This is a genomic window from Saccharothrix algeriensis (assembly GCF_016907655.1).
GTDB lineage: Bacteria > Actinomycetota > Actinomycetes > Mycobacteriales > Pseudonocardiaceae > Actinosynnema > Actinosynnema algeriense.
Window position 1 is genome coordinate 4660086 of sequence record NZ_JAFBCL010000001.1, and the last position, 57671, is coordinate 4717756.

General features: G+C 75.2%; 55 protein-coding genes and 1 riboswitch (2 of these 56 cut by a window edge). Of the genes, 35 read left to right on the forward strand and 20 right to left on the reverse strand.

Annotated features, from left to right (window positions below; all coding sequences use genetic code 11):
* Positions 1-16, reverse strand: the 5' end (the start) of a protein-coding gene (locus JOE68_RS21335; RefSeq protein ID WP_204844063.1) for a FadR/GntR family transcriptional regulator. It extends 656 nt beyond the left edge of the window; the window shows 16 of its 672 coding nt (coding positions 1-16); it begins with the start codon at positions 14-16; its stop codon lies off the left edge, out of view.
* Between the two features lie 125 nt (positions 17-141).
* On the opposite strand from JOE68_RS21335, the gene JOE68_RS21340 reads away from it, so the two are divergent.
* Complete coding sequence (locus JOE68_RS21340) at positions 142-1359, forward strand: CynX/NimT family MFS transporter (protein ID WP_372443364.1); 1218 nt, start codon at positions 142-144, stop codon at positions 1357-1359.
* A gap of 69 nt (positions 1360-1428) precedes the next feature.
* Here the strand turns inward: JOE68_RS21340 and JOE68_RS21345 are convergent, their stop codons facing one another.
* Both JOE68_RS21345 and JOE68_RS21350 read right to left on the reverse strand, forming a co-directional pair.
* Entirely contained in the window at positions 1429-2802 is a 1374-nt protein-coding gene (locus JOE68_RS21345) for a mycothione reductase (RefSeq protein ID WP_204844064.1), read from the reverse strand.
* Positions 2803-2831: 29 nt separating this feature from the next.
* The gene (locus tag JOE68_RS21350) at positions 2832-3371 is read right to left on the reverse strand and encodes a YbhB/YbcL family Raf kinase inhibitor-like protein (RefSeq protein WP_204844065.1); all 540 of its coding nucleotides are present in this window, start codon (positions 3369-3371) and stop codon (positions 2832-2834) included.
* 173 nt (positions 3372-3544) lie between these two features.
* Here JOE68_RS21350 and JOE68_RS21355 point away from each other — a divergent pair, with 173 nt between their 5' ends.
* From JOE68_RS21355 to JOE68_RS21370, 4 genes are all read left to right on the forward strand, one after another.
* Positions 3545-4360, forward strand: a complete 816-nt coding sequence (locus JOE68_RS21355; protein ID WP_204844066.1) for a polysaccharide deacetylase family protein — start codon at positions 3545-3547, stop codon at positions 4358-4360.
* A 104-nt stretch (positions 4361-4464) separates the two neighbouring features.
* Complete coding sequence (locus JOE68_RS21360; protein WP_307819792.1) at positions 4465-6111, forward strand: PstS family phosphate ABC transporter substrate-binding protein; 1647 nt, start codon at positions 4465-4467, stop codon at positions 6109-6111.
* A 582-nt stretch (positions 6112-6693) separates the two neighbouring features.
* Complete coding sequence (locus JOE68_RS21365) at positions 6694-7185, forward strand: winged helix-turn-helix domain-containing protein (RefSeq protein ID WP_204840485.1); 492 nt, start codon at positions 6694-6696, stop codon at positions 7183-7185.
* On the forward strand, positions 7164-7775 hold the full coding sequence (locus JOE68_RS21370) for a transposase (protein WP_307819415.1): 612 nt from the start codon (positions 7164-7166) through the stop codon (positions 7773-7775). Before JOE68_RS21365 ends, JOE68_RS21370 begins: the two co-directional genes overlap by 22 nt.
* A 157-nt stretch (positions 7776-7932) precedes the next feature.
* Here JOE68_RS21370 and lon read toward each other — a convergent pair whose 3' ends face one another.
* Positions 7933-10281, reverse strand: a complete 2349-nt coding sequence (gene lon, locus JOE68_RS21375; RefSeq protein ID WP_204844067.1) for an endopeptidase La — start codon at positions 10279-10281, stop codon at positions 7933-7935.
* A 235-nt stretch (positions 10282-10516) separates the two neighbouring features.
* Here lon and JOE68_RS21380 point away from each other — a divergent pair, with 235 nt between their 5' ends.
* The 5 genes from JOE68_RS21380 to JOE68_RS21400 all read left to right on the forward strand — a co-directional run bounded on the left by JOE68_RS21380 (position 10517) and on the right by JOE68_RS21400 (position 16406).
* A complete protein-coding gene (locus tag JOE68_RS21380; RefSeq protein ID WP_204844068.1) occupies positions 10517-11170 on the forward strand; it encodes a DNA-binding transcriptional response regulator in 654 nt (217 codons plus the stop codon).
* Positions 11171-11226: 56 nt separating this feature from the next.
* The gene (locus tag JOE68_RS21385) at positions 11227-11715 is read left to right on the forward strand and encodes an HIT family protein (protein WP_204844069.1); all 489 of its coding nucleotides are present in this window, start codon (positions 11227-11229) and stop codon (positions 11713-11715) included.
* A 153-nt stretch (positions 11716-11868) separates the two neighbouring features.
* Positions 11869-14784: an AfsR/SARP family transcriptional regulator gene (locus JOE68_RS21390; protein ID WP_204844070.1), complete on the forward strand. Its 2916-nt coding sequence runs from the start codon at positions 11869-11871 to the stop codon at positions 14782-14784.
* 37 nt (positions 14785-14821) lie between these two features.
* The gene (locus JOE68_RS21395; RefSeq protein WP_204844071.1) at positions 14822-15376 is read left to right on the forward strand and encodes a sugar O-acetyltransferase; all 555 of its coding nucleotides are present in this window, start codon (positions 14822-14824) and stop codon (positions 15374-15376) included.
* Between the two features lie 229 nt (positions 15377-15605).
* Positions 15606-16406, forward strand: a complete 801-nt coding sequence (locus JOE68_RS21400) for an SAM-dependent methyltransferase (protein ID WP_204844072.1) — start codon at positions 15606-15608, stop codon at positions 16404-16406.
* Between the two features lie 657 nt (positions 16407-17063).
* On the opposite strand, the gene JOE68_RS21405 is transcribed toward JOE68_RS21400, so the two are convergent.
* A complete protein-coding gene (locus JOE68_RS21405; RefSeq protein ID WP_204844073.1) occupies positions 17064-17717 on the reverse strand; it encodes a CatB-related O-acetyltransferase in 654 nt (217 codons plus the stop codon).
* A gap of 124 nt (positions 17718-17841) precedes the next feature.
* Between JOE68_RS21405 and JOE68_RS21410 the strand changes: the two genes are divergently transcribed.
* A complete protein-coding gene (locus tag JOE68_RS21410; protein ID WP_307819793.1) occupies positions 17842-18384 on the forward strand; it encodes a TetR/AcrR family transcriptional regulator in 543 nt (180 codons plus the stop codon).
* 155 nt (positions 18385-18539) lie between these two features.
* Here the strand turns inward: JOE68_RS21410 and JOE68_RS21415 are convergent, their stop codons facing one another.
* Positions 18540-19469 (reverse strand): alpha/beta hydrolase, encoded by a 930-nt coding sequence (locus JOE68_RS21415; RefSeq protein WP_204844075.1) that lies wholly within the window; start codon positions 19467-19469, stop codon positions 18540-18542.
* 70 nt (positions 19470-19539) lie between these two features.
* Between JOE68_RS21415 and JOE68_RS21420 the strand changes: the two genes are divergently transcribed.
* Together JOE68_RS21420 and JOE68_RS21425 are read left to right on the forward strand one after the other, a co-directional pair.
* Positions 19540-20559 (forward strand): M48 family metallopeptidase, encoded by a 1020-nt coding sequence (locus JOE68_RS21420; RefSeq protein ID WP_204844076.1) that lies wholly within the window; start codon positions 19540-19542, stop codon positions 20557-20559.
* Positions 20560-20655: 96 nt separating this feature from the next.
* Positions 20656-21399: a S1 family peptidase gene (locus JOE68_RS21425; protein ID WP_204844077.1), complete on the forward strand. Its 744-nt coding sequence runs from the start codon at positions 20656-20658 to the stop codon at positions 21397-21399.
* A gap of 438 nt (positions 21400-21837) precedes the next feature.
* Here JOE68_RS21425 and JOE68_RS21430 read toward each other — a convergent pair whose 3' ends face one another.
* Positions 21838-22449 (reverse strand): LysE family translocator, encoded by a 612-nt coding sequence (locus JOE68_RS21430; RefSeq protein WP_204844078.1) that lies wholly within the window; start codon positions 22447-22449, stop codon positions 21838-21840.
* A 268-nt stretch (positions 22450-22717) separates the two neighbouring features.
* On the opposite strand from JOE68_RS21430, the gene JOE68_RS21435 reads away from it, so the two are divergent.
* The gene (locus JOE68_RS21435) at positions 22718-23176 is read left to right on the forward strand and encodes a GNAT family N-acetyltransferase (RefSeq protein ID WP_204844079.1); all 459 of its coding nucleotides are present in this window, start codon (positions 22718-22720) and stop codon (positions 23174-23176) included.
* Here JOE68_RS21435 and JOE68_RS21440 read toward each other — a convergent pair.
* The gene (locus tag JOE68_RS21440; protein ID WP_307819794.1) at positions 23130-24323 is read right to left on the reverse strand and encodes an 8-amino-7-oxononanoate synthase; all 1194 of its coding nucleotides are present in this window, start codon (positions 24321-24323) and stop codon (positions 23130-23132) included. The two genes, JOE68_RS21435 and JOE68_RS21440, sit on opposite strands and share 47 nt — an antisense overlap.
* 36 nt (positions 24324-24359) lie before the next feature.
* Here JOE68_RS21440 and JOE68_RS21445 point away from each other — a divergent pair, with 36 nt between their 5' ends.
* The 11 genes from JOE68_RS21445 to JOE68_RS21495 all read left to right on the forward strand — a co-directional run bounded on the left by JOE68_RS21445 (position 24360) and on the right by JOE68_RS21495 (position 37402).
* Positions 24360-25547, forward strand: a complete 1188-nt coding sequence (locus JOE68_RS21445; RefSeq protein WP_204844080.1) for a cytochrome P450 — start codon at positions 24360-24362, stop codon at positions 25545-25547.
* Positions 25548-25609: 62 nt separating this feature from the next.
* A riboswitch (cobalamin riboswitch) is annotated at positions 25610-25726 on the forward strand.
* Between the two features lie 39 nt (positions 25727-25765).
* Positions 25766-27802, forward strand: coding sequence for a putative cobaltochelatase (locus tag JOE68_RS21450; protein ID WP_204844081.1), 2037 nt, complete (start codon positions 25766-25768; stop codon positions 27800-27802).
* A gap of 9 nt (positions 27803-27811) precedes the next feature.
* Positions 27812-28426, forward strand: a complete 615-nt coding sequence (gene cobO / locus JOE68_RS21455; RefSeq protein ID WP_204844082.1) for a cob(I)yrinic acid a,c-diamide adenosyltransferase — start codon at positions 27812-27814, stop codon at positions 28424-28426.
* Entirely contained in the window at positions 28423-29796 is a 1374-nt protein-coding gene (locus JOE68_RS21460; protein ID WP_204844083.1) for a cobyrinic acid a,c-diamide synthase CobB, read from the forward strand. The genes cobO and JOE68_RS21460 overlap by 4 nt, the downstream gene beginning before the upstream one ends.
* Positions 29797-29861: 65 nt before the next feature.
* Positions 29862-30941, forward strand: coding sequence for a cobalt-precorrin-4/precorrin-4 C(11)-methyltransferase (locus tag JOE68_RS21465; RefSeq protein ID WP_204844084.1), 1080 nt, complete (start codon positions 29862-29864; stop codon positions 30939-30941).
* Between the two features lies 1 nt (position 30942).
* Complete coding sequence (locus tag JOE68_RS21470) at positions 30943-31785, forward strand: bifunctional cobalt-precorrin-7 (C(5))-methyltransferase/cobalt-precorrin-6B (C(15))-methyltransferase (RefSeq protein WP_204844085.1); 843 nt, start codon at positions 30943-30945, stop codon at positions 31783-31785.
* 168 nt (positions 31786-31953) lie between these two features.
* Complete coding sequence (locus JOE68_RS21475; protein WP_307819795.1) at positions 31954-33234, forward strand: cobalamin biosynthesis protein; 1281 nt, start codon at positions 31954-31956, stop codon at positions 33232-33234.
* A 296-nt stretch (positions 33235-33530) separates the two neighbouring features.
* Positions 33531-34319, forward strand: a complete 789-nt coding sequence (locus tag JOE68_RS21480; RefSeq protein ID WP_204844086.1) for a S1 family peptidase — start codon at positions 33531-33533, stop codon at positions 34317-34319.
* 129 nt (positions 34320-34448) lie between these two features.
* A complete protein-coding gene (locus tag JOE68_RS21485; protein WP_204844087.1) occupies positions 34449-35165 on the forward strand; it encodes a PIG-L deacetylase family protein in 717 nt (238 codons plus the stop codon).
* A 46-nt stretch (positions 35166-35211) separates the two neighbouring features.
* The gene (gene cobA / locus JOE68_RS21490) at positions 35212-36429 is read left to right on the forward strand and encodes a uroporphyrinogen-III C-methyltransferase (RefSeq protein WP_204844088.1); all 1218 of its coding nucleotides are present in this window, start codon (positions 35212-35214) and stop codon (positions 36427-36429) included.
* Positions 36430-36529: 100 nt separating this feature from the next.
* Positions 36530-37402 (forward strand): ArsR/SmtB family transcription factor, encoded by an 873-nt coding sequence (locus JOE68_RS21495; RefSeq protein WP_307819796.1) that lies wholly within the window; start codon positions 36530-36532, stop codon positions 37400-37402.
* An 823-nt stretch (positions 37403-38225) separates the two neighbouring features.
* Here the strand turns inward: JOE68_RS21495 and JOE68_RS21500 are convergent.
* From JOE68_RS21500 to JOE68_RS21515, 4 genes are all read right to left on the reverse strand, one after another.
* A complete protein-coding gene (locus tag JOE68_RS21500) occupies positions 38226-39581 on the reverse strand; it encodes a DEAD/DEAH box helicase (RefSeq protein ID WP_372443326.1) in 1356 nt (451 codons plus the stop codon).
* 467 nt (positions 39582-40048) lie between these two features.
* Entirely contained in the window at positions 40049-41026 is a 978-nt protein-coding gene (locus JOE68_RS21505; RefSeq protein ID WP_204844090.1) for a serine protein kinase RIO, read from the reverse strand.
* Positions 41027-41445: 419 nt separating this feature from the next.
* The gene (locus tag JOE68_RS21510) at positions 41446-41967 is read right to left on the reverse strand and encodes a hypothetical protein (protein ID WP_204844091.1); all 522 of its coding nucleotides are present in this window, start codon (positions 41965-41967) and stop codon (positions 41446-41448) included.
* Between the two features lie 78 nt (positions 41968-42045).
* Positions 42046-42978: a GlxA family transcriptional regulator gene (locus JOE68_RS21515; protein ID WP_204844092.1), complete on the reverse strand. Its 933-nt coding sequence runs from the start codon at positions 42976-42978 to the stop codon at positions 42046-42048.
* An 85-nt stretch (positions 42979-43063) separates the two neighbouring features.
* Here JOE68_RS21515 and JOE68_RS21520 point away from each other — a divergent pair, with 85 nt between their 5' ends.
* Positions 43064-43300 carry a hypothetical protein gene (locus tag JOE68_RS21520; RefSeq protein WP_204844093.1) on the forward strand — a complete coding sequence of 79 codons (237 nt, stop codon included), beginning with the start codon at positions 43064-43066 and terminating at the stop codon, positions 43298-43300.
* A 143-nt stretch (positions 43301-43443) separates the two neighbouring features.
* Here the strand turns inward: JOE68_RS21520 and yaaA are convergent, their stop codons facing one another.
* Positions 43444-44175 carry a peroxide stress protein YaaA gene (gene yaaA, locus JOE68_RS21525; RefSeq protein ID WP_204844094.1) on the reverse strand — a complete coding sequence of 244 codons (732 nt, stop codon included), beginning with the start codon at positions 44173-44175 and terminating at the stop codon, positions 43444-43446.
* A 61-nt stretch (positions 44176-44236) separates the two neighbouring features.
* Entirely contained in the window at positions 44237-44587 is a 351-nt protein-coding gene (locus tag JOE68_RS21530; RefSeq protein WP_204844095.1) for a VOC family protein, read from the reverse strand.
* Between the two features lie 150 nt (positions 44588-44737).
* Between JOE68_RS21530 and JOE68_RS21535 the strand changes: the two genes are divergently transcribed.
* Entirely contained in the window at positions 44738-46486 is a 1749-nt protein-coding gene (locus JOE68_RS21535; protein WP_204844096.1) for a proline--tRNA ligase, read from the forward strand.
* 48 nt (positions 46487-46534) lie between these two features.
* On the opposite strand, the gene JOE68_RS21540 is transcribed toward JOE68_RS21535, so the two are convergent.
* The 3 genes from JOE68_RS21540 to JOE68_RS21550 all read right to left on the reverse strand — a co-directional run bounded on the left by JOE68_RS21540 (position 46535) and on the right by JOE68_RS21550 (position 48862).
* Entirely contained in the window at positions 46535-47218 is a 684-nt protein-coding gene (locus JOE68_RS21540) for an HAD family hydrolase (RefSeq protein ID WP_204844097.1), read from the reverse strand.
* A gap of 93 nt (positions 47219-47311) precedes the next feature.
* Entirely contained in the window at positions 47312-48394 is a 1083-nt protein-coding gene (locus tag JOE68_RS21545) for a DUF8017 domain-containing protein (RefSeq protein WP_204844098.1), read from the reverse strand.
* Between the two features lie 60 nt (positions 48395-48454).
* Positions 48455-48862 carry a YjbQ family protein gene (locus JOE68_RS21550; RefSeq protein WP_204844099.1) on the reverse strand — a complete coding sequence of 136 codons (408 nt, stop codon included), beginning with the start codon at positions 48860-48862 and terminating at the stop codon, positions 48455-48457.
* An 82-nt stretch (positions 48863-48944) separates the two neighbouring features.
* Between JOE68_RS21550 and JOE68_RS21555 the strand changes: the two genes are divergently transcribed.
* The 3 genes from JOE68_RS21555 to JOE68_RS21565 are packed head-to-tail and all read left to right on the forward strand — an operon-like array spanning position 48945 to position 51295.
* Positions 48945-49721, forward strand: a complete 777-nt coding sequence (locus JOE68_RS21555; protein ID WP_204844100.1) for an SDR family NAD(P)-dependent oxidoreductase — start codon at positions 48945-48947, stop codon at positions 49719-49721.
* Positions 49722-49747: 26 nt separating this feature from the next.
* Positions 49748-50230 carry a DUF4442 domain-containing protein gene (locus tag JOE68_RS21560; RefSeq protein ID WP_204844101.1) on the forward strand — a complete coding sequence of 161 codons (483 nt, stop codon included), beginning with the start codon at positions 49748-49750 and terminating at the stop codon, positions 50228-50230.
* 54 nt (positions 50231-50284) lie between these two features.
* Positions 50285-51295, forward strand: coding sequence for an aminotransferase class V-fold PLP-dependent enzyme (locus tag JOE68_RS21565; RefSeq protein WP_204844102.1), 1011 nt, complete (start codon positions 50285-50287; stop codon positions 51293-51295).
* 67 nt (positions 51296-51362) lie between these two features.
* Here the strand turns inward: JOE68_RS21565 and JOE68_RS21570 are convergent, their stop codons facing one another.
* Positions 51363-51656, reverse strand: coding sequence for a hypothetical protein (locus JOE68_RS21570; protein ID WP_204844103.1), 294 nt, complete (start codon positions 51654-51656; stop codon positions 51363-51365).
* On the opposite strand from JOE68_RS21570, the gene JOE68_RS21575 reads away from it, so the two are divergent.
* Positions 51630-52517, forward strand: a complete 888-nt coding sequence (locus JOE68_RS21575; RefSeq protein ID WP_204844104.1) for a hypothetical protein — start codon at positions 51630-51632, stop codon at positions 52515-52517. The genes JOE68_RS21570 and JOE68_RS21575 overlap by 27 nt on opposite strands.
* Before the next feature lie 37 nt (positions 52518-52554).
* Here the strand turns inward: JOE68_RS21575 and JOE68_RS21580 are convergent, their stop codons facing one another.
* Together JOE68_RS21580 and JOE68_RS21585 are read right to left on the reverse strand one after the other, a co-directional pair.
* Positions 52555-52989 (reverse strand): ferritin-like domain-containing protein, encoded by a 435-nt coding sequence (locus JOE68_RS21580; protein WP_204844105.1) that lies wholly within the window; start codon positions 52987-52989, stop codon positions 52555-52557.
* Positions 52986-53429, reverse strand: coding sequence for a hypothetical protein (locus JOE68_RS21585; protein WP_239562310.1), 444 nt, complete (start codon positions 53427-53429; stop codon positions 52986-52988). Before JOE68_RS21585 ends, JOE68_RS21580 begins: the two co-directional genes overlap by 4 nt.
* Before the next feature lie 142 nt (positions 53430-53571).
* Here JOE68_RS21585 and rimP point away from each other — a divergent pair, with 142 nt between their 5' ends.
* From rimP to infB, 4 genes are all read left to right on the forward strand, one after another.
* Complete coding sequence (gene rimP / locus JOE68_RS21590) at positions 53572-54096, forward strand: ribosome maturation factor RimP (RefSeq protein ID WP_204844106.1); 525 nt, start codon at positions 53572-53574, stop codon at positions 54094-54096.
* Positions 54093-55115, forward strand: coding sequence for a transcription termination factor NusA (gene nusA / locus JOE68_RS21595; protein ID WP_204844107.1), 1023 nt, complete (start codon positions 54093-54095; stop codon positions 55113-55115). The genes rimP and nusA overlap by 4 nt, the downstream gene beginning before the upstream one ends.
* Before the next feature lie 22 nt (positions 55116-55137).
* On the forward strand, positions 55138-55482 hold the full coding sequence (locus JOE68_RS21600) for a YlxR family protein (RefSeq protein WP_204844108.1): 345 nt from the start codon (positions 55138-55140) through the stop codon (positions 55480-55482).
* Positions 55483-55568: 86 nt separating this feature from the next.
* Positions 55569-57671 carry the 5' portion of a translation initiation factor IF-2 gene (gene infB / locus JOE68_RS21605; RefSeq protein ID WP_204844109.1) on the forward strand. 945 nt of this gene lie beyond the right edge of the window, so 2103 of the gene's 3048 nt are visible here — the first part of the coding sequence; the start codon lies at positions 55569-55571; its stop codon lies beyond the right edge, outside the window.

Here is a 57671-nt window from a genome sequence, read left to right on the forward strand (position 1 = left end):
TAGTGGCCAACGGCACAGCGTCATCCTTTCATCCGAACATCCCATGTCTGAAATAGTAGGCCGGTGACGATCCAGCAGACCGAGCCAGACCGGACACCGTCGAAGGTTCACATTGCCACCGATCCCCGTGCCAATGCGACGATCGAGGTCCATCCTTCTGGTAGTCCGGCTGCTGCGGTGGCGCGGAGCCGCCAAGTTGCCCTGGTCGGCAGCACCCTGTTGGCGATCGGCGTAGCGCTGGCCGCCGCCAACCTGCGCCCGGCGGTCACCAGCCTGGCCTCCGTGCTCGGCGACGTCCGGGACTCGCTGGGCGTGTCCACCGCCTGGGCCTCGCTGCTGACCGCCGTCCCCACGCTGTGCTTCGGCTTCGCGGCCTTCCTCGCGCCGTGGCTCGGCCGCCGGCTCGGCATGGCCCGCGCGGTGGGCCTGTCCCTGGCCGTCCTCACGGCCGGGCTGGTGCTGCGGGTGGTCGACGGGCCCGCGGCGGTGCTCGGCGGCACGTTCGTCGCGTGCGCCGGGATCGCGGTGTGCAACGTGCTGATCCCCGTGGTGGTCAAGGACTCCTTCCCCGGCCGGGTCGGCCTGGTCACCGGCGTGTACACCGCGGCCCTCGCGGCCGGCGCGGCCCTGGGCGCGGCGTTCACGCCCGGCCTGGAGTCGCTGCTGGGCTCGTGGCGGCTCGCGGTCGGGGCGTGGGCGTTCCTGTCGCTGGCGGCGCTGCTGGTGTGGCTGGCCGGCGCCCGGCACGGCGAGGTGGCCCGCTCGGCGGCGCCCCGGGCCACCGGGCCCAGGCGCTCCCTGTTCCGCAGCCCGCTCGCGTGGGTGGTCACCGTCTTCTTCGGCCTGCAGTCGCTGCTGGCCTACACCGTCATGGGGTGGCTGCCGCAGATCCTCGGCGACGCCGGCGTCGACCGGACCACGGCCGGGCTCCTGCTCGCGATCACCATGGTGCTCGGCGTGCCGGTGAGCCTGGTCGTCCCGCCGCTCGCGGCGCGCCGCCCCGGCCAGTCCGGCATGGTGCTCGCGCTCGGGTCGCTGTCGGTGGCCGGCGTGCTCGGGCTGGCCCTCGCGCCCTCCGCCGCGCCCGCCCTGTGGGTGGTGCTGATCGGCGTCGGCATGGGCATCTTCCCGCTCGCCCTGGTGATGATCTCGCTGCGCACGTCGTCCACCGCGGACACCGCCCGGCTCTCCGCGATGGCGCAGAGCATCGGCTACCTGATCTCCGCGACCGGGCCGTTCGCGTTCGGCGTGCTGCGCGGGGCGACCGGGTCCTGGACGGTGTCCATGCTGGTCCTGGTGGCCCTGCTGGTGCTGCTGACGGGGCTGGGCTGGATCGCCGGCCGGCCGCGCACGGTCTGAGCCGCCCTTCGCGCGCGAACGGCGCGGGAGGGGGCGCCGCGCCCCCTCCCGCGCCGTTCGCGGCGTGCGTCAGTCCAGCGGCAGGCCGAGCAGCGCGTTCTCGACCACCTCGGGCATGGCCGGGTGGATCCAGTACTGGCCGCGCGCCATCGTGCGCGCGTCCAGGCCGAAGCTCATCGCCTGCACGATCGGCTGGATCACGCTGGAAGCCTGCGGGCCGATGATGTGCGCGCCCAGGATGAGCCCGGTGGCCGGGTCGGCGAGGACCTTGGCGAAGCCCGTCGTGTCCTCCATCGCCCAGCCGTAGGCGATCGACGCGTACGCCTGCGAGGCCGCCACGTACCGCACGCCCCGCTCCCGGGCCTGCTCCTCGGTCAGCCCGACCGACGCGATCTGCGGCGACGAGAACACCGCCGAGGGGACGTGCCGGTGGTCGGCCGCGACCGGGTCGTCCGGGTGCAGCAGGTTGTGCTGCACGACCCGCGCCTCGTGGTTGGCCACGTGCTTGAGCTGGTGCTCGGAGCTGATGTCGCCCAGGGCGAGGATCCCCTCGGCGGTGGTCCGCTGGAACTCGTCCACGACGACCCGGCCGTCCGGGTGCACGGCCACGCCCGTCGCGGCCAGGTCGAGCAGGTCGGAGTTGGGCGTGCGGCCGACGGCGACCAGCAGCTCGTCGGACTCCACGACCTCCGCGCCGTCCGGGCCCTCCAGGTGCAGCCGCAGGACGCCGTCCACGCGCTCGGCCCGCACGGCCTTCCGGCTCAGCCGGACGTCCCACTTCCGCGCGGCCAGCGCCGTGAACCGCTCGGCGACCTCGCGGTCCTCGCGGCGCAGCAGCAGGTCCGAGCGGGCGATCACGGTCACCGCCACGCCGAAGGACGAGAACACGTGCGCGAACTCGGCGGCCACGAAACCGCCGCCCAGGATCGTCAGGCGCTCGGGCAGCGCGTCCAGCCGCATGATCGTGTCGGAGGTGTGGTAGCCGGCCGCCGCCAGGTCCGCCACCGCCGGCACGACCGGCCGGGACCCCGCGGCCAGCACGAACCGGTCGGCGGTGATCACCTCGCCGGTCCCGGTGTCCAGCGTCCGCGGCCCGACGAACCGGGCCGTGCCCTCGTACAGGGTGACGTTGGCGTTCTCCTCGGCCCGCCACCGCCTGCCGCCCTCGGCGAGCGGGTCGATGCGGCCGAAGATCCGGTCGCGCACGTCGGCCCAGCGGACGCCGTCCAGGGTCGCGTCCACGCCGAGCCGCGCGCCGGACGCGGGCGCGGCGGCGACGTCGGCGGTGTGCACGAACATCTTCGTCGGGATGCACCCGACGTTGACGCACGTGCCGCCGAACACCCCCTTCTCGACGATCGCGACGTCCCAGTCGGCGAAGCGCTCGTCGGCGATCGAGTTGCCGGAGCCGGTGCCGATGATGACCAGGTCGAAGTGCCTCACGTCGTGCTGCAACCCGCGGCGCGGGCCGCTCATTCCCCCGGTCGGCTCGCGTAGACCGGGGTCATGACCGCGCGGGCCAGCGTGTGGAACGCCAGGTTGAAGCCGACCGCGGCGGGCGACGCGTCGGGCGTGACGTCGAGCGCCGCCACGTCCACCGCGTGCACCACGAAGAAGTACCGGTGCGCCGGGTCGCCCTCGGGCGGGGCCGCGCCGCCGAACGCGCGGGTGCCGTAGTCGTTGCGCACGTGGAAAGCGCCGCCGGGCAGCGCGTCGTCCGACGCGCCCGCGCCGGCCTCCAGCGACGTCACCGACGCCGGGAGGTTCACCGCGACCCAGTGCCAGAACCCGGACGGGGTCGGCGCGTCCGGGTCGAAGCAGGTCACCACGAAGCTCTTCGTGCCCTCCGGGAAGCCCGACCAGCTCAGCTGCGGCGAGGTGTCGCCGCCCGAGTGCACCTGGGCGTCCGGCAGCGTCTCGCCGTCCCGCACGTCGGTGGAGGTCACCGTGAACGACGGCACGGCGGGCAGCAGCGAGTAGGGGTCGGGGGCCACGGGGCGCTCAAGGCTCATCTCGGAATCCTCCACGGGTGGGTCGGCGGAACCGGTCATGACCCTATCGTCGGGTGAACTGCGTTGCAGATTCATCACCGGTGGCCCGTTGCGGCCCCGCGCAGGACGCAGAATGGTCGACACGGCCCCGCGGCGAGGGAGCGGGGCGTGGTTCCAGGGGGGATTTCCGGATCATGCGAAAAGTCGGTGTTGCGGTCGCGGCTGCCCTGATCGCGGCCACGGCGGCGTGCGCGCCCGCGCCCGCCCACCCCGCCGCGCCCGCGGCGGGCACCTCGACCACCGCGACGACCACGACCACCCCGCCGACGGCGGTGCCCGGTCCCGGCGGCACGACGGTGCCGGTGTTCCAGCACCCCTACCGGTACGGCACGGCGCAGGCGAACGCGCCGGCGGGCGAGGACGGGCTGCTGCCCGTGGTGCGGCGCATCCGGACCGACAAGCCGTACGTGTTCATCACCATCGACGACGGCGCGGTGCGGCACCCGGCGGCGCTGGAGCTGATGCGCTCGGCCAACGTGCGGCCGTCGCTGTTCCTCAACACCAAGCACGTCCAGGAGGACCCGGCCTACTTCAAGGCGTTCCAGGACGAGGCCGGGGCCGGGGTGCACGCGCACACCGCGAGCCACCCGAACCTGCAGGGCAGGCCCTACGACTTCCAGCGCCGGGAGATCTGCGGCAACGCCGACTACCTGGAGGCGCAGGTGGGCAAGCGCCCCAAGCTGTTCCGCCCGCCGTTCGGCAACTACGACCACGCGACCCGCAAGGCGGCGACCGACTGCGGGTTCACCGCCCTGGTGATGTGGACGGCGGCGGTCAACGACGGCGTGGTGCAGTTCCAGGCCGGCGGCAAGCTCAACGCGGGCGACATCGTGCTCATGCACTTCCGCCGGACGTTCGTGGAGGACTTCGTCGCCTTCCTGGAGCGGTGCAAGCAGGACGGGCTGATCCCCGTGCCGCTGGAGGACCACCTGGCGGTGACCCGGCCCTGACCCGGGCCCCGTTCCGGCCCCGACCGCTTGCCGGGGCGTGAAGACCCGGTGAACGTCCCGCGGAGCCACCGGTTCGGAGCGGGCGGGCGCGGTGAGAATCCGGTGTGCAGATCCTGCGGTCCGCGCTGGACTTCCTCGGTGGTCCCGGCCCGGTGGCGCTCGCGATCGCGTTGTTGTTCGCGACGCCGGTCATCGACCGGCTCTTCGTGCGCCGCAAGCGGGTGGGGTTCCGCGTGCTCTACAACTCCAAGATCGGCCTCGGGCCCGACCAGCTGCACGACGGGACCGAGCCGAACGCCCCGCAGCTGCGGGAGCTGGTGCGCGTGCTGGACCGGATGAGCATCGTCGTCATCCGGGTGCGCAACAAGGGCAGCTACGACATCGACGCCGGCGACTTCGACAAGCCGCTGACCTTCACGTTCGGCGACCGGATCGTCTGGAACGCCCGGGTGTCCGAGGCCGGTTCCGAGGAGCTGCGCGAAGAAGTGCGGCGCAGCCTCCAGTTCTTCGGCGAGGACACCAGCCAGGTGCGGGTGTCCCTGCCGACCGTGCGCGACCGCGTCGCGCAGAGCATGTCCCGCCTGTTCCGGCCCGGCGCCGACCGGCCGCGGGTGGCGACCGAGCCGGTCTGGCACGGCGTGCGGCTGGACGGGTTGGCGCTGCGGCGCAAGCAGAAGTTCAAGCTGCTGGTCGTGCTGCGCGAGCCGGAGAGCAACCACAGCGGTGACATCGGCAAGGACGTCCGGGTGAGCGGGCACCTCGGCGGCGCCGGTGTGCTGCACGACGAGAAGCAGGAGCGGCTGCTCACCCTGCCGCGCCTGACCGGCGGACTCGCGGCGCTGCTGGCGGGCGTGCTGGTGCTGACGCTGGCGTGGACCCCGGAGAACAAGGACCCGTCGGTGGCGTGCGGGGCGGGGGAGCTGCGCGTCGAGGGGTCGAGCGTGTTCATGCCGACCATGCAGCGGATCGCCGAGCAGTACACCAAGGTGTGCCCGCAGGTCCGCGTCGAGACCGAGCCGAACGGCAGCCTCGCCGGCGTGCGCTCGGTCGCGGCGGCCGACCCGGGGCGCGCCCTGGTGGCGCTGACCGACGGCAAGCAGGACGCGGGCGACGTCGTGGCGCAGCAGGCGGCGATCGTGGTCTACCACGTGGTGGTGCACAGCTCGGTCGGCCTGGACGCGCTGACCGTGGAGCAGTTGAAGGGCGTCTACTCCGGCCGCTACACCGACTGGAGCCAGCTGCGCGGCGGCGCGCCGCTGCCCATCCGGATCGTCGGGCGGGGCAGCGAGTCGGGCACCCGCGAGCTGTTCGAGCGCCGCGTGCTCGGCACGAGCGAGGGCGCGCTGTCCTCCAACGACTGCCGCACCGCGGACCGCGACCCGCAGGCCGGGGTGATCCGCTGCGAGCGGGACAAGAACAGCGACGTGGTGCGCGAGATCGGGGCGGTGGACGGCGCCATCGGCTACGCCGACGCGCCGTCGGTGGCGGAGGCCCGCAAGACCAACCGGCTGACCGCGCTGTCGTTGGACGGCAAGGTCTTCGACGCGGCGGCGGGGGTGGAGGCGGGCTACCCCTTCTGGACGGTGGAGTACCTGTACACGCGGGTGCAGCCGGCGGAGGACACCCTGCTGGCCAAGTTCATCCGGTACGTGCGCGAACACGACGACGCCCGCGTCCGGATGAAGGACGCCGGGTACCTGCCTTGCCGAACCCCCGAAGGCGTGCCGTTAGACCTGTGCAACTTGCGGTGAGGGGCAGCGCCCCTCACCGCGTAGTGCACGCAGGAATGGCGCACTTATTGCGCTCTGCACGCAGCAGTGCCGCACCCAGTGCGCATACCGGTTGCCTCGTGTTCTCCTCCCCGTACGGCCTGGGCGCAGCCCAATCATGCTTGGCAGGGGGTGTCAAGCACGCTTCACCGCTTGACACCCCCTGCCAAGCATGATTGCCTCCGGCAGGCCGTACGGGGAGGAGAACACGACCGCTCTTGCTTTTTCCTCCTCCTTGGGGGCCTCTCGGCCGCTCTTCTTACTTGGGTCGCGCACCGATCCGGGTGAGATTTGGTGCGGTACTGCCCGAGGCTGAAGGGATTAAAAGAGTCCTCGCCGGACAGGCAGGCCGTCAAGGAGAATGAAAAGAAAGAGCGGTCGTGTTCCCCCCGCATGACCTGTCAAAGACGACCATGCTTTTCCGGGGGGTGCAAGCGAAAAGCGTGCTTGCACCCCCCGGAAAAGCATGGTAGCCCTCCGGGCAGGCCATACTGATCTTCAATTGTTGGGGTCTGTGGTGGCTTGTGTCGGTGGGTGGGGCTGTCCCGGGGGTACCCGTGGGGTATGCGCTATCCCGATGGTGGTGGCCTGACCGGACGGGAACGGGCCCGACGTGAGGCGGTGCGGATGCAGGCCGCCGACTGGTTCGAGCGTGGTGTGGGCGCCTGCGAGGTCGCTCGTGGTCTGCGGGTGTCGACCAAGTCCGCCTATGCCTGGCGGCGTTTGTGGCGTGCCGGGGGCCGGCAGGCCCTGCGCTCCAGGGGGCCGGGCGGGCCGGACTGCCGTCTGGACCGGGCCCGGCTCGACCGGCTGGTCCAGGCCCTGGAGCAGGGGCCGGCCGCCCACGGGTACACCGAGGATCGACGCTGGACCCTGGCCAGGGTCGCGGAGCTGGTCGCGCGGTTGTTCGCGGTGCGCTACACCCCGGCCGGGATGTCGCTGGTGCTGCACCGCATCGGTTACAGCCCCCAGGTGCCGGCCCGGCGGGCCGACCGCCGTGACGAGGCCGCGGTCACCGCCTGGCGGCGGGAGTCGTGGGCGCGGGGAAAACCCTAGCCGCGGACCTGGGCGCCTGGTTGTGCTTCGAGGACGAGACCGGCTGCAACACCCGCCCGCACAAGGCCCGCACCTGGGCAAGGCGCGGCCACACCCCGGTCCTGCCCTACTGGGCCGGTTCCCAGGGTCGGATCTCGGTGGCCGGCCTGCTCTGCGTCAAACCCGGCGAACGCACCCGGCTGCTGCACCGGGTGCTCGTGCACCACCGCCGCCGCAGCCCGCCGGCCCCGCGCAGCTTCCTCGAGCGGCACTACCTCGCGCTGCTGGACGACGCCCACCGTCGCCTGGGCGGCCCGATCGTGCTGATCTGGGACAACCTCGACCGGCACATCAGCGCCCGGATACGGCCCGCCCTCGCCGCCCGGGACTGGCTGCACGTGATCCGACTACCCGCCTACGCCCCGGAACTCAACCCGGTGGAAGGGGTGTGGTCACACCTCAAACGCGGTCTGGCCAACCTCGCCCCCGTCGGTCTGAACGACCTGGTCCCGATCGTGCGCCGCCGACTCCGCCTCATCCGGAACCGGCCCGACCTGCTCGACGGATTCCTCGCCCACACCGGCCTGACCCTCACCCCCGAACCAACCTGACCCCAACAATTGAAGATCAGTACGGGGAGAACACGAAGGCACCGGTCTGCACGGGGCGTGCCGGAAACCCAAAAGCCAAGAGGCCGTGGGGCGCGAGTCGCGGGTCGGGGCCGGCAGGTCCGTGGTCGGGCCTGCCGGCCCCGTGCCGCGCCGGGGCTCAGGCGGCTGCCGCCGCCGTCGCCGGCTCCAGCGCGATGTCCAGCACCTCGCGCACGTCGCCCACCAAGTGCACGGTCAGCGCCTCGCGCACCGACTCCGGCACGTCGTCCAGGTCCGGCTCGTTGCGCTGGGGCAGCAGCACCGTCGTGATGCCGGCCCGGTGGGCCGCCAGCAGCTTCTGCTTCACGCCGCCGATCGGCAGCACCCGCCCGGTCAGCGACACCTCACCGGTCATCGCCACGTCGGACCGCACGGGCCGCCCGGACAGCAGCGACGCGAGAGCGGTGGTCATGGTGACGCCCGCCGAAGGGCCGTCCTTCGGCACCGCGCCCGCCGGCACGTGGATGTGCACGCCCCGGTCCGCCAGCGCCTCCGCCCGGCTGTCGTGCGAGCGCAGGTAGGACAGCGCGATCTGCGCCGACTCCTTCATGACCTCGCCGAGCTGGCCGGTCAGCGTCACCCCGGCCGAACCGGTGCCCGGCGACGCGAGCGACGCCTCGACGAACAGCACGTCGCCGCCCGCGCCGGTCACCGCCAGCCCCGTCGCCACACCGGGCGCGGCGGTCCGCTCGGCCGACTCCGGCGTGAACTTCGGCGAGCCGAGGTAGCCCCGCAGGTCGGGCACGTCCACCGCGGCCGGCAGCACCGCCTCGCCCAGGGCCGCTCGGGCCGTGACCTTGCGCAGCACCCGCGCCAGCGAGCGCTCCAGCTGCCGCACGCCCGCTTCGCGGGTGTACTCGCCGGCGAGCTTGCGCAGCGCGCCGTCGGTGACCGCCACGTCCTCCGGCGCCAGCCCGGCCCGCTCGACCTGGCGGGGCAGCAGGTGGTCGCGCGCGATGGTGACCTTCTCGTCCTCGGTGTAGCCGTCGAGCCGCACCAGCTCCATCCGGTCCAGCAGCGGGCCGGGGATGGACTCCAGGACGTTCGCCGTGGCCAGGAACACCACGTCCGACAGGTCCAGCTCCACCTCCAGGTAGTGGTCCCGGAAGGTGTGGTTCTGCGCCGGGTCGAGCACCTCCAGCAGCGCGGCCGTCGGGTCGCCCCGGTAGTCCGCGCCGACCTTGTCGATCTCGTCCAGCAGCACGACGGGGTTCATCGACCCGGCCTCGGCGATGGCCCGCACGATCCGCCCCGGCAGCGCGCCGACGTACGTGCGGCGGTGGCCCCGGATCTCGGCCTCGTCCCGCACGCCGCCCAGCGCGACCCGGACGAACTCGCGGCCCATCGCCCGCGCGACCGACTCGCCCAGCGAGGTCTTGCCGACCCCGGGCGGGCCCACCAGCGCCAGCACCGCGCCGCTGCGCCGACCGCCGACGACGCCCATGCCCCGGTCGGCCCGCCGCCGCCGCACCGCGAGGTACTCGGTGATGCGCTCCTTGACGTCGTCCAGCCCGGCGTGGTCGGCGTCCAGCACGGCCCGCGCGCCCGCGATGTCGTAGGAGTCCTCGGTCCGCTCGTTCCACGGCAGCTCCAGCACCGTGTCCAGCCAGGTGCGGATCCAGCCGGTCTCCGGCGACTGGTCGGAGGTGCGCTCCAGCTTGTCCACCTCGGCCAGCGCGGCCTTGCGCACGTGCTCGGGCAGGTCCGCGCCCTCGACGCGCGCCCGGTAGTCCTGCTCCTCGGTGGCGGGCTTGCCGTCCAGCTCGGCCAGCTCCTTGCGGATGGCGGCGAGCTGCTGCCGCAGCAGGAACTCGCGCTGCTGCCGCTCGACGCCCTCGGTCACGTCCTTGCGGATCGTCTCGGCGACGTCCAGCTCGGTCAGGTGCTCCCGGCCCCACTCCAGCAGCTTCTCCAGCCGCTGCGCGACGTCGCTGGTCTCCAGCAGCCAGACCTTCCGCGCGTCGTCGAGGTAGGGGGCGTACCCGGCGAGGTCGGCCAGCGCGGACGGCTCGTGCACCTGCTGCACCGAGTCGACCACCTGCCACGCGCCGCGCTGCTGGAGGATCGTGGTGACCAGCGCGCGGTACTCGCGGGCCAGCTCCCGGGTCCGGTCGTCGACCGGCGACTCGTCGGCGACCGTGACCTCCACCCACAGCGCCGCGCCGGGCCCGGTGGTGCCGGTCCCGATCCGCACCCGCGCCGTGCCGCGGACCACGGCGGCCCGCTCACCTCCCGACAACCGCCCGACCTGCTGCACCACGCCGAGCGTGCCGACCTTGGCGTACTTGCCGTCCAACCGCGGCACCAGCACGACCCGCGCCTCGCCGCCGCCCGCGGACGCGGCCTCGACGGCGGCGCGGGCCTCGGCGGTGGCGTCCGAGCCGGTGAGCCGGATCGGCACGACCATGCCCGGGAGCACGACCACGTCGTCCAGCGGCAGCACCGGCAGCGCCAACGTCTCACCCATGTGGATCCTCCAAAGTTGAGTCATTAAGGCTCAACCAAGGTGAGCGGCTGGATGTTTCCGCTGGGTGTTCGCTCTGAGCGAGCACCACTCGGGCCGCGGGGAGGTCGCCGGCTCCGGGCGCCCTCCGCCGGCGCCGGCGGGCTCGCCGGAGGCCCGGCGAGCCGCGGTTCGGCCGAATGGCTGGAAGGGGCGCGTTCGACCTCGTCGCCGTGCCCGGCACCCTAGCCTCGGGTGAATGGCCGAAGTGATCAGCTCCGTCGCGAGCCTGCTGTGGCCGCTGGTCGTGGTGATCGTCCTGTACGGCTTCCGCTCCCAGCTGCGCGCCGTGATCGGGTCCGCCGCCAAGCGCGAGGTCACCCTGGAGGTCGGTGGGCAGGTCGTCACGCTGGGCACGTTGAGCGAAGCGCAGAGCGATGCCATCGCCGACCTCCAGAAGCAGCTCGGCGAACTGCGGGAGCAGCTGGGCGTGCCGTCCCGGGGCCCGGACCCCGCTCCCGCGGCGGAGGAGCAGACCTCGCCCCCGGCGGTGCTGTGGGTGGACGACAACCCGGAGAACAACGTGCTGGAGATCGCCCGGCTCCGCGACCGGGGCGTCCGGGTGGACCTGGCGCGCTCGACCCGGGAGGCGGTGCCGCTGGTCGGCGGCGGGCGGTACCGGGCGGTGGTCACCGACATGGTCCGGCGCGAGCACGGGCGGGAGGTGGCCGACGCCGGGTTGCGGCTGGCCGACGCGGTCCGCGCACTGGACCCGGCCGTCCCGATCGCGATCTACACGGGCTTCTCCCACCGCTGGGCGGCCACCGACACCGCCGTGCTGGACGTGGCGTCCCTGGTCACCGCCTCGCCGTGGGAGCTGTCGGAGTTCTTCCGCAAGCTCGACCTGCTCTGAGCCCGCCGGGCCGGCGTGGCGGACGCCGTTCCCGACGATCCTGTACACGGGACGGCATGACCACTCGCGTGCCCTGGCAACCCGATGCCTACCTGGAACTCGCCCGCCGCGCCTGCTTCATCTGCGAACTGCTCGCCGGCAACCCCGACTACCCCCACCACATCGCGCACCGCGACGACCGCGCCGTCGTCTTCGCCAGCCGCTTCCCCTCCGTGCGGGGCCACTTCCTCGTCGCCCCGGTGGACCACCGCGAGCACGTCGTCACCGACTTCACCCCCGACGAGTACCTCGCCCTCCAGTCGGTCGTGCACCGCGCCGGCCGCGCGCTCACCGAGCTGCTGACCGTCGAACGCCTCTACGTCCTGTCCCTGGGCAGCCGGCAGGCCAACCGGCACGTCCACTGGCACCTGGCGCCGCTTCCCCCCGGCGTGCCCTACGAGCAGCAGCAGACCGCGGCCCTCGACCCGACCCGGGGCCACCTGGACGTCCCCGACGCCGAGCTCGCCGACCTCGCGCGCCGCCTGGGTGAGCGCATGGCCACCTGACCGGGCCGGCGGGTCGTCTCGACAGGTGGCGGTTCGGCGCGGACCCTGGTGGCGTGGCGACGGCCCATTCGTGTGAACCACCGGCGGTTCACCGCGCTGCGCCGTTCCCGACCGGCGAGGCTGCCGCCCGGAGCGGGGACAGGGGGTGCCGGGGTGCTGTGTCTGCTGGGTGAGGTGACCGCGCGCGTCGACGGGCGGGCGGTCGACCTGGGACCGGCCAGGCAGCGGTGCATCCTGGCGGCGCTGGCGCTCGACGCCGGGCGCGTGGTGCCGCGGGACCGGCTGGTCGAGCGGGTCTGGGGCGGGCAGGCGCCGCGGCGGGCGCGGGGGACGCTGCACAGCTACATCTCCCGGTTGCGGCGGGTGCTGGCCCCGTGCGGGGGCGTGGCCATCGTGCGGCGGTCGGGCGGCTACGTCCTGACCGCCGACACCGGCGAACCGGTGGTGGACCTGCACCTGTTCCGCGCGCTGTGCGCCCGCGCCCGAGCGGGCGACGACGCGGGGGCGGCGCGGCTGCTGACCGAGGCGCTGGAGCTGTGGCGGGGGGAGGCGCTGACCGGCGTGGCCGGCGAGTGGGCGGAGGCCGAGCGCGACCGGCTGGGGCGGGAGCGGCTGGCCGCGCAGCACGACCTGGTCGACGCCCGGCTGCGGCTGGGCCAGGGCGAGGACCTGGTGGTCGAGCTGGCCCAGCGCGCCGCCGAGCACCCGCTGGACGAGCGGGTCGCGGGCCAGCACATGCTGGCCCTGCACCAGGCCGGCCGGGTGGCCGACGCGCTGGAGCGCTACCGGCAGGTCCGCGCCCGGCTGGTCGAGGAGCTGGGCGTCGACCCCGGCGCGGCCCTCCAGGACCTGCACCGGCGGGTCCTGACCGCCGATCCCGCCCTCGGCCCGACCCCCGCCGGCGCGGCGCGCGGCAGCCCGCCGCCCGCCGGCCCGCAGTCCGAGGACCCGCTGCCCGACGGCCCGGCGCCCGGCGGCCCGGTGCTCGGCGGTCCGGCGCCCGGTAGCCCGGCGCCGGTGCCCACGCCGCCGGAACCGGTCGTGCCGCGCCAGCTGCCCGCCCCGTCCGCGCCGTTCGTCGGCCGCCGCACCGAGCTGGACCGCCTGGACGCCACGGTGGGCACGTCCGGCACCGTGGTGATCTCGGCGATCGCCGGCGCGGGCGGCATCGGCAAGACCTGGCTGGCCCTGCACTGGGCGCACCGCAACGCCGACCGGTTCCCCGACGGACAGCTGTTCGTGGACCTGCGCGGCTTCAGCCCGGACGGGCGGCCGATGGACCCGTCCGCGGCCGTGCGCGGGTTCCTCGACGCGCTCGGGGCGGACCCCGGCCGCATCCCGGTCGACCCGCACGCCCAGGCCGCCCTGTTCCGCAGCCTGGTCACCGGCAAGCGGATGCTGTTCGTGCTGGACAACGCCGCCGACACCGCCCAGGTCACCCCGCTGCTGCCGGGCGGCGAGTCCTGCGCCGTGGTGGTGACCAGCCGCAACCGGCTGCCCGGCCTGATCACCGGGCACGCCGCCCACCACCTGCCGCTGGACGTGCTGACCGACGCCGAGGCCCGCGCCCTGCTGACCGACCGCCTCGGCGGCGCGCGGGTGGCCGCCGAGCCCGCGGCGGTGGACGAGCTGATCGGGCTGTGCGGCGGGTTCCCGCTGGCGCTGAGCATCGTCGCGGGCCACGCCCACACCCGTCCCGACCTGTCCCTGGCCGCCCTCGCCGCCGAGCTGCGCGACCTGGGCCTGGACGCGCTGGACGACGACGACCCCACCGCCAGCCTGCCCGCCGTCCTGTCCTGGTCCCACCACGCCCTCACCCCCGTCCAGGCCACCACCTTCGCGCTGCTGGCCACCGCGCCCGGCGCGGACATCGGCCTGCACGCCGCCGCGAGCCTCGCCGGGCTGCCGCTCAACGAGACGAGGGCCGTGCTGCGCGGGCTGGAGCGCGCTTCGCTGGTCGGCCAGGACGCCCGCGGCCGGTACCGGATGCACGACCTGATCCGCCGCTACGCCGCCGACACCGCCCGGTGCCTGGCCGACCAGGTGCGCGAGTCGGCGCTGCGGCGGGTGGTCGACTCCTACCTCCACACCGCCCACGCCGGCGAGCGGCTGCTCGACCCCCACCACCAGCCCGCGGACCTCGACCCGCCCGAGCCCGGCGCGCACCTGCGCCCGCTGCCCTCCGCCCCGGCGGCGCTGGTCTGGTTCGACGCCGAGCACGCCAACCTGCTGGCCGCCCAGCGCGCCGCCACCGCCCACCGCCGGCACCGGATCGCGTGGCAGTTCGCCTGGGCCCTCACGACCTTCCACACCCGCCGGGGCCACCGCGACGACCAGCTCGCCGTGTGGCGGGCGGCGCTGGAGGCCGCCGAGCACCTGCCCGACCCGGCCCACCGCGTCCACGCCCGCCGGCTGTTCGGCCTCGCCCACGCCGACCTGGGCTGCCACGAGGTGGCCATCGGGCACCTGCACCGGGCCCTGGCGCTGGCCGAGCACCACCACGACCGCACCCAGCAGGCCCACACCCACCAGGCGCTGGCGCGGGCGTGGGAGCGGCGGGAGGACCACCGGCGCGCGCTGGAGCACGCCACCCGCGCCCTGCACTTCTTCCGCACCCTCGACCAGCCGGTGTGGGAGGCCGACGCGCTCAACCAGGTGGGCTGGTACGCCGCGCTGCTCGGCGACCACGACACCGCCCGCCGGCACTGCCGGGCCGCCTTGGCCCTCCAGCGGCACCACCGCAACCCCAACGGCGAGGCCGCGACCCTGGACAGCCTCGGCTACATCGACCACCACACCGCCCACCACGACCGGGCCGTGCTGCACTACCGCCAGGCCCTCGACCTGTACCGCCGGCTCGGCCACACCTACCAGGCCGCCAACACCCTCGAAGACCTCGGCCACCCCTACGCCGCCCTGGGCCGGCGCCGGCAGGCCCGCGAGGTGTGGCTCGAAGCGCTGGAGCTGTACCGGCAGCAGGGGCGCGACGAAGCCGCCGACCGGGTGCTGCGGCAGCTCGCCGCCCACGAGCGCGCCAGGGGCGACCAGCCCACCGGGTCCGCGAAGTGAGGCGGTTGCGGCACAATCCCGGCCGGGAGGACGCGACGTGGGTGAGCAGAAAGAGCGGATGCTGCGCGGCGAGTGGTACCTCGACGAGCCCGAGCTGGTCGAGGACCGGCGGCGGTGCCGGCGGGAGTTGGACAGGTTCAACGCGACCGGGGCGGACGACGACGCCGAGCGCCGCCGGATCCTGGAGGGGCTGCTCGCGGAGTTCGGGCCCGGCGCGCGCGTCCTGCCGCGGTTCCAGTGCAGCTACGGCTCGCTGATCAGGATCGGGGCCGGCAGCTTCGTCAACACCGACGCCGTCTTCATGGACGACGCCCCGATCACGCTCGGCGCCGACGTCCGGATCGGGCCGCGGGCGCAGCTGCTGACCGCGCTGCACCCGGTGGAGGACCACGAGCGGCGGCGCGCCGGCTGGGAGCGGCCCGCGCCCGTCGCGATCGGCGACAACGCGTGGCTCGGCGGCGGTGTGATCGTCTGCCCCGGGGTGACCGTCGGCCCGAACTCGGTGGTCGGCGCGGGCAGCGTGGTCGTCCGCGACGTGCCCGACCACGTGTTCGCCGCGGGCAACCCGGCGCGGGTGATCCGCCGGCTCTGACCGCCCGCCCCGGCGGTTTCGACCGCTCGCCCCGGCGGTCCCGATCACCCGCTCCGGCGGTCCCGATCACCCGCTCCGGTGGCCCCGCCCGCCCGCCCCGGCGGTCGCGGCCCCCGCGCGGGCGGCTGTGGGAACCTCGCGGCGACCGCCCGTTCGGTGGTTGTGCCCGATCGGCGTCCCGGCGACGATCACCCGTTGCCGGTGAACGAGGTCAGCGAGGGGAAGTCGGATGGAACAGGCAGGCTGGGTGCCGTCCTCGGTGGACCTGGACCGCCCGAGCGCGGCCCGCATGTACGACTACTACCTGGGCGGCTCGCACAACTTCGCCGTGGACCGCGAGGCCGCCAAGGCCGTGGAGGCGATCTACCCGGGCATGGCCGGCGCGGCGCGGGCGAACCGCTCGTTCCTGCGCCGGGCCGTCCGCTACCTGCTCGACCAGGGCGTCGACCAGTTCCTCGACCTCGGCTCGGGCATCCCGACGGTGGGCAACGTCCACGAGATCGCCCAGCAGACCAACCCGGCGGCCCGCGTCGTCTACGTCGACGCCGAGCCGGTGGCGGTGGCCCACAGCACCGCCCTGCTGGAGGACAACCCGCTCGCGACGGCGGTCCACGCCGACCTGCGCGACCCGGACGCCGTGCTGGGCCACGACGGCGTGCGGCAGGTGCTCGACTTCACCCGGCCCATCGGGGTGCTCATGGTGGCGGTGCTGCACTTCGTGCCGGACTCGGACGACCCGTGCGGCGTGGTGGCCCGCTACCGGGACGCGCTGCCGTCCGGCGGCTACCTGGCCATCTCGCACGGCACCCTGGAGGGCATCCCCGAGGACGGCCTCGACGACACCGAGCGCGTGCAGGCCATCTACCGCCGCACCGACAGCCCGCTGGTCCTGCGCTCGCACGTGGAGGTCACCGGCTTCTTCACCGGCCTGACCCTGGTGGAACCCGGCGTGGTGGCCCTGCCGGAGTGGCGCCCGGACTCCGACGACGCCTACATCAGCGCCTACGTCGGGGTCGGCCGCAAGCCCTGACGGCCCCCGGCGACGTCAACCGAACCGGCAGCTCTTCACGAAGGAGCAACGCGCCCCCATCACTGCCCACAAACGGAGGGCGCAGCAGCCCCTTCTGACAAGCGGTGGTGCACCCGCCACACTTCACAAGAAGCCGTGCCGCACCTAGTGCGCACACCGGTTGCTTCGTGTTCTCCTCCCCGTACGGCCTGGGCGCAGCCCGATCAGGTTTTCTGGGGGGTGTCAAGCACGCTTTTCGCTTGACACCCCCCAGAAAACCTGATTGCCTCTGGCAGGCCGTACGGGGAGGAGAACACGACCGCTCTTTCTTTTCCTCCTCCTTGGGGGCCTCTCGGCCGCTCTTCATACTTGGGTCGCGCACCGATCCGGGTGAGATTCGGTGCTGTACCGCCCGAAGCTGAAGGGATTAAAAGAGTCCTCGCCGGACAGGCAGGCCGCCAAGGAGAATGAAAAGAAAGAGCGGTCGTGTTCTCCCCGCATGACCTGTCAAAGACAACCATGCTTTTCCGGGGGGTGCAAGCGAAAAGCGTGCTTGCACCCCCCGGAAAAGCATGGTAGCCCTCCGGGCAGGCCATACGGGGAGAACACGAGGCGACCGGTCTGCGCGGGGCGTGCCGAGCCTGAAAGCGGGAATCGGGGCCGTCTGTTGCGGCCCTGTCACGAGTGGTAGAGGCCGTGTTCCTGCGCGATGGCTGCGATGTCGGACGGTGTGCCCGACATGATCGTTCGGACGTTGGCCGTCACCAGTTCGATCGGCCAGTCCCACCAAGCGGCGCGCAGCAGCAGGTCGACGTCCTTGTCCGGGTACCGCTGCTTCACCGGGCGCGCCGGGTTGCCGCCGACGACGGTGTACGGGGGGACGTCCGACGTCACCACGGCCCCGGTCGCGATGATCGCGCCGTCGCCGATGCGCACACCGGGCATGACGATGGTGTTGTAGCCGAACCACACGTCGTTGCCGACAACGGTGTCACCGCGGGTTTCCATGCCGGTCAGCAGGTCGAGCGTGTCCTCCGCCCAGGTGCCGCCGAAGATCGTGAACGGGAAGGTCGACACGCCGGTCGTCAGGTGGTTCGCGCCGGCCATGATGAAGCGCGTCCCGGTGGCCAGCGCGCAGAACCTGCCGATGACCAGCTTCTCCGCGCCGTACCCGTACAGCACGTTGCGGGTCTGGAACTCGGTCGCGTGCTCGGGGTCGTCGTAGTACGTGTACTCGCCCACCGAGATGGTCGGTGAGTCCACCAACGGCTTCAGCAGCACGACCCGGTGGTGCTCGGGCAGCGGATGCAGGACGGTGGGGTCAGGGGTCAACACGGGCTCCAATCGCAACTTTTGTTGCGTTAGCCTGTCACGACCCACCCCGCCGGAGCAACCGGAGCCGCACTTGACCACTCGACCCCGACCCGGAGGGCGCTCGGCGCGCGTCCGTGCCGCCGTGCTGGAAGCCGCCTGCGCCGAGCTGGCCGAGAAGGGCTACCCCGGCCTGTCGGTCGAGAACGTCGCCGAGCGCGCGGGCGTGCACAAGACGACCGTCTACCGCAGGTGGGCCACCGTCGACGCGCTCGTCGCGGACGCGCTGGACAGCAGCCGCGACACCGAGTGGTCCGCACCGGACACCGGGTCGGTCGAGGGCGACCTGATCGCCGTGGCCGACGAGGTCGCCACCACCTTCGCCGACCCGGTCCGGCGCGCGGTCCCGGAAGCCGTCGTCGCCGCGGCCCTGCACTCCGACCGCGCCCGGCAGGCCAAGCGCGACTTCTACGCCGCCCGGCACGCCCAGGCCGCCGTCGTCGTGACCCGGGCCGTCCAGCGCGGTGAGCTGCCGGCGGACACCGACGCGGTCGAGCTGGTCCGGCTGGCCTGCGCCCCGCTCTACTACCGGGTCTTCATCACCGGCGAGCCGGTCGACCGCGCCGCGGCCGAGCGGTCCGCCCGCGCGGCGCTGGCCGCCGCGCGGGCCGGGCTGCTGCGCGCCTAGGACCCGTGCCGGCGCAGGACCCGGTCGAGCACCCGCGCCACCCGGCCACGGCGACGCGGACGCCCGGCTGGGGACGCCCGGCTGGGGACGCCCGACTGTGGATGCGCGGCCGTGGGCGCCCGACTGTGGAAGCACGGCCGTGGGAGCCCGGCCGGCTAGATCCCGTCGAGGAACCCGTCGACCTCGGCCAGCGCCCGCGCCCGCACCGGCCCGGCCGACAGGAACAGGTCGTGCATCCCGTTGTCCACCCGGACGACCGTCACCCGGCGGCCGATCCGCGGCGCCCACCGCTGCATGTGCTCCACGTCCAGCACGGTGTCCGAGGTCATCGCCTCCGGCGTCCAGCACCGCGCCCGCAGGTGGCTGCGCGCCGACCGCAGCACCAGCACCGGCACGCCCACGTCCAGGCCGCGGTGCAGCCGCGCCTGCCCCCGGCGCACCGCCCGCAGCCAGCCGGCCAGCACCGGGAACGCCTCGATCGGCTTCCACGTCGTGTCGTAGTCCCACTCGCCGTGGTGGTCGGAGTGGATGCTCTGGCCGTAGACCGGGCCGAGGCCCTTGCGCACCACCAGCCGCGGCGCGACCCGGCCGACGCCGCGGACGAGCGCCGAGCCCGCGGTGCGGACCAGCCACGGTTCGGCGAGGTCCAGCCACGGGCTGTTGAGCACCAGCGCGTCGATCAGGTCGTCGGCGCGCCGCTCGTGCGCCCACAGGCTGGTGATGAGGCCGCCCGTCGAGTGGCCCATCAGCACCAGGTGCCGGTGGCCGTCCTCCTCGCGGATCACGCGGACCGCCGCGTCGATCTCCTCGAAGTGCTCGGCGAGGTCCGCCACGAAGTTGGCCGTCTCGCCGGGCCGCAGGGACCGGCCGTACGCGCGCAGGTCGACGCCGTAGAAGTCGAACCCGCGCGCGGCGAAGTGCTCGGCGACGTGCTTCTGGAAGAAGTAGTCCGCGAAGCCGTGGACGTAGAGCACGGCGCCCCTGGACGCGGGCCGCGCCCGGAGGCGGACCAGCGTCGCGCTGACGTCCCCGCCGCCCAGGGGCAGGGTGCGGATCTCGTAGTCGGCGCCGAGCACGTCTGTCATGGGGCCAGTGTGCATCGCGATTGCTCCTTTTCGGGGAAGCGGCCCGCCGGGGCGTGGCAGTCTGGACGGCATGAGCGAGGAGATCGAGCGGTCGACGGCGCGCGTCAGGTTCCCCGGCATCAGCCCGCGGGCCTACGAGCACCCGGTCGACAGGGGGGCGTTGGCGGTCCTGCGGGCGGTTCCGGGGATCGGGCCCGTGTTGCAGGCGGTGGCGGGCGCGTTCACCGAGCGGGGTGAGCGGCTGGGCTACGTGGCTTCCGCGATTCGCGTGGGGCCCAGGCAGTACCCGGAGCTGGACCGCATCCGGCTGGAGGCGGCGGCGACGCTGGACATCGACCCGGTGCCCGAGCTGTTCGTGCAGCGCGACCCGAACGTCTACGCGCGGACGCTGGGCATCGACAAGCCGTTCATCGTGGTGTCCACGGGCCTGCTGGAGCTGCTGGACGGCGACAGCAAGCGGTTCGTGATCGGGCACGAGATGGGCCACGTGCTGTCCGGCCACGCGCTTTACCAGACCATCCTGTACCGGCTGATGGACATCCAGCACGGCCTCGGCTGGATGCCGGCCGGGTTCTGGGCGATCCGGGCGGTCATCGCGGCGCTGCTGGAGTGGTACCGCAAGACCGAGCTGAGCTGCGACCGGGCCGGGCTGCTGGTCGGGCAGGACCCGGCGGCGGCGCTGCGGGCGCACGTGGCGCTGGCGGGCGGCATGGACCTGAGCCAGGTGGACACCGCCGAGTTCCTGAAGCAGGCCAAGGAGTACGAGCAGGTCGAGGACGTGCGCGACAGCCTGCTCAAGCTGATCAAGACCTGGCGCAGCACGCACCCGATGGCCGTCGTGCGGGCGGCGGAGCTGCAGCGGTGGGCGGCGGGCGAGGAGTACCGGGAGATCCTCACCGGGAACTACGCGCGGCGCGAGGACGACCGGCCGGCGTCCACGTTCACCGAGGACCTCAAGGCGGCGGCCAAGTCCTACAAGGACTCCGCCGAGCGCTCGGAGGACCCGCTGGTGAAGGTGCTCAACGAGGTGGGCGACGTGCTCGTGGGCGCGGCGGACCGGGTGCGGTCGAGGTTCGGTGGCGATCGGTGACCCGGACACCGGCACTGGCCCATTAGGCTGAACGTCGCATAACTGTCGTCCGTTGTGGCTAGTCTCTGATCATCGCTCTTGATCGGAGGAGGGGCCGTGCGGCTGGGTGCGCTGGTGCTGGTGTTGATGGTGTTGGGCGGGGGCGCAGCAGCGGCCGACCCCCGCGTGGTGGGTGGCTCGCGGGTGTCCATCGACGACCACCCGTGGGTCGTCTACCTGACCGACGCGCAGGGCAATCAGTTCTGCGGCGGGACGCTGGTCGCGCCGGCGAAGGTGCTGACCGCCGCGCACTGCGCGACGGGCCTGGCGCCGAAGACCGCGCGGGTGGTCGTCGGCCGGGAGGACAAGCGGGACAGCTCGCAGGGCGTGGCGGTGCCGGTGGTGGAGGTCTGGACGCACCCGGAGTTCGTGTCGGCCGACCGCGGCTACGACGTGGCGGTGCTGACGCTGAAGCGCGCGGTGTCGGTCTCGCCGCTGGAGCTGGCCGAGGGCGAGGGGCTGTACGAGCCCGGGACGTGGGCGCTGGCGCTGGGCTGGGGCCGGACGTCCGAGCAGGGCGCGACCTCGCGGTACCTGATGGGCGTCGAGCTGCCGGTGGTGTCGGACGAGTCGTGCGCCGAGTCCTACCCGCAGTTCCGGTCGGAGCACATGGTGTGCGCCGGGGTGCCCGAGGGCGGGGTCGACACGTGCCAGGGCGACTCGGGCGGTCCGCTGGTCGCGGACGGGCGGCTGATCGGCGTGACGTCCTGGGGCGAGGGGTGCGCGCGCGAGAACAGGCCGGGCGTGTACTCGCGGATCACGGCCTACCGGGCGGAGCTGGACGAGCAGATCTTCGGGTAGGGCCCGCGAACGCGAGCGGCGGGCGCGCGGTCGCCGGGTGGCGGGCGGACCGGTCCGCGGTCGTCCGGCGCGGCCGGGCTTCGGCACGGGTGATCCGGTGCTGCCGGGCTTCGGCGTCGGGTGGTTCGGTGCGGCCGGGCTTCGGCGTCGGGTGACCGGGCGTCGGGTGTTCCGGTGCGGGTGGTCGAGGGGCGCGCGGCCGGGGTGTCGAGGCCGGCCGCGGGGTGCGGTGCGCCCGTCGGCCGGCTCGGGCTCGGCGGTGGCGGTGCCGCCCGGCGGCGCGCTCCGGCGGCGCTGCCCCGCGGTGCGCCCCGGCGGTGCTGTCCTGCGCTGCACCCCGGCGGCGCTGCCCGACGGCGCCGCTCCGCGGTGCGCCCCGGCCCGCCCGGAGACGCCCGGCCCGCGAGGTCGGCCGACCGGGCCCGGCGGGGTGGGCCCTCAGACCACCAGGCCCACCGACATGGTCAGGAACACCGCCGCGCAGACCGCGTCCAGCGCGGTCGTCACGCCCGGCTTGCGCAGTCGGCGGCCCATGCTGCTCGCGGCCAGCACGATCAGCAGCTCCCAGAGCGCCGCCATCGCCAGGAAGACCAGCGCCAGCACGGTCAGCTGCGCGGCGGGGCTGCCGGCGCCGATGAAGTGCGGCAGGAACGCCAGGCTGAACAGCAGCATCTTCGGGTTGGTGATGTTGGTCAGGAAGCCCTGCCGGAACGGGCGGTCGGCGGCGACCTCGCCGGCCTCCTCGGGCGCGTCGCGGCGCAGCAGCCCGCGCGCGATGCCCAGCGCCAGGTACAGCAGGTAGGCCGCGCCGACCCACTTCAGCGCGGTCAGCACCACCGGGTACCGCGCGATCACCACGCCCAGGCCGGAGATGACCAGCCCCACCTGCGCGGCCGCCGCCGTGTGGATGCCGGCCAGCGCCCACAGCCCCGCCCTGGTGCCGGCCCGCATCGAGGTCCGGAGCAGGAGGAACGCGTCCACGCCCGGCGTCAGCACGACGACCGCGCACGCGATGAGGAACGTCGGTAGCTGGGTGAAGTCCAGGTGCATGGTTTCCCTCCCTCGGGTTCCGGACAGATAGCGGTGATCTGCCTCACGTGCCGTCAAATCTTCGGCTCCAGGCGATCCTAACAACAAAATTTCCCGCTTCGATACCCGTTGACGCCTTATCGCCCACCGCGGCCGGGAGGAGTGCCCCGCGGCGGGGGGAGGCGCGCACCGGCGGCCGGGGACGCGCGGTCGCGACGGCCGCGGCCCGGAGCGCCGCGGCAGGACGAGTCACACCCCCGGGCGTCCGGGACTGTGGTACCAACGCGATGTGCGCTCGCATCCCTATCCGGCCACGCTGCGCCGCAAGTGGTCGGCCGACCTGACCTCCGCGCAGCTGTACGCCCTGCTCAAGCTGCGCGGCGAGGTCTTCGTGGTCGAGCAGTCCTGCCCCTACCCGGAGCTGGACGGCCGCGACCTGGAGCCCGGTACCAGGCACTTCTGGCTGGAGGCGGACTCCTCACCCGAACCGCGGGCCTACCTGAGGCTGCTGGAGGAGCCCGACGGCGCGTTCCGCATCGGGCGCGTGTGCACGGCCCGCGCCGCGCGCGGTCGCGGCTACAGCCGGCGGTTGGTGGAGGCCGCGCTGGTCGAGGTCGGCCGGCGGGTGTGCGTGCTGGACGCGCAGACCTACGTCGCCGACTTCTACGCCTCGTTCGGGTTCATGCCCGAGGGCTCGGAGTTCATCGAGGACGGGATACCGCACCTGCGGATGCGCCGGTCCCGCTGATCACCCGCACGGCCCGCTCGACGTCGGCCTCGGTCAGGTCGGCCCGCGCGGTCAGCCGCAGGCGGGAGACCTGGTCGGGCACTGACGGCGGCCGGAAGCAGCCGACCAGCACGCCCTGCGCCCGGCACGCCTCGGCCCAGTCGAGCGCGGCCTCGGGCGACGGCGCGCGCACCGACACCACCGCCGCCGCCGGGCTGCCGACCAGCAGGCCCGCCGCGCGCAGCCGCTCCGCCAGGTCCCGGGCCACGGCCAGGGCGCGGGCCGGGCGGTCCGGCTCCTCGCGCAGCGCCTTCAGCGCCGCCAGCGCCGCCGCCGCGCTGCCCGGCGCCAGGCCGGTGTCGAAGATGAACGTCCGGGCCGTGTCGACCAGGTGCCGGATCACCCGGCTCGGCCCGAGCACCGCGCCGCCCTGCGCGCCCAGCGACTTGGACAGCGTCACGGTCGTCACGACGTCGGGCGCCTTGGCCAGCCCGGCCGCGTGCACGGCGCCCCGGCCGCCCTCGCCGAGCACGCCGAGGCCGTGCGCGTCGTCCACCACCAGCGCCGAGGCGTGCTCGCGGCACGCCGCCGCCAGCTCGGGCAGCGGCGCCAGGTCGCCGTCGACGGAGAACACCGAGTCGGTGACCACCAGCGCCCGCCGCTTGCCCCGCGTCGCCAGCGCGTGCGCGACCTGCGGGACGTCGCAGTGCCCGGCCACCACCACGTCGGCCTTGGACAGCCGCGTGCCGTCGATCAGCGACGCGTGGATGTGCTGGTCGGCCACGATCGCCGTGCCGGGGCCGGACAGCGCCGTGAGCGCGGCCAGGTTCGCCGCGTAGCCGGAGGAGAACACCAGCGCCGCCTGCGCGCCGCAGAAGTTCGCCAGCTCGTACTCCAGCTCGGTGTGCAGCTCGGTGGAGCCGGTGACCAGCCGCGACCCGGTCGACCCCGCGCCCCAGCGCAGCGCCGCGGCGGCCGCCGCGCCCGTGACGCGCTTGTCGCGGGTCAGGCCGAGGTAGTCGTTGGACGCCAGGTCCAGGTCGGTGGAGGTGGCCGGTCGGGGCCGGACGCGGCGGGCCAGGCCCGCCTTGGCCCGGGCCTGCGCGCGGGTGTCCACCCAGTCGAACACCGATTCCGGACCGCTCCCGACCGCTGTGCTCACGCTCACGCCGGCAGTGTCGCATCCGGCCGCTACCGTCCCCGCGTGGACCTCTTCCAGCTCGGGCCGGCCGACCTGCGCTCGCTGCGCGCCGACGCGCCGGTCCACCGGGCGGGCGAGTCCGGGCTGTGGCTGGTCAGCCGCTACGACGACGTGCGCGCCGTGCTCGCCGACCCGAAGCGGTTCCACCCGGACAACGCGCTGACCGCCGTGACCCCGATCCCGCGCCCGGTCCTGCGGGTGCTGGCCCGCTCGGGCTTCTCGCTGCCGCCGACGCTGGCCAACAACGGCACCGGCACCCACGCCGGGCTGCGCCGGCTCGTCGCCGCGTTCCTCACCCCGGCCCGCGTGCGGGCGATGCGGCCCCGGATCGCCGAGCTGGCCCGCGCCCGGCTGGCGCGGCTGACCGGCCCGGTCGTCGACCTGCACCCGGCGCTGGCGCGGGACCTGCCCGCGATCGTGCTGCTGGAGGTCCTGGGCATCCGCAGCGAGGGCGTCGACGTCCCGGCGCTCAAGGCGTGGAGCACGGCGTCCCTGGAGCTGTTCTGGGGCAACCCGTCGCGGGAGCGCCAGCGCGAGCTGGCGGGGCCGACCGCCGAGTTCCACCGCTGGCTGACCCACCGGATCCGGACCGCCCGCGGCGACGACCTGTTCGGCGCGCTGCGCGACGTGCCCCTGCGGGAGGCGGCCGGCCTGTGCTACTTCCTGCTCATCGCGGGCCAGGAGACGACCACCCAGCTGCTGTGCGCGGCGTTCGACGCCGTCCTGCGGCAGGACGGCCTGTGGGCGCGGCTGGCCGAGCCGGGCGTGGCGGCGGGGGTCGTGGAGGAGGTGCTGCGCCGCGACGCGCCGGTCAGCACGTGGCGGCGGATCGCGGCCGAGCCGGTGACGCTCTCCGGCGTGGCCGTGCCGGCGGGCGCGCACCTGCTGCTGATGCTCGCCGGCTCCGGGTCCGACCCGGAGGTGTTCCCCGATCCCGAGCGCCTGTGCCCGGCCCGGCCGAACTCCCGCAAGCACCTGGCGTTCGGCCACGGCAGGCACTTCTGCCTGGGCGCCGGCCTGGCCCGCCTGGAGGCGGAGGTGGTGCTGCGCGAGACCCGCGCCCGCTTCCCGCGCCTGCGCCTGGCCTCCGCCGAGCCGCCGCCGATGCTGAGCCTGCTGTCCTTCCGGGCGCCGCTGAGCGTCCGCGTCCGGTTGGGCGACACCCGCCCGGAGCGCGCCGGCGCGCCGTGACCTGCTTCACGGTGATCGGGCTCCCGGCCTTCGGGACTTGGACGACCCGGCCGCGGGTGCGACGATGCCCGGGTTGTAGGGGTGCGCGAGGAAGCCGGTGCGAATCCGGCACGGTCCCGCCACTGTGACCGGGCGCGTGGATCCGGGAGTCAGGAACTCGACCCCCGAACTCACCGAACCGGACACGGGCGTGGACACCCGAGGAAGGACACCGCCGCATGGGCGCGCGTTTCCCCTTTTCCGCTGTCGTCGGGCAGGACGACCTCCGCACGGCCCTGTTGCTCAACGCCGTCCACCCCGGCATCGGCGGGGTGCTGGTCCGAGGCGAGAAGGGGACCGCGAAGTCGACCGCGGTCCGCGCCCTCGCCGCGCTGCTGCCCCCGCTGGAGGTCGTGGCGGGCTGCCGCTTCGGCTGCGACCCCGCCGTGGCCGCCGACTGCCCGGACGGCCCGCACACCTCCGCCACCGCGGAGCGGCGGGTCGCGCGGCTGGTCGAGCTGCCGGTCGGCGCGACCGAGGACCGGCTGATCGGCTCGCTGGACCTGGAGCGCGCGCTGACCGAGGGCGTGCGGGCCTACCAGCCGGGGCTGCTGGCCGCCGCGCACCGGGGCGTGCTCTACGTCGACGAGGTCAACCTGCTGCACGACCACCTGGTGGACCTGCTGCTCGACGCCGCCGCGATGGGCCGGGCGCACGTCGAGCGCGAGGGCGTGTCGGTGTCGCACCCGGCGTCGTTCCTGCTGGTGGGCACGATGAACCCGGAGGAGGGCGAGCTGCGCCCGCAGCTGCTGGACCGCTTCGGGCTGACCGTGGCGGTGCGGGCGGACCGCGACGTGCCGACCCGCACCGAGGTCATCCGGCGGCGGCTGGCCTACGAGGCCGACCCGGAGGGCTTCGCCGCGCGCTGGGCCGACGAGGACGCCGCGCTGGCCGCCCGGATCGTCGAGGCCCGCGCGCGCCTGCCGCGCGTCGTGCTGCCCGACGCCGAGCTGCGCCGCATCGCCGGCGTCTGCGCCGCGTTCGAGGTCGACGGGATGCGGGCGGACCTGGTGGTCGCCCGCACGGCCGTCGCGCACGCCGCGTGGCGCGGCGCGGACGAGGTGGGGGAGCAGGACGTGGCGGCGGCAGTGCGGCTGGCGCTGCCGCACCGCAAGCGCCGCGACCCGTTCGACGAGCCCGGCCTGGAGGAGGAGCAGCTCCAGGACGCCCTGCGCCAGGGCGCGGACCACGCCGGGGAGCCCGGGGGCGGCCCGGAGGAGGACCCGGAAGAGGACCCGGAGGACGACCCGGACGGCCCCGACGACCCGGGTGACGGCCCGGACGACGGTCCGGGCGGCCCCGACGACGGCGGGCGGCCCGGCGACGGGCCCGCCCCGGACGCGTCGGAGTCCACTCCGGACGGTCCGGGGCGGCCGGGCGGCTCGTCGGCGGAGCGCGCGCACGTGCCCGCGCCGTCGTTCCGCACCCGGCTGCTGGAGGTGCCCGGCGTCGGCGAGGGCGCGCCCGGCAAGCGCTCCCGGGCCCGTGCGCGCACCGGCCGGGTCGTCCGGTCCACCACCGCGGGCGGCAGCGGTCTGCACCTGGTCGGCACGCTGGCGGCGGCGGCGCCGTTCCAGGCCGCCCGGGGCCGCAGCGGTCCCGGGCTGGTGCTGCGCGGCGCGGACCTGCGGCTGTCGGTCCGGGAGGGCAAGGAGGGCAACCTGGTGCTGTTCGCGGTCGACGCGTCGGGCTCGATGGCCGCCCGGCAGCGCATGTCCGCGGTCAGCGGCGCGGTCGTGTCCCTGCTGCGCGACGCCTACCAGCGCCGGGACAAGGTCGGCGTCGTCACCTTCCGCGGCGGCGCGGCCGAGACCGCGCTGCCGCCGACGAACTCCGTGGACGCGGCGGTCTCCCGGCTGCGCCGGCTGCGCACCGGCGGGCGCACCCCGCTGGCCGACGGGCTGCTGCGCGCCCGCCGGGTGCTGGCGGTCGAGCGGGTCCGCGACCCGCGCCGCCGCCCGCTGCTGGTGCTGCTCACCGACGGCCGCGCCACCGCGAGCGGTTCCGGCGGCGACCCGCTGCGCGACGCCCTGCGCGCCGCGTCGCTGCTGGCCGGCGACGGGGTGGCCGCCGTGGTGGTGGACTGCGAGTCCGGTCACGTGCGCCTCGGCCTGGCCGGTCGGGTCGCCGCGGCACTGGACGCGGCGTGCCTGCGTCTGGAAGAACTGTCAGCCGACCAGGTCGCCGGCGTGGTGCGCGCCGCACGAGCCGCGTAGGAGCCACCAGTGCCTCAAGGACGACCCACCGCCGTCCCCGCCGACGGGCTCACCACCCGGCAGCGGCGCAACCGCCCCCTGACCCTGCTGCACACCGGGGAGATGAAGGGCAAGTCGACCGCGGCCTTCGGCCTCGCGCTGCGCGGGTGGAACCAGGGCTGGTCCATCGGCGTGTTCCAGTTCGTGAAGTCGGCCAAGTGGAAGGTCGGCGAGGAGACGGCCTTCCGCGCGCTGGGCCGGCTGCACGAGCAGACCGGCGAGGGCGGGCCCGTCGAGTGGCACAAGATGGGCGAGGGCTGGTCCTGGTCCCGCAAGCAGGGCACCGAGGAGGACCACGCCGCCGCCGCCCGCGAGGGCTGGGCGGAGATCGCCCGCCGGCTGCGGGCCGAGCGGCACGGCCTGTACGTGCTCGACGAGTTCACCTACCCGCTGCACTGGGGCTGGGTCGACGTGGCCGAGGTGGTCGCGGCGCTGCGCGACCGGCCGGGCCACCAGCACGTGGTGATCACCGGCCGGCACGCGCCGCGGGCCCTGGTCGACGCCGCCGACCTGGTGGTGGAGATGACCAAGGTCAAGCACCCGATGGACGCGGGCCAGAAGGGTCAGAAGGGGATCGAGTGGTGAGCCGCCTGGTGGTCGCCGCGCCCGCGTCGGGCAGCGGCAAGACCACCGTGGCCACCGGCCTGATGGCGGCGCTGCGGCGGGCCGGGGACCGGGTGGCCCCCTTCAAGGTCGGGCCGGACTACATCGACCCCGGCTACCACGGGCTGGCCACCGGCCGGCCGGGCCGCAACCTCGACCCGGTGATGCTCGGCGAGCACCGCGTCGCCTCGCTGTTCGCGCACGGCGCGCGGGGCTGCGACGTGGCCGTGGTGGAGGGCGTGATGGGGCTGTTCGACGGGCGGGTGGACACCGAGGGCATCGGGTCCACCGCGCACGTCGCCAAGCTGCTGTCCGCGCCGGTGCTGTTCGTGGTCGACGCGCGCGGCCAGAGCCGCAGCCTCGCCGCGCTGCTGCACGGCTTCCGGGGCTACGACCCGACCGTGCGGCTCGGCGGCGTGGTGCTCAACCAGGTCGGGTCGGCGCGGCACGAGCACGTGCTGCGCGGCGCGTGCGCCGAGGTCGGGCTGGAGGTGCTGGGCGTGCTGCCGCGCGACGACGGGTTCCGGCTGCCGTCCCGGCACCTGGGCCTGGTGACGGCGGCCGAGCACGGCCGGGCGGCGGTGGACGCGGTGGACGCGATCGCCGCGGCGGTCGCCCGGCACGTGGACCTCGACGCCGTGCGGCGGCTGGCGGCCGGCGCGCCCTCGATGGCCGTGCCCACCTGGGACCCCGGCGCGGAGGTCGCGCCGGTGCCCGGGGCGCCGGTCGTGGCGGTCGCGGGCGGCGCGGCGTTCACCTTCGGCTACGCCGAGCACGTCGAGCTGCTGCGCGCGGCGGGCGCGGAGGTCGTCGTCGTGGACCCGCTGCGCGACGAGGACCTGCCCGAGGGCACGACCGGCCTGGTGCTGCCCGGCGGGTTCCCCGAGCAGCACGCCGACGGGCTGTCGGCCAACGCCGGGCTGCGGGCCGCCGTCGCCGCGCTCGCCCGGTCCGGCGGTCCCGTGCACGCCGAGTGCGGCGGCCTGCTGTACCTGGCGCGGTCGCTGGACGGCGTGCCGATGTGCGGCGTGCTCGACGCCGACGGCGCCATGACGCCGAGGCTGACGCTGGGCTACCGGGACGCCGTCGCGCCGGTCGACTCGGTGCTCGCGCCGGCGGGCGCGCGGATCACCGGGCACGAGTTCCACCGGACCGCGCTGAGCGCGCCCGCCGGCGCCCGCCCGGCCTGGCGGTGGCGCGGCCACGACGCGCGCCCGGTCGCGGAGGGCTTCGTGCTCGACGGCGTGCACGCGTCGTACCTGCACACCCACCCGGCGTCCGCGCCGGAGTCCGTCGCGCGCTTCGTCCGCGCCTGCGCGAGCGGGTCCGCGCGGCGCGAGGCCACTCGTTAGTGGCGCGTGCCTGCGCGGTAACGTCCGTGCCCACCAAGCCGCACACGTCACGGGGAGCAGTGGTGATGACTGGTCGGGTCACCTTCGTGGGCGCCGGTCCCGGCGCCGCCGATCTGATCACCCTGCGGGGCGCCCGACGGATAGCCGAGGCCGACGTGGTGGTGTGGGCGCCCAGCGTCGTGGAGGCCGAGTGCGTGCGCGAGCACGCCCGCCCGGACGCCGAGCTGCTGGACCTCTCCCGCGTCCCCGAGTCCGAGGTCCTCGACCTGTACCGGCGGGCGTCGGCGAGCGGGCTGCGGGTGGTGCGCCTGCACGCGGGCGACCCGGCGCTGTGGGGCGGCCTGCGCGAGCAGCACGAGACGTGCCGGAAGCTGGGGCTGGAGACCGAGGTCGTGCCCGGCGTGTCGGCGGTGTCGGCGGCGGGCGCGTCGATCGGCCGCGAGCTGACCGGCTCGGAGGTGGCGCAGTCGCTGGTGCTGACCGCCCCCGAGGGCGACGAGCACCTGGCCGGGTTCGCCGCGCACGGCGCCACGATGGCGATCTCGGCGTCCGGCGCGCGGACCGGGCGGGTCGTGGAGCGGCTGCGGGAGGGCGGGTACCCCGACGACACGCCGGTCGTGGTGGCCTACAAGGTCTCCCTGCCGGACGAGACGGTCGCGCGGACCACGCTCGGCGGGCTGGAGGCGTGCGTGAAGGAGCACAAGCTCTACCGCACCACGCTGTTCCTGGTCGGCGAGGCGCTCAAGGAGCCCGCGACCCGGCGCACGCCGATCGGCGACGAGCCGGTGCGGCGGTCGCGGCCGTCGAAGTGGGCGATGCGCGCCTCGCGCGACTCGGCGTCGGTCGCGGCGTGGTCGGCCGTGCACGACTGGCAGGAGACCGCGCGGGCCCGCCGCGCCGCGCCCGCGAAGGCCAGGCCCGGCGACGACGAGCCGGCCCCCGCGCCCGAGGCCGCCGAACCGGCGCCCGCGGCGTCCCCCGCCGAGCCCGAGCCGAAGGCGACCGTCGCGGCGGCCAAGCGCAAGTCGACCGGGGTCCAGGCGAGCGCGGTCCAGACGAACGCGGTCCAGGCGGGCGCCGCGCCGCGCCGCGCGGCGAAGAAGTCCGCCGCAGCGCGGGCCCGCCGGGCCAAGAGCGCGGACTGACGTGGACGTCGTCGCGCTGCGGGACTTCCTCGACGCGACCGGCCGCTCGTGGGGGTCGGTCGCGGTGGTCGACGCCGCGGCGCGCGGCGCGCGGCACGCGCTGAACGTCTGCCGCGCCCGCCCGGCGGTCGTGGTGGCCGGGGCCGACCCCGCGGAACTGGCCGCCGGGCTGGCGGGGTGGCGGCGGGTGCTGACCGTGGCCGACGCCTCCGGTCTGTCCACCGCGGACCCGGCGGACGCCGTCGTGCGGCGGTGGGACGAGCCCGCGTTCGTGCTGTGCGCGGCGGCCGGCGGGCGGGAGCCCGCGGCCGGGGGCTGGGCGCTGCCCGACGACGACTTCGCCCACCGCGACGGGATGGTGGCCGCGGCCGAGGTGCGGGCGCTGGTGCTGGCCCGGCTCGCGCCCCGCCCCGGCGTGCTGGTGTGGGACGTGGGCGCGGGCCCCGGCGCGGTCGGCGTGGAGTGCGCGCGGCTGGGCGCGGCGGTCGTCGCGGTGGAGCAGGACCCGGTGCAGTGCGTGCGCGTCATCGCCAACGCCTCCGCGCACGGCGTGGACGTGCGGGTGGTCGAGTCGCCGCTGGCCGAGGCCGCCGACCTGCCCCGCCCGGACGCGGTGTTCGTCGGCGGCGGCGGGGTGGACGCGGTGCGGCGGTGCGCACGGGTCGGCGCGGGCCGGGTGGTGGTGGCGACGGCCGACCTGGAGCACGTGCTGCCCGCCCGGGACGCGCTGCTGGAGGCCGGCTACGAGGTGGCGGGCAGCCAGCTGTCGGCGGCCCGCCTGGTCGGCGGGTCGCTGCTCGCGGTCAACCCCGTGACGGTGCTGTGGGGCATCCGGAAGTCGTGACGCGACACCTGTTCCGTCCACTGAGGACGGACGGTCGGCGCCTGCGCCGGCGCGCCGCGGGGTGGCCGGTGCGGGGTCGTCCGCGTTGGTAGGGTTCCGGCCACGGCGCCCGCGGTGCCGCCCCGACGCGCCGGGAACGGCCGGCCGGCCACCGGGCGGGGTTCCGGCGTGGTCGAGGGTGCGGAGGGCGTGGGCGTGATCGGGTTGTTCGCCGCGGGCGAGCGCGGGCGGCGGGCGGCGGCGGAGCTGGCCGGCTTCCTGGGACCGGACGCGGTGGTGCCCGACGGCCCGATCGGCCCGGCGCTGCGCCGGCTGTGGCCGCGCCTGGGCGCCGCGGTGTTCTTCCTGGGCGCGGACGCGACGGTCCGCCTGGTCGCGCCCCTGCTGCGCGACGAGCGCTCCGACCCCGGCGTGGTGTGCGTCGACGGCGGCTTCGCGGTGGCGCTGCTGGGCGACGCGGGGGCGCTGGCCGGGCGGGTCGCCGAGCTGGTGGCCGGCACGCCGGTCGTCACCTCCTCGTCGGTCGCCTCGCCCCTGGACGAGCTGGTCGAGCTCCTCGACGTCGCGGTGGACGGCGACTTGGCGGCGTGCGGCGCGGCGGTGCGCGCCGGCGAGCCGGTGCTGCTGGCCAACCCGCTGGGCTTCCCGCTGCCCGCCCTGCCGGACAACGTGGTCGACCACGGCCACGCCACCGGCTGGACCGTGCTGCTGGACGACCGCGTCCCGGCCGGCCCGCGACCGGACCACCTCCTGCGGCTGGTCCCGCGCACCCTCGTCGTCGGCGTCGGGTCCGGCGCCGGCGTGCCCGCCTCGGCGGTCTCCGCGGCGCTGGCGGGCCTGGCGGAGCGCGGGGTGGACCTGCGCGCGATCCGGGCGTTCGCGACGCTGGACCGCAAGGTCGCCGAGCAGGGCATCGCCGACGCGCTGGAGGACTGGGGCTTCTGGCACGACTCCACCACCGCGCCGCTGCTCGCGTACCCCGGCGAGGAGCTGGCGGTCGTCCCGGTGCCCAACCCGGCGGAGCTGGCCATCGGCATCCCCAGCGTGGCCGAGGCCGCCGCGCTGCGCGGTGCGATGGAGCTGTCCGCCGGCGGCCGGGTCGAGATGGCCGTGGAGAAGGTCAAGGGCGCCGGCGTGACCGTCGCGGCGGCCCGCGTGCTGCCCCGCGGGCGGTTGGCCCTGATCGGCCTGGGGCCCGGCGGCGCGGACGAGCGCACGCCGCGCGCGGAGGCCGAGCTGCGCCGCGCCTCGGTCGTGGTGGGCCCGCGGGAGTGCGTCGACCAGGTCCGGCACCTGCTGCGGCCGGGCACCAGGGTGCGCGGCGACGGCGCGGTGGACCTGGCCGAGGCGGGCGCGGCGGTGGCCTACGTGGGCCGCGACGCGGGGCCGACCGTGGCGGGCCCGGTGCGCGCCGAGGTCGTCCGGGTCGCCGGCGTGGCGAACGGCTGACGCCCGCCGCGCCCGGCGGTCGGTTGTGGACCGCCGGGCGTGACCGGCGGCCCGGACCGCCGAACGGGACGGGACCGGCGGCCGACGCCGCCGTCGGTCGATCCCGCGACCGGCGCAACGTTCCGTTGTCGGCCTCGCGGTGCGCGAGCACATCGTTGCGCCTGCCTTCGTTTCAGCTTCACGGAAGTGCGCTCGTCAACTGTCAAACCGGGATCGGAGCTTGTCGGACCCGGGATTTTGGTCCTAGCTGTGAGTACGCCGCCGCACCAGCCCTGCCCGGAAGGAACGAGCGCAGCATGGCGAAAACCCTGCATCGCCTGATCACCGCTCTGGCCGCGGCCGTCGCCGCGGTCGGGCTGCTCACCGTCGCACCGGCGAGCGCCGACACCGACGAGGTCTCGCCGTTCATCGTCGGCGGCACCCGAGCGTCCATCAGCCAGTACCCGTGGGCCGTCTACCTGGCCACCTCCAGCGGCGGCCAGTTCTGCGGCGGCACGCTGGTGGCGTCCAACAAGGTCGTCACCGCCGCGCACTGCACCAGCGGTCGCTCGGCGTCGTCCACCCGCGTCGTCTGGGGCCGGGAGGACAAGCAGAGCACGGCCGGCGTCGTCGCGGGCGTCACCCGGATCTGGAACCACCCGAGCTACCGGTCCGCGACGTCCGGCTACGACGTCTCGGTGCTGACGCTGGACCGCTCCCTCTCCTCGGCCTACCTGCCGCTGGCCACCCCGGCCGACAGCGCGCTCTACGCCGCGGGCACGAACGCCACGATCCTGGGCTGGGGCACCACGTCCTCGGGCGGCTCGGCGTCGCGCTACCTGCTCAAGGCCACCGTCCCGGTCAACTCCGACACGGCCTGCCGGCGGGCCTACTCGCAGTACAGCAGCACGGCCATGGTGTGCGCCGGCTACCCGCAGGGCGGCACGGACACCTGCCAGGGCGACTCCGGCGGCCCGATGGTCGCCGGTGGCAAGCTGATCGGCGCGACCTCGTGGGGCCGCGGGTGCGCCTCCGCCGGGTACCCCGGCGTGTACGCGCGGATCGCGTCCTACCACTCGGTGCTGAGCCAGCAGATCGGCTCCTGACGCGCGCCGTGCCCGCGCCCGGGGCGGTGCTCCGGGCGCGGGCACGGCGTCCGCGCGCGACCGGGCGGCCTGCGGAGGGACGAAGTGTCGCGACCGCCCCGCGCGGCCGGCGGGGGGTAGCGTTCGGCTGTGGCCGACTACCTGCCCCTGCCCGAGGACTGGGACCGCGCGCTGGCCGTGGTGGCGCACCCCGACGACCTGGAGTACGGCGCGGCCGGCGCCGTCGCCCGCTGGACCCGCCTGGGGAAGTCGGTGGCCTACCTGCTGGTCACCAGGGGCGAGGCGGGCATCGACGGGCTGCCGCCGCACGAAGCCGGCCCGCTGCGCGTGCGCGAGCAGCTCGCCGGCGCGGCCGTGGTCGGCGTGTCGGCCGTGGAGTTCCTGGACCACCCGGACGGCACGGTCGAGTACGGCCTGCCGCTGCGCCGCGACATCGCCGCCGCGATCCGCCGGCACCGCCCCGAGCTGGTGATCACCGGCAACCACCACCCGACCTTCCCCGGCGGGGCGCTGAACACGGCCGACCACCGGGTCGTCGGGCAGGCCGTCGTCGACGCGGTGCGGGACGCGGCCAACCGGTGGGTGTTCCCCGACCCGGACGTCGAGCCGTGGGGCGGCGTCCGGCACGTCGCGGTCTCCGCCTCGCCGCACGCCGGGCACGCCGTGGACCTCACCGACACGTTCGACCTGGGCGTGGCCTCGCTGCGCGCGCACGCCGCCTACCTGGCCGGCCTCGGCGGCGGGGACATGGCGGACCCGGAGGCGTTCCTGCGCCGGGAGGCCGAGGAGGCGGGGAAGAGGTTCGGCGGTCGCCCGGCCGCCACCTTCGAGCTGCTGGTGATGTGAAGCACCCGGGTTGGACAGGGCATGTCTGATGTGGATGCTTCTACCCATGCACGGTGAACAGCACTACCTTGTGGGCCTCGACCTGGCCGGGCGGCGGGTCGTCGTCGTGGGCGGCGGCACGGTCGCCCAGCGGCGGCTGCCGCGCCTGGTGGCCTCCGGCGCCCTCGTGGAGGTCGTCTCGCCCGAGGTGACGCCGGCGGTCCAGGGGATCGTCGACGCGGGGGGCGCGGTGTGGCACGCGCGCACCTACGCCACCGGCGACCTGGACGGCGCCTGGTACGTGCTGGCCTGCACGTCCGACCCGGAGGTCAACGCCCGGATCACCGCCGACGCGACCGCGCAGCGGGTCTTCTGCGTGCGGGCCGACGTCGCGGTGAAGGGCACGGCCGTGACGCCCGCCGTGGGCGGGCACGACGGCCTGCTGCTCGGCGTCCTCGCGGGCGGGCAGCACAAGCGGTCGGCGGCGGTGCGCGACGGCCTGCTGGCGGCGCTGCGGGACGGCTCGCTGCCCGACCCGCACGACCAGCCCGCCGGCGTGGCGCTGGTCGGCGGCGGCCCCGGCGACCCGGACCTGGTCACCGTGCGCGGGAAGCGGCTGCTGGCCCGCGCGGACGTGGTGGTGGCCGACCGGCTGGCGCCGCAGGAGCTGCTGGACGAGCTGCCGCCGCACGTGGAGGTGGTGGACGCGGCCAAGATCCCGTACGGGCGGGCCGCGTCCCAGGAGTTCATCAACAGCACCCTGGTCGAGCGCGCCAGGGCCGGGAAGTTCGTGGTGCGGCTCAAGGGCGGCGACCCGTACGTGTTCGGGCGGGGCTTCGAGGAGCTGATCGCGTGCGCCGAGGCCGGCGTCCCGGTCACCGTGGTGCCCGGCGTGACCAGCGCGTTCGGCGTGCCCGCGCTGGCCGACGTGCCGGTGACGCACCGGGGCGTGGCGCACGAGGTGGTCGTCGTGTCCGGGCACGTCGCGCCGGACGACGAGCGGTCGCTGGTGGACTGGGGCGCGCTGGCCCGCCTGCGCGGCACCGTGGTGATCCTGATGGGCGTCGAGCGGGCGGGCGCGTTCGCGGCGGCGCTGCGGGCCGGGCGGCCCGGGGACACGCCGGTCTCGGTGGTCCAGGAGGGCAGCACCCGCGCCCAGCGCGTCGTCCGGTCCACTTTGGACACCCTGGCCGCGGACGTGGTCGAGCACGGCGTCCGCCCGCCCGCGATCATCGTCGTGGGGCCGGTCGCCGGGCTGGCGCGGGAGCTGCCCGCCCGGTCCTGAGCACCGGGGGCCGCCGCGGCGCCGCGAGCGCGGGTCGGCGATCATCGGTGCGCGCACGGCTTCCCGCGGCAGGCCCTGCGCCAGGTGGGGAGGGGGTCCGGTGGCGGTGCGGATCAGGCTGGCCGGCGTGGGGCTGGCGAAGGTGCGCTTCGCGTACTCGCCCCTGTTCGAGACGGTGATGGCGGTGGACGGCCTGCGCGTGCCGGGCGCGCACGCCGTCCACCTGCCGTGGGTGTCGTGGGCGCGGGAGCGGGTGGCGGGCGTCGAGGACCTGCCGGTGCTGCTGGACCTGGTGGCCGGGCCGGTGAAGCCGGCGGCGCTGATGCCCGTGCCGGACGTGCGGATGCCCGACCTGGAGGCCGAGCTGGCCGGCCTGCCCGAGCGGGTGGCGGCCGTGGTGCGGAGGTGCCACGAGGTGCTGGTCGCGCCGCACTGGCGGCGGATCACGGCCGTGCTGGAGGCGGACATCGCCGCCCGGGCGGCCGTGCTGGCGGACCGGGGCGCGGCGGCGGTGTTCGCCGACCTGCACCCGGAGGTGGCGTGGGAGGACGGCGAGCTGGTCCTCTACGCGGACCGCCGGCCGGACCAGCCGCACCGCGTCGACCTGGCGGAGGACGGCCTGGTGCTGTCCCCGAGCGCCTTCGGCTGGCCGCGGGCGTGGGCGGCGGTCGACCCGGTGGGGCCGGGCGTGGTGCGCTACCCGGCGCGGGGGATCGGGACGCTGTGGGAGGACCGTGACCCGGCCGCGCCGGACGAGCTGGCGGCGCTGATCGGGCGGACCCGGGCGGCGCTGCTGGTGCTGCTGGCCGCGCCGATGTCCACGACGGACCTGGCGCGCCGGCTCGGGGTGACGGCGGGTGCGGTGTCGCAGCACGTCGGCGTGCTGCGGGCGGCGCGGCTGGTGACGACGCGGCGGGACGGTCGGGCGGTCCTGCACCTGCGGACGGCGCGGGCGGACGCCCTCATGACGTGACGGGGCGCGGGCTCGGCTGTGCGGGTCCGGTTTCGCTTTCGCGGCGGGGTGCGGATCGATTTCGCGGTGCGGGTGCGGCTGTGCGGGTGCGGTTGTGCGGCGCGGATCGGTTTCGCGGTGCGGGTGTGGTCGTGGTTGCGCGGTGCGGGCGTGCGCGCAGGACCGGTGCGGGCTCAGCTGTGCGGGTCCGGTTTCGCGGTGCGGCCGTACGCGCGGCGCCGCTGTGGGGTCGGCCTCGGCTTCGGCGCGGTCCTCCGGCCGGGTTCGGGTTTCGGCCCCGGCGCGAGGCTGCGGCCCCGACGGCGATCCGGGTCGCGGGATTCCCGACTGGTGGCGCGGCCCTCGGCTCCGGGCGGGGCCTTCCGCCGGATCCGGTGCGCGACTCCGCACCTCGGCCCGGTTCGTCCTTGGCCTCCGGCCCGGTTCGTCCTTGGCCTCCGGCCCGGTTCGTCCTTGGCCTCCGGCCCCCGATTCCATTGTCCCACGGAGCACCGACAATCCCGGCCGAAGCACCCCTGGGGATCATCGTCCCACGCGACACCGACAAGATCGTGAAAACGACGGCCCGGCAACGGCCTGTCGCCTGCTCGGAGCGCCGCACCGGCCGGTAAGGCACAACACCGGCCTCCACAAGGGGAACGCTGGCCTGACAAGGCGCAACGCCGGGGCTGGCAAGGCGCAATGCCGGCCTCGAAGAGCGCGACACTGGCCTCACTAAGGCGCAGCACCGGTCTCGGCAGAGCGCAACGCCGGTCCTGGCAAAGCGCGACGCCGGTCCTCGGGACGAGCCCGGGACCGGCGTCGCGCGTTCAGGTGCGGCGGATCAGTGCTGCGCCACCCGGCGCGGCCGGCCGCCGCGCTCGCGGTCGCGGTTGTGGTCCGCGCGGCCGCCGCGGAACTGGCCGCCGTGACCGCCGCCCGTGCGGCGGGGGCCGCCGCGGCGGGCGCGGACCGGGGTCTCCGGCTCCACGACCGGGACACCGCTCGGGACGCGGGCGCCGGTGATGCGGATCAGGTCCTCGTCGCCGGGGCGGACCTTCGTCGACGCCGGGCGGATGCCCGCGCGCGCCGTGAGGCCCTGGACCGCGCGCCGCTGGTCGTGCGTGACCAGGGTGACCACCGTGCCGGACTGCCCGGCCCGCGCCGTGCGGCCCGCGCGGTGCAGGTAGTCCTTCGGGTCGGCGGGCGGGTCGACGTGCACGACGAGGCTCACGTCGTCCACGTGGATGCCGCGCGCCGCCACGTCGGTGGCGATCAGCACGGGCGTGGTGCCCTCGCGGAACTGGCCGAGCACCCTGGTCCGGGCGCTCTGCGCCTTGCCGCCGTGCAGCGCGCCCGCGTGGACGCCCATCGAGCGCAGCTTCTTCGCCAGCCGGTCCACGTGGTGCTTGGTGCGCACGAACATGATCGTGCGGCCCTCGCGGGCGGCCACCTCGGTCACCACGGACTGCTTGTCCTCGGCGGAGACGAACAGCAGGTGGTGCTCCATCGTCGTCACGCTGCCGGTGGGCGGCGCGACCGAGTGGACCACCGGGTCGTGCAGGTACTGGCGGACCAGCTTGTCCACGTCGCCGTCGAGCGTCGCGGAGAACAGCAGCCGCTGGCCGTGCTGCGGCGTCAGGTCGAGGATGGCGCGGACCTGCGGCATGAAGCCCATGTCGGCCATCTGGTCGGCCTCGTCCAGCGCGGTGAACATCACCTCGGACAGGTCGGCCGTGCCCTGCCGCACGTGGTCGGACAGCCGGCCCGGCGTGGCGATCAGCAGGTCGACCCCCCGGCGCAGGGCGTCGATCTGGCGCGGGAAGGACGTGCCGCCCACGACCGTCCGGCACCACAGGCCCAGGGCCCGCGCGAACGGCGAGAGCGCCTCCTCGACCTGCATGGCCAGCTCGCGCGTCGGCACGAGCACCAGCGCGCGCGGCATCAGCGGCTTGGCCCGGCCGCCCGCGAGGCGCGACAGCAGCGCCAGGCCGAACGCCAGCGTCTTGCCGGAGCCGGTCTGGCCGCGGCCGAGCAGGTCGCGGCCCGCCAGCGCGTCGGGCAGGGTGGCGGCCTGGATGGGGAACGGGTCGGTGATGCCCGCCTGGACGAGCGCGCGGACCAGCTCGTCGGCCAGACCGAGCTCGGCGAACGAGGGCAGCGGACCCTCCGGCACCGTGCTCTCGACGTGGTCCGGCACGGTCGTCTCCAGCACCGGCTGGGGACGGCGGTTGGTGCCCTGGCCTGGGCGCCTCGTCCGCGGCTTGCGGAACTGCGGGCGCTCGGAACGGCCTTGGGACGGTGATGGCAAAGCGAACCTCCGGGACAAGGCACGTCTCGGGGATCGCTTCTGCCTTCACGCAGGCGCGAATCGCAAGGACGGGCCCGGCGCTCCACGCGCCGATAGTGGTTGGGAGCACCACCGGCCTGCTGGGGCCTGGGCCGCGAACGGTTGCCGCGTCGCCGGGCGGTGCACCACTCAGTCTAGCCGATCAACGGCGGTTCGCGCGCACCCCCGCGGTGTTCTGCCGCACACGAGGCGTGAACCGGCCGGTCGAACCGGGCGCGCCCGCCCCGCCCGCGCCCCCGGTGACCGCAGTTCAGGCGGGTCGGGCCGGGCGCACCGGCGGCCGAGCCGGGGAGGGCCGGCCGCCGGTGCGGTCGGGTTCAGCGCAGGCCCGCCACGTCCAGCAGCAGGTCGACCAGGTCGGCCGGGTCGGCCAGGTCGGCGGGCAGGCCGCGCGAGGTGAACCACCCCGCGACGTTGCGGACGTCCCGCTCCAGGAACTCCACCCCGCGCGGGTTGGCCGCCACGTCGACCACCTGCGGCAGGTCGATCAGGACCAGCCTGCCGTCGTGCACCATCAGGTTGAACGCCGACAGGTCGCCGTGCGCGAGCCCGGCCGAGGCCAGCACGCCCAGCGCGTCCACCAGCTGCCGCCAGAGGTCGAGCAGCTCGTCCGGCCCCGGCCGCAGCTGCGCCAGCCGGGGCGCCGCCGCGCCGTCGGTCCCGACGAACTCCAGCAGCACCTCCGTGCCCGCCCGCTGCACCGGGTAGGGCACCGGCGCGCCCAGCTGCCAGAGCCGGGCCAGGGCGGCGAACTCGGCCACCGCCCACTGCTCGGCGATCAGGTTGCGGCCGAACGAGGTGCGGTTCTCCACCGCCCGCATCTCCCGCGACCGCCGCATCCGGCGCCCTTCCAGGTAGCCGGCGTCCCGGTGGAACATCCGGTGGTCGTTGCTGCGGTACCGCTTGGCGGCCAGCAGGCACGACCGGTCGCCGCCGGGCAGCGCGCGTTCCAGCAGGAAGACGTCCGCCTCCTTGCCGGTCTTCACGATGCCCAGGTCCCGGTCGACGGCGGACAGGTCGGTCACCAGCCACTCGGGCCGGGGCTCCGGACCCTGGTCGGCGTCGCCCCAGGTGGACCAGCGGTCGGCGCCTTCGGGGAGGTCGTCGGCGACCGCGTCCGCGCGCTGCCGGCCGAGCCGGTCGCGCGCCTCCTCGGTCAGCCGCCCGCGCCGGGTGGGGTTGGGCTCGTCGTCGTCACGGGCACTGCGCCGCTTCGCCCGCCAGTTCAGGTCGTCGGCGTGGTCGAAGGACGCGTCGAAATCGTCGTCGAAAAAGGAACGCTCGTGCTTGCGCACTGGGTGAACTCCAGGAGAAGAGGAGGAGATCGCCCCGCCGGCGCGTGTGGTCGGCGCGCTAGGAGATCGGGGCGAGCGGACGGGTCGGCGCCACGTCCCGGACAGCTGTAGCCATCGGGCACCTCCTCGACTCCGCCGCGAAAAACGGCTCCTGAGCACTGCCTCCCCAGCTTGCCGCACCCCCGCCCCGGCCCACAACCGAATTAATCCCGGGCACGACGGGCGGCGCCCGCGGGTCCGGAGCCCGCCGGTCGGGCACGCGGCCCCGTCGGGCGCGGGGTGGCAGGTCAGGCGCAGGGCCGCAGGTCAGGCGCAGGACCGCAGGTCGGGTGCGGGTCGCGGGCCAGGTGCGGGACCGCGGGCCAGGCGCGAGGGCGGCAGGTCGGGTGCGGGTCGCGGGCCAGGCGCGACGCGGCAGGTCAGGTGCGGGGCGGCCGGTCCACCCGGTAGCTGCGGCGCCGGCCGAGCCAGGCCGCCTCCAGTTCGCCCACCACCAGCGAGTCGTGCCGCAGGACCCGCTCGTCGTGCCACTGCGCGGCCGACCCCGCCGACGCGAGCATCCGCCGCCGGGCCGCGCGGCTGAACCCCACCAGCGCCGCCAGCGCGGCCTCCACCTCGGCCGGCCGCAGCGGCAGGGGCGCGGCCGGCGCCGGGAGCCGCAGCGGCACGCCGGAGAACGTGGCCGTCGTCCGCAGGTCCTGGGCCAGCTGGTGCTCGACGGCCTCGGCGTTGCCCTGGAGCGCCCCCAGCCCGGACGCGGCGAGCCGCAGCCCCAGCAGCCGCGCGACGCACAACCCGGCCCACACGCGCTTCAACGTCTCCGACGCGGCCAGGGGCTCGGGCCCGGCCAGCTCCTCGGTGATGCGGTGCAGCGCGGCGGGGGTGATCGAGTCGTCTTCCGACTTCTCGTCTTCGGCGGCGGCGGGTGTGTCGGGGCTCACTCGCACAGTGTGGCAGCGGCGTCACCAGTGGTGACTCAGGCGCTGCGCTGCGTCATGCTTTTGGCGGCTCCGGTTCCCTCATCCATGCGAGAACGACCGCCGGTAGTCCTTGGGGGCGACACCGACCACTGCGTTGAAGTGGTGACGCAGCAGCGCGGCCGTGGCGAAACCGCAACGGTGCGCGACGGCCTCCACGCTCAGCCGCGTCTCCTCCAGCAGCTGGCGCGCGCGCAGCACCCGCTGGGTGACCAGCCAGCGGTGCGGGGTGGTGCCGGTCTCGGCGGCGAAGCGGCGCGCGAAGGTCCGCTCGGACATCCGCGCGTGCGCGGCCAGGCTCGCGACCGTGTGCTCGACGTCCAGCCGGTCGAGCATCCACGCCAGCGTCGGCTGGAGGCTGTCGGCGCGGACGGTGGTGGGCCGGATGAACTGGCGCTGCCCGCCGTCCCGCTGCGGCGTGACGACCATGCGCCGCGCGATGGCGGTCGCCACGGCCGCGCCCAGCTCCCGGCGGACCAGGTGCAGGCAGGCGTCGATGCCCGCCGCCGTGCCCGCGCTGGTGATCACGTCGCCCTCGTCCACGAACAGCACGTCCGGGTCGACGCGCGCCGAGGGGAAGCGCTCCGCCAGCTCGTCGGCGTGCTGCCAGTGCGTGGTGCAGCGCAGGCCGTCCAGCCGGCCCGCCGCGCCGAGCACGAACGAGCCGGTGCACACCGACAGCAGCGTGCGCGCCCCCGCGACGGCGTCGAGCAGGGCGCGCGGGTACTCGTCGCGGATCGTGATCGCGGGCACCGCGACCAGGTCGGCGGTGGCCAGCGCGTCCAGGCCGTGGTCGGGCACCAGCGACGCGCCCACGCTGGTGCGCACCGGCTCGCCGGGGCGCTCGCCGCACACCCGGAAGTCCAGCCGCGGGACGCCCTCGTCGGAGCGGTCGACGGCGAAGACCTCGCAGATCACGCCGAACTCGAACGGCGCGAGGCCGTCGACCACCGGTACCGCCACTGAGGTGAGCACGCCGACACCCTACTGGCAGGATTTTGACGAACAACGGCACAACTGCCAATTGTGGCGGTTTCTTGTCGGTCGCATAGTTGCTGCCATGATCGCGCTCATCACCGCAGCAGTCGTCGTGGCGCTGGTCGTCTACGGCCTGGAACGCAACCACCGCCGGAACCGCCCGGGGGTGCGGCTCGCGGGCAGCCACGCCTTCGAGGACCGGGACGCGGCCCGCGTGGCGGCCGAACTGCGCGCCGCCGCCGCTCACGAGGCGCCCCGACCGCGCCCGACCGCACCCGAACCGCGGTGCGCCGGAGCGGTGCGGACCAGGTCGGCGTAGCCGGGCGCGAACCCCTGCCCCGAACCCGGCCGTGAACCCCCGTCCCGAGACCTCGACCCGAAGCCCGGCGGTGACACCCCGGCCGCGGGCCCTCGACCTGAACCCCGGCTGCAGACCCCGACCGCGAACCCGGCTGCGGGCCCTCAGACGACCAGGTCCAGCGCCCGCTCCCCGGTGGGCTCCAGCCGCAGGCCGGCCGCGGCGGCGATCCGCACCAGCGACCGGACGGAGTTCGCCCCGGCCCGCGACCGCACGATCGCGCGGGCCAGCAACCCCTTGTGCGCCTTGTTGAAGTGGCTGACCGCCTGCCGGCGGCCGGCGGCGTCCTCGGTGACCACCCGGACGGTGACGGCGTGCGGGAGCTTCGCGAGCGACGAGTACGGCGCCGACCGCAGGTCGATCACCTCGACCCCGGCCAGCGCCGGGCCGAGCACGGGGCGCCACAGCGCGCCCAGCGGCCCGACCGAGGGCAGCGCGCTGCCGCCGGACAGCCGGTAGGCCGGGATCGGGTCCCCGCCGCGGACGACGCCGAACAGGGCGGAGGCGACCGCGAGCCGCTCGGCGGCCCGCGAGCGCTCGGCCCTGGTCAGCGTCTTCAGGTCCAGGTTGTCGTAGAGCACGCCGGTGTAGCGGTCGAGCGCCGGCGTCGTCGGCGAGGTGCGCAGCTCGGCGTTGCGCCGCACCTCCGACGCCTGGCGCTCGGACAGCCCGAGGGCGGCCAGGCTCGCCGGCACGTCGGCGGAGAGGTCGACCAGGGCGTCGACCAGCTTCGCCCGCACCGGGTTCAGCTCCGGGTGCGCCAGGCGGTCGAGGTCCAGGGGCGCGCCGCGGCCCCCGATCGCCTTGGTCTCCGACGGGGGCAGCAGCACCAGCACGACCCGGGAGCCTAGTGCGCCGGCCGGCGCCGCCCCGACCGAGGCGGGGCGGCGGCGGGCGTCACCCGGGCTGGCCGATGCAGAACTGGTTGCCCTCCGGGTCCGCCAGCACCGTCCACGTCAACCCCGGCACGGTGTGCTCGGCCACCTCCGTCGCGCCCAGCCCCACCAGCCGGGCCACCTCCGCCGCCCGGTCCGCCACGTGGGCGTCGAAGTGCAGCCGGTTCTTGCCCGGCGTCGGGTCCTCCACGCGCTGCAGCCCCAGCTGCACCCCGCCCTCGGCGGTCGGCGCGAGGACGAGGAACTCGCCCCAGTCGTGCTGCACCTGCGTCCCCAACGCCTTGCTCCAGAAGTCGGCGAGCTTCTGCGGGTCCGCGGTGTCGATGGTGATCATCCCGATCGTGAGCGTCATGCCCGGGACGCTAGTCGCGACCACCGACAATCCGGGGGGCGCCGACGCCCGCCCCGCCCCCCCGCCGCGGACCGGCCGGAACCCGTTGGAACCGGCCGGGCGCTGTTCACTACCCTTTCCGGACAACCCGCGCCACGAGGAGCACCCACCGTGATCACGAGGATGTCGTCGCTGTTCCTGCGCACCCTGCGCGAGGACCCGGCCGACGCCGAGGTACCCAGCCACAAGCTGCTGGTCCGCGCCGGCTACGTCCGCCGCGTCGCGCCGGGCGGGTACTCGTGGCTGCCGTTGGGGCTGCGCGTGCTGCGCAACGTCGAGCGGGTCGTGCGCGAGGAGATGGACGCGATCGGCGCGCAGGAGATCCACTTCCCCGCGCTGCTGCCCCGGGAGCCCTACGAGGCGACCGACCGGTGGACCGAGTACGGGCCGAACCTGTTCCGCCTCAAGGACCGCAAGGGCGCCGACTACCTGCTCGGGCCCACGCACGAGGAGCTGTTCGCGCTCACCGTGAAGGGCGAGTACTCGTCCTACAAGGACTACCCGGTCACGCTCTACCAGGTCCAGACCAAGTACCGGGACGAGGCGCGCCCCCGCGCGGGCATCCTGCGCGGCCGGGAGTTCGTGATGAAGGACTCCTACTCCTTCGACCTCACCGACGAGGGCCTGGCGGAGTCCTACCGGCGGCACCGCGAGGCTTACATCCGCATCTTCGACCGGCTGGGCCTGGAGTACGTGATCGTCTCCGCCACCTCCGGCGCGATGGGCGGCTCGGCCTCGGAGGAGTTCCTGGCGGTCACGCCGACCGGCGAGGACACCTTCGTGCGCAGCACGGAGTCGGACTACGCGGCGAACGTCGAGGCCGTCGCGACGCCCGCGCCCGCCGAGCAGGACGTCGAGGGCAAGCCCGCGGCGCAGGTCCACCACACGCCCGGCACGCCGACCATCGAGTCCCTGGTCGACTTCCTCGGCGCCGCCGGCCTGGGCCGCTCGTTCACCGCGGCGGACACCCTGAAGAACGTCCTGGTGAAGCTGGCCCACCCGGGGCAGCCCGAGCCGGAGCTGCTGGCGATCGGCGTGCCCGGCGACCGCGAGGTGGACTTCAAGCGGCTGGAGGCGGCCGTCGCGCCCGCCGAGGTGTCCATGCTGGACGAGGCCGACTTCGCCCGGAACCCGTTCCTGGTCAAGGGCTACATCGGGCCGGGCGCGCTGCAGGCCAACGGCGTGCGCTACCTGGTCGACCCGCGCGTGGTGCGCGGCACGGCCTGGGTGACCGGCGCCGACAAGGCCGACCACCACGTGGTGGACCTGGTGCAGGGCCGCGACTTCACGCCCGACGGCGTGATCGACGTGGCCGAGGTCCGCGAGGGCGACCCGTCGCCGGACGGCCGGGGCGTGCTGGTCGCCGCGCGCGGCATCGAGATCGGCCACATCTTCCAGCTGGGCCGCAAGTACGCGGACGCGTTCGGGCTCGACGCCCTGGGCCCGGACGGCAAGCCCGTCCGCGTCACCATGGGCTCCTACGGCGTCGGCGTGTCCCGCCTGGTGGCGGTGATCGCCGAGCAGAGCCACGACGAGCGCGGCCTGATCTGGCCCCGCAACGTGGCGCCCGCCGACGTGCACGTGGTGGTGGCGGGCAAGGACGAGGCGCTGCTCGCGGGCGGCGAGAAGGTGGCGGGCGAGCTGTCGTCGGCGGGCCTGCGGGTGCTGCTGGACGACCGCAAGGCCAGCCCCGGCGTGAAGTTCGCCGACGCGGAGCTGATCGGCGTGCCGACGATCCTGGTGGTGGGCCGCGGGCTGGCCAACGGCCTGGTGGAGGTCAAGGACCGCCGCTCGGGCGAGCGGGTGGAGGTGCCGGTGGACGAGGCCGTGCGGCACCTGCTGGACACCGTCCGCGGCTGACGCCCCGGCGTCGGCGGGCCGCTCCCCGGGGGGCGGCCACCGGTCCGGTCAGCGCTCGAGCACCGCGGCCACCACGGCGGAGGTGTCGGACAGGTCCTCCAGCACCACGTGCGCCCCGGCGGCGCGCAGCTCGGCGGCGGTGCTGCGCCCGGTGGCCACGCCGATCGCGTGGGCGCCGTGGTGCAGGGCCGCGTCCACGTCGTGCGGCGTGTCGCCGATGACGACGGCCTCGAACCGCCTGCCGTGCTTGGCCGAGGCCAGCCGGACGGCCTCCAGCACCAGCTCCGGCCGGTGCTCGGAGAGCGAGCCGTAGCCGCCGATGCCGAAGTCGACGTGCTCGTCCAGCCCGAACGCCGCCAGCTTGTGCCGGGCGATCTCCACCAGGTTCCCGGTGACCAGCGACTGCACCACGTCCTCCCGCGCGGCCAGCGCCACCAGCGCCTCGGCTGCGCCGGGCAGGGCGTGCCCGCGCACCGGCAGCTCGGCGCGCTCCCGCGTCGCCACGTCGACCAGCTCGGCGTGCAGCCGGCCGATCAGCTCCTCGGTCGGCTCCAGGTCGTGCAGCTCCAGCAGCTCCAGGGTGATCGAGCGCTCGGTGCGGCCGGCGAAGCTGGGCGTCCGCACCAGGTCGAGCCCCGTGGTCGCATGCAGCGCCGTGCGGTACCAGCTGTGGCCGAGGCCGCGCGCGTCGATCAGCGTCAAGTCGATGTCCCACAGCACCAGCGTGTTCACGGCACGTCCTCGGGATCGGGTTCGGGTGCGCCCGCGCCGGGCGGGCGCGGGCGTCGGGTGGTCCGGGGTGGACGGTCCCCGGCCGGGGACCCGTCAGGCCAGCGGCTTGACGGAGTCGACCATCGCCTGGAGGTCGGCCTCGGCCACCGGCTCCGGGTCGGCGGGCCCGCCCTCGAGGTCGCCGTTGGCCATGAACACGTGGAACCCGGTGCTGCCCTTGAGCACCAGGATCTTCACCACGCCCTTGGTGGCCAGGCAGTCGTTGCCGGACGTGGTGACCGTGGCGTCGACCTGCACGCCCTCGATCTGCGGCCGGTTGCCGTTGGGCACCTTGACCGGCTTGGGCTCGCTGAGCTTGACCTCCGAGGTCTTGCCCGAGCTGTAGTACAGGGTGCCGAGCTTCTGCGCGAACTCCTTCGCCACGGCGGGCATGTCGGTCTGCGGCACGACCACGCCGCCCGTGCTGCCGCGGTTGTACCGCGTGCCGCCGCACTCGTACACGCCGTACACGGTGATGCCGGTGAGCCGGACGTCCTTCATGTCCGGGACCTCCGCCGACCCGGGGTTGGGCGACCAGCTCTTGGGCACCTCGTAGCTGTAGGACAGGCCCTCGACGGGCAGGCAGTTCCAGTTCGGCCTGCTCGCCTCGCACGACGGCCCGCTCGCCCGGGAGGTGGTCGTCGGGGAGGGCGCGGTGGTGGTGGTCGTCGTCGGGTTCTGCGCGCTGGAGTTGGCGACGGGCTGCGTCTCCTCGGCGCCCAGCGTGAAGTACGCGGTGAGGCCGCCGCCGACCAGCAGGACCACGACGAGGCCGACGATCAGCCACACCTTGGCGCCGCCCTTGCGGGGCGGGGGCTCGTCGCCGCCGGAGAACACGCCCAGGCCGCCGTACCCGCCGCCGGGCTGCTGGTCGCCGTAGCCGGGCTGCGGCTGGCCGTAGCCGTGCACCGGCTGCGGGCCGTAACCCGGCTGGGCCCCGTAGCCCGGCTGCTGCCCGAAACCGGGGCCGTAGCCCGGCTGGGAACCGTAGTCCGGCTGGGCCCCGTAGCCGGGCTGCGGTTGGCCGTAACCCGGCTGCCCGTAGCCCTGCTGGGGCCCGCCCGGGTTCTGCTGCCCCCAGTCGCCCTGGCCGGACTGGCCGGCCCAGCCGCTCTGCCCGTCACCTGGGTATGTCACGGCCAAACCGTACCGCGCCGGTTCGCGGGGCGGTCCCGACCGGGAGATCCCGCCTGCGGGCTAGCCGGCCAGGAAGCTCAGCCGGACCTTGCGCACCGGGTTGTCGACGTTGGTGTCGACCAGGCAGACCGACTGCCAGGTGCCCAGCGCCAGCACGCCGCCCAGCACCGGGATGGTGGCGTGCGGCGGCACCAGGGCGGGCAGCACGTGGTCGCGGCCGTGGCCCGGCGACCCGTGCCGGTGCCGCCACCGGCCGTCCTTGGGCAGCAGGTCCCGCAGCGCCGCCAGCAGGTCGTCGTCGCTGCCCGCGCCGGTCTCCAGCACGGCGAGGCCGGCGGTGGCGTGCGGCACCCAGACGTGCAGCAGGCCGTCGCCCTCGACGTCCCGCAGGAACTCCTCGCAGGTGCGGGTCAGGTCGTGGACGACCTCGTCCGCCCCCGTGCGGATCTCGATCTCTTCACTGCGCACGGCTCCCAGCCTAGGTGTCACCGGTCACGCCGGCCCGGACGAGGGGCTGACCGGCCACCGGGCGGTCGGGCAGGATCGACCCGTGCCGCACACCGCCATCGTCACCGGGGCCAACCAGGGGATCGGGGCCGCGACGGCCCGCGCGCTGGCCGAGCGGGGGGTGCGGGTGCTCGTCTCGTTCCTGCGCTACTCGCCCCCGCCCGACCCGAGCCTGCCCGCCGGGTACTTCAGCAGCCGGGAGTCCGGCGCGGAGGCGGTGGTCGAGGCGATCACCGGGGCGGGCGGGCACGCGCACGCGCTGGAGGTCGACCTCACCGACGCGGGCGCGCCGGCCCTGCTGTTCGACACCGCCGAGGAGCTGTTCGGGCCGGTCGACGTGCTGGTCAACAACGCCTCCGGGTGGGTGCAGGACACGTTCCTGGCCGCCGGGACCGACCGGTTCGGCCGCGTGCTGCGGGCGGTCACGCCGCAGACGTTCGACGCGCAGTTCGCGGTGGACGCGCGGGCCGGCGCGCTGCTGATCGCCGAGTTCGCGCGGCGGCACCTGGCGCGCGGCGGCTCCTGGGGCCGGATCGTCGGGCTCACCTCGGGCGGGCCGGACGGGTTCCCGGGCGAGGTGTCCTACGGCGCGGCCAAGGCCGCCCTGGACAACTACACGCTCTCGGCGGCGGCCGAACTGGCGCCGCACGGCGTCACGGCGAACATGGTCAAGCCCGGCGTGACCGACACGGGGTGGGTCAACGACGCGGTGCGCGAGCGGTTCCCCGTGGCGCGGCCGGAGGAGGTGGCGTCGGTGGTGGCGTTCCTGTGCTCGCCCGCCGCCGGGCGTGTGACCGGCAACATCATCCGCCTCCACTGACATTACCGACGGGTAACATCCCCCGCATGAAGGCATCGCTCCTGCGGCGGGGGATGAACCTGTGGCCGCCGTTCCTGTTCGCCGGCATCCGGGTCGTGGCGCTGTCGGACGACTACCGGCACGCCAGGGTGCGGATGAGGCTGCGCTGGTACAACCGCAACTACGTGGGCACGCACTTCGGCGGCTCGCTGTTCGCGATGACCGACCCGTTCTGGATGCTGATGGTGCTGCGCCACCTCGGCCGCGACCACGTGGTCTGGGACCGGGCGGGCGAGATCGACTTCGTGCGGCCGGGGCGGGGCACCGTCCACGCCGAGTTCCGGCTGACCGACGAGCACCTGGCGGAGCTGAGGTCGCAGGCGGCCGGCGGCGGGAAGGCGCTGCTGTGGTTCCCGGTGGACGTGGTGGCCGAGGACGGGACCGTCGTGGCGCGGGTGCGCAAGCAGGTCTACGCGCGGCTGAAGCCGCCCTCGCCGGACGAGCGGGCGTCGCAGCCCGCCGGGGCCTGAGCGCCTGCGGCCCGGCGGTGGACCCGGGGGTCCCCGCCGGGGTGGGATGAGCCCGTGCGCAGCGCCTTCGGCTCCACCTTCGACGTGCCCGCCGGCTACCTGAACACCGCCGGCATCGGGGTGCCGCCCGCCCCGGCCGCGGCGGCCGTCGCCGAGGCCGTGCGGCGGTGGAGCACCGGGCGGGAGGAGCCGACCGGCGCGGACGAGGCGGTGCGGACCGCGCGGGCGGCGTTCGGGCGGCTGGTCGGCGTGCCGGCGGAGCGGGTCGCGATCGGGGCCTCGGTCTCCCAGCTGGTGTCGCTGGTGGCCGCCGCGCTGCCCGCCGGCGCGCGGGTGCTGGTCGCCCGCGGCGACTTCACCTCGCTCACCTTCCCCTTCGCCGCCCGCGGCCTGCGGGTCACCGAAGTCGAGCTGGACGCGCTGGTGCCCGCGGCGGCCGGCCACGACCTCGTGGCGGTGAGCGTCGTGCAGTCGGCCGACGGGCGGGTCGCGGACCTCGACGGGTTGCGGGCGACCGGGGTCCCGGTGCTGCTGGACGCCACGCAGGCGGTCGGGTGGCTGCCGCTGTCGCTGGGGTGGGCGGAGTGGGTGGTCGCGGCCGGGTACAAGTGGCTGATGTCGCCGCGCGGCTGCGCGTGGCTGGCGGGTTCGGCCGCCGGCGTGCGGCGCGCGGTGCCCGTCGCGGCCAACTGGTGGGCCGGCGACGACCCGTGGAGCGCCGTGTACGGGCTGCCGCTGCGCCTGGCTCCCGACGCCCGGCGGCTGGACGTCTCACCGGTGTGGCTGTCGCACTACGGCGCGGCGGTGGCGCTGCCGTACGCGGCCTCGCTGGACCTGGCGGCCGTCCGGGAGCACGACGCGGGGCTGGCGGACTCGCTGCTGGCCGGGCTGGGGCTGCCGCCGCGCGGCTCGGCGATCGTCGCGCTGGACCTGCCGCCCGGCTCGGCGGAGCGGCTGGCGGCGGCCGGGGTGCGGTCCTCGGTGCGCGCCGGCCGGGTCCGGCTCGCGTTCCACCTCTACAACACCGCCGAGGACGTGGAGCTCGTGCTCGAAGCGCTGGCCTAGCCGCCGTCCGTTACGGTGACTGGTTGTGTCGGTTCCCCCCGAAACACCCGAAGAGGTGACGCAGCAGTTACCTCCCGTCCCGGCCCGGCAACCGCTGCTGCAGCCGGTGGAGCAGCCGGCGGCACAACAGCCGCAGCAGCCGGCCCGACCGCAAGCGCAGCAGCCGACGCAGGTCCAGCACCCCGTCCAGGTGCAGCACTCGGCGCAGGCCCAGCACCCGGTTCAGGCGCAGCAGCTGACGCAGGTCCAGCACCCGGTTCAGGCGCAGCAGCCGACGCAGGTGCAGCACCCGGTCCAGGCGCAGCAGCAGTTCCAAGCGCAGCAGCCGACGCAGGTGCAGCAGCCGGCCTGGAACAGGCACCCGGTCCAGGCGCAGCAGCCGACGCAGGTCCAGCACCCGGTCCAGCACCTGCCGCAGCAGCCCGCCCGGCAGCCGGCCCCGCCGCCGGGCCACCACCCCGGCGGGCCGCCGCCCCAGCCCCCGGCCCGCCCGCCGCTGCGCGCCTCGGACACCGCGCCGCTGGGCCGGTCCGAGCTCGGGCAGCTCGAGTCGCTGCTCGGCGCGCCCCCGGCGGCGGCCGGCCCGGCCCGCCCGCCGGCCCCGGCCCGCCGACCGGCCCGCCGCCCGGCGCGCGGCGCGGTGCTCAAGGGGCTCGGCCTGCTCGCGGTGGCCCTGCTCTCCGGCCTGGTGTGGCTGCTGGTCGTGCCCCGGGACGAGCCGCAGCCCGCGCCGCCCACGACGACCACGCCGCCCCGGCCGGCCGGCGAGTTCACCTTCACGCGCTCGCCGCAGGTGCCCGAGCCGCTGAAGGACAGCCAGTGCGCCTCCCACGCCTACGGCAAGACCAAGACGTTCTTCACCGAGACGCCCTGCCAGCAGCTGACCCGGGGCCTGTACACCACCACTACCCCGGACGGGCGAACCGTCTACACGTCCGTGTCGGTGGTGCGGATGAAGAGCCCGGAGGACGCCGACAAGCTGGAGGAGCTGACCTCCCTCGACGGCACCGGGAACGTCAACGACCTGGTGAAGGACGGCGCCGTGCAGGTGCCCGGCCTGCGGTCGCTCGGGTCCGGCGGGTACGCCGCCGAGAAGCGGGACCGGGACGTGATCATCGTCGAGTCCGACGCGGTCCAGCACGCGCCCACCGAGCAGGAGCACAACGCGCTGATGAAGCGGATCTCCGCGGACGCGATCCGGCTGGCCGCCGAGCTGGGCTGACCGGTCGGACCGGGGACGGGCCCCGGTCCGACCCCGGTCACCCCGCGGCCACGCCCGGCAGCGCGACGGGGACCGGCGTCACGCCCGCCACCTTGCGCCAGCGGGTCGCGAGGACCGCCGACGTCGTCAGGGCGTCCAGGGCGGACCGGCGCAGCGCCTGGTCGTCGGTGCGCTCCAGCACGCCGTGCCAGGCGGCGCACGCGTCGGTCTCCGCCGCGACCAGCGCCGCCACGGCGGACGCCGCGCCGTCCACCGGCTGGGGCGTCAGGTAGGCCGGCGCGGGCGGGACCGGCTGGCCGCCCCGGTCGCGCACCCACCGCTCGGTGGTGTCCCGCCGCGCCCGGTGCGCGACGGCCCCCTCGGCCACCGCCGCCGCCTGCTGCTCCACGAACGCGCTGACCAGCCCGTAGGTCCAGACCGCCGCGTGCTCGGCGTGCAGGGCGTCCTGCACCGCCTCCACGTCCCCGCTCACGCCAGCGCCTCCAGCAGGCTCGCGCACCCGGCCGACACCGCGCCCACCAGGCCCGCCCGGTGCGCGGGCACGCCGCCGACCAGGTCGCCCGCCTGCTTGCGGGCCGCCTGCAGCGCGGCGACCAGCGCCTCGCGCGTCGGGTTCGCGGGCGGCGCGGTCGAGGGCGGGGGCGCCGGGGAGGAGGACGCGCCGGGCGCCCGCGGGGTCGCCCGGTCCACCTCGGCCTGCAACCGGTCGGCGTGCTGCGCCCGCGCGGCCGCCGTCTCGGTCGCGCCGACCGCCGCGGCCAGGGCCGCGTCCGAGCGGGCCGCCGCCACCAGGTCGGCCAGCGGGTCCGGCGGCAGCGGGTCGGGCGGGGGTGTGGTGCACGCTACCGCCAGTGGCGCGACGGCCACCGCCAACAGCACGCCGCGCCTGCTGGGCGCAGTTCTTCCGATCACGCGTCCCGATCCTGCCAGAGCCGCCGCGACCGCCTCTGGGGCGTGCGGGGCGGCCGGGACGGGATAGTCTGGGCGACCACGGCCGGCGAGTGCAGCGTCGGCCGGGGTTGCCGTGCCTTCTGCACCCGAAAGGAGTCACCCAGTGTCCAGCCCGCCGCGCGGAGAACTCGCCGCGCAGCTCACACCCGTCGTGCGGGAGGCGGTGGAGGCCATCGGCTTCGACCTCGAAGCGCTCGACGTGCACCAGGCTGGGCGTCGCAGGCTCGTGAAGGTGGTCGTGGACGGCGACGACGGCATCGGACTGGACGAGGTCGCCCAGGCCAGCCGCGCCGTGTCCGCCGCGCTCGACGCGCACGAGCACCTGATCGCGGGCCCGTACACGCTTGAGGTCACCTCGCCGGGCGCCGACCGGCCGCTGACCCGGCCGCGCCACTGGAAGCGGGCGCGCCTGCGGCTGGTCAAGGTCAAGCAGCCCGAGCAGGTCGAGTGGTTCGGCCGGGTCGGCGAGGCCGACGACAGCGGCGTCGTGCTGCTGGTCAAGGGCGAGCTGCGCCGGGTCGAGTACCGGTCGATCGAGCGTGCCGTGGTCGAGGTCGAGTTCAAGCAACCGCCCGTCGAGGAGCTCGCGCTCCTGGAGGGCACGCGTTCGGAGGAGGAGTCGGAGTGAACGTCGACATCGCCGCACTGCGGGCGATCGAACGGGACAAGGACATCCCCTTCGACACCGTGCTGGAAGCCATCGAGACCGCGCTGCTCACCGCGTACAAGCACACCGAGGGGCACCACTCGCACTCGCGGGTGGAGATCGACCGCAAGACCGGCGTGGTCCGGGTGCTGGCCCAGGAGCTGGCGCCGGACGGGTCCGTCGCCGAGGAGTGGGACGACACGCCCGAGGGGTTCGGCCGGATCGCGGCCACCACCGCGCGCCAGGTCATCCTCCAGCGCCTGCGCGACGCCGAGCACGAGCGCACCTTCGGCGAGTTCTCCGCCAAGGAGGGCGAGATCATCGGCGGCGTCGTGCAGCGCGACGCCCGCGCCAACGCGCGCGGCATGGTCGTGGTGCAGATCGGTGACACCGAGGGCGTGCTGCCGCCCGCCGAGCAGGTGCCGGGCGAGTCCTACGAGCACGGCGCGCGGATCAAGTGCTACGTCGTGGGCGTGTCCCGCGGCGCCCGGGGCCCGCAGATCACCCTGTCCCGCACGCACCCGAACCTGGTGCGGCGGCTGTTCGCGCTGGAGGTGCCCGAGATCGCCGACGGCACCGTGGAGATCCCGGCGGTGGCACGTGAGGCAGGTCACCGGTCCAAGATCGCGGTCCGCTCGACGGTGTCCGGCGTCAACGCCAAGGGCGCGTGCATCGGCCCGATGGGCGCCCGGGTCCGCAACGTGATGAGCGAGCTGGCCGGCGAGAAGATCGACATCATCGACCACTCCGACGACCCGGCCACGTTCGTCGGGAATGCCCTCTCACCTGCCAAGGTTGTCTCGGTCAGGGTGCTCGACGAGCGCGCGAAGACCGCGCGCGTGGTGGTGCCGGACTTCCAGCTCTCCCTGGCCATCGGCAAGGAGGGGCAGAACGCCCGGCTGGCGGCCCGGCTCACCGGCTGGCGCATCGACATCCGCAGCGACGCCGACCCGGGCGGAGCCGCTCCCGCAGGTGCGGCGACATCCGGTTCGGCTGATTGAGCAGTAGGAGATAGACTTCTCAGTGGTTCGACGTCGGGGATCGGTTTTGACGCACAACGGCCCGCTTCGCACGTGCATCGGATGCCGCGCCCGGACGTCGCCCTCCGAGTTGCTGCGCGTGGTGGCGGTGGACGGGGCCGTGGTCCCGGACGCGCGCCGACGGCTGTTCGGCCGGGGTGCATGGCTGCACCCCGACCCGGACTGCCTCCGCGCCGCCGAGAAGCGGAGGGCGTTCCCCAGGGCCTTCCGGGTCCAGGGGCCGCTCGACGCCGCACCGGTGCGCGGGCACCTCGAACAGCTGGGGGAACAGGCCGCGGGATCGCCCCGCGACCGGCAGGAAGCAAGGAAGCAGGTCGACCCGTCATGAGTCAGCCGTGAAGCTGAAGACATGAACGCGCGACGTTAAGACGAGGTCGACGGGACTGCCGCCGGCCTCATCACCAGAGGAGTGCAGTGGCAGGCAAGGCCCGCGTGCACGAGCTCGCCAAGGAGCTCGGCGTCACGAGCAAGGAACTGTTGAGCAAGCTCGCCGACCAGGGCGAGTACGTGAAGTCCGCGTCCAGCACCGTCGAGGCCCCGGTGGCCCGGCGGCTGCGCGACGCCTACGCGTCGAAGTCCGACGCCAAGTCCAAGTCGTCCGGCGCCCGCCCGGCGCCCCCGAAGCCGCAGGCGCCCGCGCCGGCCGCGAAGTCCGACGCGAAGCCCGCCGCCCCGGTGGGCAAGCCCGGCCCGCGCCCGGTGCCCGGCCCGAAGCCGCCCGCGCCGAAGCCGGCCGCGCCCGCTCCGGCGGCCCCGGCGGCCCCGGCGCCGAAGCCCGCTCCGAAGCCCGCTCCGGCGGCTCCGGCGCCGGCCCCGGTCGCGCCCGCCGCCCAGGCGGCCCCGGCTCCGGCCCCGTCGCCCGCTCCGCAGGCGCCGAAGCCGTCCGGTCCGCGCCCCGGCCCCCGCGCGCCGCAGCAGCAGCCCGCGGCGGCCCAGCAGAACCCGTCCGTGGTGCCGCCCCGGCCGCAGGCCCCCAAGCCCGCCGGCCCGCGGCCGCCGCGTCCGGGCAACAACCCGTTCGGCGTCGGCGGCGGCGCTCCCGCGCCGCGCCCGCAGGCGCCGCGCCCGTCTGCTCCGGGTGACCGCCCCGAGCGCGGCGGCGACCGCGGCAACGCGCCCAAGCCGGGCGACCCGCGTCCGGCCGGTCCCCGTCCGGGCGGCTCCGCCGGCTCCGGCGGCCCGCGCCCCAACCCCGGCAACATGCCGCCGCGGCCGAACCCGGGCATGATGCCCGGTCGCCCGGCCGGTCCCCGGCCCGGTCCCGGCGGCGGTGGCCGCCCGGGTGGCGGTCCCGGTGGCGGCGGTCGCGGTCCCGGTGGCGGCGGCGGTCGTCCCGGTGGCGGCGGTGGCGGCTTCCGCGGCGGTCCCGGTGGCGGTGGCGGTGGCGGTGGCTTCCGCGGCGGTCCCGGTGGTGGCGGCGGCGGTGGCGGTGGCTTCCGCGGCGGTCCCGGCGGCGGCGGTGGCGCGCCGGCCGGCGGTGGCGGCTTCCGCGGTGGCGGCGGTCGTCCCGGTGGCGGTGGCCCCGGCGGTCGCGGTGGCGCGGCCGGCGCGTTCGGCCGCCCCGGCGGCCCGGCCCGGCGCGGGCGCAAGTCCAAGCGGCAGAAGCGCCAGGAGTACATGGACAACATGCAGGCGCCGTCGGTCGGTGGCGTCCGCCTGCCCAAGGGCAGCGGCGAGACGATCCGGCTGCCGCGCGGCGCCTCGCTGACCGACTTCGCCGACAAGATCAACGCCAACCCGGCCTCGCTGGTGCAGGTGCTGTTCCACCTCGGCGAGATGGTCACCGCGACCCAGTCGGTGTCCGACGAGATCCTGGAGCTGCTCGGCTCCGAGATGAACTACAACGTGCAGGTCGTGTCCCCCGAGGAGGAGGACCGCGAGCTGCTCGGCACGTTCGACATCACCTACGGCGAGAACGCGGGCGACGAGGGCGACCTCCAGGTCCGCCCGCCGGTGGTGACCGTCATGGGTCACGTCGACCACGGCAAGACGCGCCTGCTGGACACCATCCGCAAGGCGAAGGTCGCCGAGGGCGAGGCGGGTGGCATCACCCAGCACATCGGCGCCTACCAGGTCCGCACGGAGCTGGAGGGCAACGAGCGCCTCATCACCTTCATCGACACCCCGGGTCACGAGGCGTTCACCGCCATGCGGGCCCGCGGCGCGAACTCGACCGACATCGCGGTCATCGTGGTGGCGGCCGACGACGGCGTGATGCCGCAGACGGTGGAGGCGATCAACCACGCCCAGGCGGCCAACGCGCCGATCGTGGTCGCGGTCAACAAGATCGACAAGGAGGGGGCCAACCCCGCCAAGATCCGCCAGCAGCTCACCGAGTACGGGCTGGTCGCCGAGGAGTACGGCGGCGACACGATGTTCGTCGACATCTCGGCGAGGCAGGCCATCAACATCGACGGCCTGCTGGAGGCGATCCTGCTGACCGCCGACGCGTCGCTGGACCTGCGGGCCAACCCCGACATGGAGGCCCAGGGCGTCGCGATCGAGGCGCACCTGGAC

Coding starts and splice junctions, on each gene's coding strand:
- JOE68_RS21350 (WP_204844065.1), bottom strand. CDS start 3,371: ATGAGCCTTGAGCGCCCCGTGGCCCCCGACCCCTACTCGCTGCTGCCC.
- JOE68_RS21355 (WP_204844066.1), top strand. CDS start 3,545: ATGCGAAAAGTCGGTGTTGCGGTCGCGGCTGCCCTGATCGCGGCCACG.
- JOE68_RS21365 (WP_204840485.1), top strand. CDS start 6,694: ATGCGCTATCCCGATGGTGGTGGCCTGACCGGACGGGAACGGGCCCGA.
- lon (WP_204844067.1), bottom strand. CDS start 10,281: ATGGGTGAGACGTTGGCGCTGCCGGTGCTGCCGCTGGACGACGTGGTC.
- JOE68_RS21380 (WP_204844068.1), top strand. CDS start 10,517: ATGGCCGAAGTGATCAGCTCCGTCGCGAGCCTGCTGTGGCCGCTGGTC.
- JOE68_RS21385 (WP_204844069.1), top strand. CDS start 11,227: ATGACCACTCGCGTGCCCTGGCAACCCGATGCCTACCTGGAACTCGCC.
- JOE68_RS21400 (WP_204844072.1), top strand. CDS start 15,606: ATGGAACAGGCAGGCTGGGTGCCGTCCTCGGTGGACCTGGACCGCCCG.
- JOE68_RS21415 (WP_204844075.1), bottom strand. CDS start 19,469: ATGACAGACGTGCTCGGCGCCGACTACGAGATCCGCACCCTGCCCCTG.
- JOE68_RS21420 (WP_204844076.1), top strand. CDS start 19,540: ATGAGCGAGGAGATCGAGCGGTCGACGGCGCGCGTCAGGTTCCCCGGC.
- JOE68_RS21430 (WP_204844078.1), bottom strand. CDS start 22,449: ATGCACCTGGACTTCACCCAGCTACCGACGTTCCTCATCGCGTGCGCG.
- JOE68_RS21450 (WP_204844081.1), top strand. CDS start 25,766: ATGGGCGCGCGTTTCCCCTTTTCCGCTGTCGTCGGGCAGGACGACCTC.
- JOE68_RS21465 (WP_204844084.1), top strand. CDS start 29,862: ATGACTGGTCGGGTCACCTTCGTGGGCGCCGGTCCCGGCGCCGCCGAT.
- JOE68_RS21480 (WP_204844086.1), top strand. CDS start 33,531: ATGGCGAAAACCCTGCATCGCCTGATCACCGCTCTGGCCGCGGCCGTC.
- cobA (WP_204844088.1), top strand. CDS start 35,212: ATGCACGGTGAACAGCACTACCTTGTGGGCCTCGACCTGGCCGGGCGG.
- JOE68_RS21520 (WP_204844093.1), top strand. CDS start 43,064: ATGATCGCGCTCATCACCGCAGCAGTCGTCGTGGCGCTGGTCGTCTAC.
- JOE68_RS21530 (WP_204844095.1), bottom strand. CDS start 44,587: ATGACGCTCACGATCGGGATGATCACCATCGACACCGCGGACCCGCAG.
- JOE68_RS21560 (WP_204844101.1), top strand. CDS start 49,748: ATGAAGGCATCGCTCCTGCGGCGGGGGATGAACCTGTGGCCGCCGTTC.